This is a genomic window from Autumnicola patrickiae (assembly GCF_031846525.1).
Lineage (GTDB): Bacteria > Bacteroidota > Bacteroidia > Flavobacteriales > Flavobacteriaceae > Autumnicola > Autumnicola patrickiae.
Genome location: NZ_JAVRHM010000011.1, coordinates 1 through 57,671, shown reverse-complemented (window position 1 = coordinate 57,671; position 57,671 = coordinate 1). Strand labels below are relative to the sequence as shown.

Below are 57,671 nucleotides of genomic sequence, written 5' to 3'. Positions count from 1 at the left end.
TATTTCTAAAATTGTGGTGTAGTTGTAAGAGCTTTTATAATCATACTCCACCTCATGCTTGCGATTTTCCTCAGTTTTAAAAAAAGATAAATCTTTATTGAGGTTGAGATTTAAATAGATCTCCTGTCCAAAATTCTTGGCGTAGCCGTCAATTCCGAAATTATAATCTACAATAAAATTTTTGTCGTAATCGTATTTATTAACTTCTGAAAATTCTTTAATCAGGAACTTATTATTCCCCTTCTGAAGCATTGCATTGTAAAATTCCCTGTTCTTTGAATCTGTAGAAAGGTTTTCCAGATTTTGGAAGTAATCCAGCTTGTAATATCCTGAAATTTCTGCGCGGGATCTCCCTTGCAAAGCTTCGCCCACTAAAACAATATGAGTGGTGTCTACAAGAGCATTTCTATTTGCAGGAATAACAGGTACCTTCTGAATTCTAAATTTTTCTTTACCCTCAGAAATTAAAGCTTCTTTTCCCTGGATAAATGAAGATGGCAGATCCATAGGCATAAACCTTCCTGTAGCATCCAGGAAATAGGTTTCGTCCTTATCTGTAAAAGACAAAATCATATGATTGTCTACCATAGGTGTGGGAACTTCGCTGTAGGAATACGGAATATCGCGTGTTCCAATCCATGTGAGATTTCCCTCAAGACCGGCAATGGAGAGCATCTTCAATAAGATACTGGAGTTGTCCTTACAGTCTCCGTATTTCTTCTGAAAAACATCGTTTGCTTCCCTCGGAATAAAACCGCCCAGGGCATATTCAAAATCTATATATTTTATATTATTCTGGGTCCAGTAATAGATCGCCTTCACCTTTTCCAAGTCGGTTTCTTTATCTGCTGTTAATTCTTCAACCAGCTTTACAAGATCCTTGTCATCTTCTTCCTTATTAATATTCTCTACGAGAGAATAATACCAATCGTAAAGATCTGAAACATCATTTTGTAAATTGACCGTCTGCCCGTTATTGTTATAAGAGGTGATAATTGGAATAATATGGGGCAGGATGTTTTTGTAATTCGGTGCCTGGCTCTCATACTTATACTCCTTCGTATTTTTCACCTCCCAGGTATATATCTTATTTCCGCGTTTTTCTTCTTCAGAATATGTGATCTCCAGGCTATCGGTATTGAATTTCCGGAATTCGAAATTAATATTTTTATCTGCAGTGATCGTAAATTTATTATTTACAATCGGGGTAAAGTCAGCGAAGAAGAACGGACTCAAAAACCTCGGGTTTTTTACTTTTTCTGAATATATTAACTTTGTTTTGGATCCTTTCTTTAAATCAGGATAAATGAAATTAAGCGACTGCGCATCATCATAAAAAGACCTATCCAGGTCGTCCTTTTTCTTATAGTTTTCGACCTTGTACTCCCTGTACTTTCCCCTTTCAAAATTAAGGGAATAAGCTTCGACGTCTTCCATTTCAAAAAACGCAGAAAAGCTTAAAGACTGTGCGGAATTATAAGTAGCAGACTCATCCAAGTATAAATCTTCCTCAACAAAATGCTGCAAAATATCTATTTCGCCGTTAATTAGCCCAACCTGAATACTTGTTTCCTGGTTAATTCGTACGAGTTTGGCGCTTGGAAACTGGTCTTTATAAATATCAAATTCCGGCGAAAACTGGGCATATCCCGTATGCACCGTTAGTGCTATAATGATAAAAAGAAGCTTTCTAAATAAAAGTCTTCGCAGCATGAACTTCTCCATTAAAATATATTTCTTCTTTAATTAATTCACCTTCAGAATTATAGTTTTTAGAGAGCCCGGATTTTTTGCCGTTTAGATAATTGCTTTCTTCCTTTAAGTTTCCATTTTCAAAATATTCCTGGTAGGCTCCCTCTCTCATGTCATACTGGTAATTCTCCTTTACCTTAACATTCCCGTTTACAAAATACATTGTGGATTCCCCGTGGTAAGCACCATGATGGTACGACATCTCCTGTTCTAATTCCCCCGAAGAATAATACTGCTTGTAATCATTCACCAGGTTTCCGTTCTTATATTCCATGGTGCGGGAAGGCTTTCCATTACTATAAAAAGCTTCTATTTTCCCCGTTTCATTCTCCAGCGGTATCATTGGCAATTCCTTTCCATCTTTTAAATATGAGTATCCCATCAACCGCCCATGTTGGTAAAACCTGACCAGTTGCAGTTCACCGGAAGGATCATAAAATTCTTTCCTGCCATGTTCTGCATCGTTTTCATATTCCGTCACCACATCCAGAGAACCGTTTCTGTAATAACTTTTCCAGGTGCCGGTAGCTTTACCAAAATCAAAGTAATCTTCATCTTCTACAACACCATCATCGTAATAATTAACTAAATTACCATGAAGTCCTCCCAGTTCGTAATTGGCCACCCTTTCTTTTTGCCCATTTTCGTGGTACCAGATCCATTCACCATGTTCCGTTCCATTTAAATAATTACCTGTGGACATCTGTCCGCCATTAAAATTATAAGATTTATATGCTCCGTGTTTGACACCGTTAAGATAAGTCATTTCTATTTCTACTTCAGCATTAGGATGTTTATCCAGAACAGTATACGCTCCTGCAAGGTCATAATTTATGTCTTCATAAATTTCACCATCCTGAGAATAATAAATCTCATTGAGAAGCTTCCCATATTCATAGTTGAGGCTCCTGTACAATTTCCCATCTACGCTATAATAATCCTGCCTGCCATGCATTTCTCCGTTATGGAAATAATTTACAGATTCCGGAGTACCATCCTGGTAATAGAATCGCCATTCACCCTGCGAGGCTCCGTCTTTATACCAGCCCTGGTTCTTCATTTTTCCATTTAAGTGATACTCTACCGTATAGTCTTTTACTACACCGTCTTGGTAAAACTGCTCTTTAGCTATTTTACCGTCACTATAATATTCCAAATATTTCCCCTGCAACTCGTTATTTTCATAATCCCCTTCAGACTGTAAAACCCCGTTCTTTGTGTAGAATTTCCAAATACCGGTTTTTCCTCCGGAAACATTGTAAATTCCTTCGGTAGTTTTATTGCCATAAGGAGAATAGCCGATATAGTTAAACTCCCCAGCCTTCTTCTTATCTTCTTTAATTACAGCACCACTTTTATCATAGAACTTATAGGCTATTATTTCCCCCTTTTTATACTCGTAGTCATAGTAGGGCTTTCCATCTCTATCGTAATATTTATATTCCCCTTCCAGCACGCCTTTGCTAAAATTCCCAATACTCTCTATGTTTCCATTATCGTAATACGTAGTAAAACGAGCATTTAATTCGCCATCTACATATTCGCCTTCTTCCATTTTCTTTCCATTGGGAAAATAGCTTGTATATTTTCCGATTGGCTGCCCCTCTTTATATTCAATTTCCGAATACAACTGCCCATTGGAATGATATCTTTTTTCAGGCCCATTTTGCACTCCGGTGGAATAGGAAGTTTCTGCGAATAATTTTCCGTTAGCATAATATTCCTTTACAGTTCCTACTACTTCATTTTCTTTATACTGAATTTTAAACTCCGGAAGTTCCTCGCCTACTTCAAAATAGGATACAAACGGCCCTTCAAGCTTTCCTTTGCTGAAGTATTTTTTCTGAAGCAGGGCACCATTATTATTATAATACAAATATTCCCCTTCAAGTTCGTCTTCTTTAAAGCCGGTAAATATATTTATTTGCTCGTTTGAATAATAGGTGATGTTTTCTCCGTTTAATTGATCATCCTCAAAATATGCAGTTTCCTCTAGCTTTTCTTCAGCATTGTAAACCAACCACTGTCCGGTTTTCTTTCCTTCTTTATCAAAAGAACCTATGGTCGATAATTGCCCATTTTCATTATAAATTTTCCACTCCCCAATGTTCAGATTTTTATCCATTTTACCTACAGATTGCACGGCAGAATTTTCATAGAAGTATTTCATTCCGTTCTCACCGTCACCCGGCTTTTCGGGTGCATCTGCGAGAAGAGAAGTCCATTTAGCCACAAAAGCATTTAGAAACTCCTTAATATTATCGGTATTTTTACTAATCAGGTTTTTATATTCTTCATTTCTTACAGAATATGTTACTGCATAAGTAAACTCATCAAAAAGATCATTATTTGCAATCCACTGGTATGCCGGGAGATAAACTTCAGACCAAAAATCTCCGTCTTCGCCCTTCAGGTTTTTTAGTTGCTCCAGCATGATATGGTTCTGTTTAACCAGGGCTATATTTACCTTATTATCTACTTTATATTTATCATTTAAAGCAATTCGATTATTCAGAATTAAATCTGTTTCCTTAAAAAGGTCTTCATGGCTTATCTCCAGTTCAGGATCAGGAACGTTCGGATTTTTTGCTGCTGCAATATTGTTAAGAGCTTCCAATGTGCTATATGCATTCTCACCGTCTGGCGCTAAAAGCAGGTACATGTTAAAACACATTAAGGCCTGCGTCATCCTTTTTTGACGATAAAAAATGTCACCCAATTTTACATGCGGATTCGTGTAGGTAGGATCGTAAAAAATTGCCGCTTTATATGCCTGAACAGCTTCTTCTGTCCTGTTCAGCTTTTCGAGAATAACACCTTTATTATTCCACAGCATGGCGTTTTTAGGAAAAAGCTCAATAGCTTCCTCGTAGGTGCGAAGCGCACCGGAATAATCTTCATTATTTAAAAGGGCCACCCCTGCATTTGTATAAAAAGATACTGTATTATCTGGACATTTCCTTTTTAAACCCTCTTCTGCAGTGGTTAGTGCATCTTCATAACGCTCTAGCTTAAGATAATAGTAAGATTTAGAAACCAGAACACTGCAATAACTGGAATCATTTTTATTTACTCTGTCGAGAAGCTCCAGAGTCTTATTAAAATCCCCTTCCTGGGCGCTTTTGAGAGCAAGCGGTGAAATCTCAGAAATATCATTAAATGGAATTTTCTCCTGGGCAGACACAAAATTTACCACGACAAATGCGGCAAAAAATAAGATTTTTTTCATCGGACTAATATATAAAATAATCTTAAATCCAATATTAATTCAAATGAAGTCAAGCAAATTTTTTGCTTTTAAAAGTAGAGCTAACAGGGAATTAGCAAATATGGTGAAAAGATGCTATTCTCCTAATATTATGTTAACCTAAAGGCATAAAAAAAGTTTTTTTTTAATCTAAGGGGAAGAACAACAACAGGATATAAAAAATGCTGTAGGAACAGAGGGAAAATTTAAAATTCTGAAAAGCTTCAGCAAAATTCCCTTTGTTCAAACAGCACAATAAAAAACTAAAAACAGATTATATTTTTAATCCGCTTTTTATATATCCTGCAATTTCAAGTGTTCTTTTGGTCTGATGTTTTATAGCTTTATGAATATTCTCGTTCAGGTTTTCTGTTCCTCCGTTTGAACTTATACCATATGGGTTCCCTCCTGCTCCAAACATAACTTCATCTGTATATCCCGGCGGTACCGAAATTGCACCCCAGTGGCACATTGTTTTATATAAAGCCAGAAGCGTGGTTTCCTGCCCGCCATGTGGATTTTGAGCGCTGGTCATCCCACTTACCACTTTATTTGCCAGCTTTCCCTGAGACCAAAGTCCGCCGGTCATATCAAAATAAGATTGCACCTGCGATGGCAGACTTCCATAACGGGTAGGAGCACTAAAAATAATAGCATCTGCCCATTCCAGATCGTCTACAGAAGCAGTTTGAACATCCTGCGTTGCTTCTACATGTTTTTTCCAGTCTTCGTTTTGGTTTATTGCTTCCTGTGGAGCTGTCTCCTTTATTTTGAGAAACTTTACCTCAGCTGCTCCGGCTTGTTTCGCGGCTTCGGCTGCCCATTTTGCCATCTGGTGATTAGTTCCTGTAGAGCTGTAATAAATAACAGCGAGTTTCACATCTTTCATAACTTCAATTTTTTGGTTTACATTCCATTCAAAATAAGATTATTAACCCAAAAATGTTATAAACAAACTATAAAGTTTTTTGAAAATAAGCCTTAGAAAGGCATTTGTAGTTTCGTTGGAAAAGATCAGAACCAAATTTTCCTGAGTTGAAGAAACTAATATTCATGGAAGGACATATGTTGATAAGCGGTCTGAAGATTTTGCCATTTTTCCTGAAGTGGCTCTCCGTTTTCCAGCACTTTCATTCCCAGCTTCGGAATAATGCCCGCTACAGATTGATAACAGAATTCTGAAAGCTGTAAGCCAATGCTGCTTACTTCTTTCTCTAAAGGATCTTTTCTGTCAAGATGATTCTGCCAGCTTTCTTTCAGTTTTTGATAAAAAGCTTCGGTTAATGCCGATTTCTTTTCTGAAAACTCCCTGCATTTCTTTTCTATAAATTCATAGCGCCCCGGCTGAAACTGTTGCCAAAGCTCCTTCTTTGCTTTCAATAATTCTGAAACAGAATTCCATACAGAATCACTTATTCCGCAGACTACCGGCACAAAACAAGCCCTGGCAAACAATACAAAAGGATAAGAAGCCAAAGGATACTCGGACTTTCGCGGTTTTTCCATAAGATCAAAGAAATCTGAAGAAGGAATTTCTACATCTTGTAAAATGACAGAATGGCTGCAGGTAAGCGGCAGGCCAACAGTATTCCAGTCGGGATCGATATTTGCCATTTTTGGTGGTACAACAAAAGCCGAAATCTCACCGTCCTTCTTTGTAACTCCGGTGTACATCGATGCCTGCTCGCTGCCGCTACAGTAGCTCCACTTCCCGCTAACTTGGTATTTATCCCCATTGATTTTCAGAGCTTCTCCCACTGGTTTTCCGCTACCGGCAACCAGCGCTTCTTTGGGACAAAAATATTTCCTGGCTGTTTCAGGTTGCATATAATCTGCAAAATAAGCGCCCCCTACTCCAATTGCCAGCAGCCAGCCCCAGTTTCCATCCAGAGCAGCAGCATTTTCTATCCATTTGCTGCCTTCAGGTAAAGGAAGTGCTAGTCCGTTATAGGATTTAGAAAGGAACATTTTAAAAAGTCCGGCATGGTAATGTGCCGCCAAAGCTTCAGGGATTAATTTGCCCTGAGGTTTTTCATTTTCATTTCTGAAATAAGCAGAAAACGCCTGCTGATTCTCCTTTATCCATTTTTTATCTGAAGCTTTTATTGCTTCAATTGCCTGCTCCCACATGAGATTTTGATTTCATTTTGTACAATGCTAAGGAATAAAAAAATAAAAAGAGTTTAATGCAGAATTATAAAAACCTGAAGAAGCAGCATTTTTGAGGCTTATGAAAATTAACAGTGGTTTATGGAAAGCTTCAGAAATTACTTTTGGGAACCAATGTGGATATTCGGAAATTGATAAAACAGATGTTTAACAAAAAATCGATAAAAAATGATTCAACTTTCAGCAGAAGAAAACGTGATATACACCATTGCAGAAGAGAAATTGACCGATGAAGATTACAATAAAATAATTCCGTTTCTCCAGGATAAGATAAGAGCTTTTGGGAAAATCCGTTGGTATTTTGAGATGCAGGATTTTGATGGCTGGTCTTTAAGTGCGATGTGGCGCGACGCGAAATTTGACTTTGAACACAATGAAGACATGGAAAAAATCGCCATGGTAGGATCTGATAAATGGGAAAAAGGCCTTACCCAATTGATGAAGCCATTCGCAAAAGCCGACATTAAATTCTTTGAAATTCAGGAAAAAGAAGCGGCCAAAACGTGGATTAAGCAATAGACAAACCTCTGTCTAATGGTTTAAATAAAAACTCTGATGTTGTTTTTCAGAAGAAAACGAAAAAGAAAAATTAGAAAAAGAATAACATTTGTAGGTACAAATATTGTCGAGACATCGACTATATTTGTACTCTAAACACTTGAGCTTATGGCAAATTTACTCACAGGACTGCACCATGTTACTTCCTTTGCATCAAATCCACAGAAAAATGTAGATTTCTATGCAGGAATCCTTGGTCTGCGGATGGTCAAAAAGACCATCAATTTTGATGCTCCAAATATTTATCACCTTTATTACGGAGATCAACTCGGGCAACCGGGAACGATACTGACCTTTTTCCCGTACAACGGAATTGGCAAAGGCCGCAAAGGAAACGGACAGGTCACGGTTACCTCCTTCTCTATTCCCGAAAATTCGCTGGAATACTGGATGCGACGTCTTGACAAATTCAACATTTCGTACCACAAGCCGGTTCAGCATTTCAACAAGGAGACTTCAATTTATTTTGAAGATAATGATGGGATGGGAATCGAGCTTGTTGCCAATAACAACGATGACCGCCCGGGCTTTTCCTATGGTCAAATTCCGCAGGAATTCGCTGTAAAAGGTTTCTATGGCGTAACAATTGGCCAAAATAATCCAAAAGCAACTTTAGAACTTTTAACTGAAGAGATGGAGCACAAACAGATCCTGGAACAGGAAAACAGGATACGGCTCACGACAACAGAAAAAGCCGGAAGTTATGTAGATATTGTCACAGATCCCGGCGCACCAAGAGGTTTAGGCGGTGCAGGAACGGTGCATCACGTAGCTTTTGCCACACCAAATGATTCCACACAGCTTGATTTTAGAGAGAGATTGCTGGAAAATGGCATTTTAGAGCCTACACCTGTACTGGACAGGCAATATTTTCATTCTATTTATTTTCGTGAGCCGGGCGGAGTCCTTTTTGAAGTTGCCACCAATGATATCGGATTTACCATAGACGAAGCTGAAGAGGATCTGGGTACAGCATTAAAATTGCCTTCCTGGGAAGAAAGAAACCGAAGTGCAATTGAAAGAGGGTTGGATACAGTTGAAGTTAACATTGAAAAATTCAGAGACTAATGCATGAATATAATATTACAGAAAAAGGCGTTCCGTTGAAAGAAGCTGAACATGCTATAATTCTGCTTCACGGTCGTGGAGCAAGTGCAGAAGATCTTCTACCGCTTGCTAAAGAATTCAGAATCAAAAATTGCTATTTAGCAGCCCCACAGGCCACGCACAACACCTGGTATCCAACAAGTTTCATGGCTGAAGAGAAAGCCAATGAACCGTGGTTGTCCTCTGCCGTAGACGTTGTAAAACGGCTAATAGACGAAACTGCTGAACATCTTCCGCTTAACAAAATTTATATAATGGGATTTTCTCAGGGTGCCTGTCTCACTTTGGAAGTTGCTACAAGATATGCCGCTGAATATGGAGGAATTGTTGCATTTACCGGCGGACTTATAGGCAAAGAATTAAAAATCGAACGCTATAATGGTAATTTTGAAGGAACAAAAGTCTTTATAGGTTCCGGAGATAAAGATCCTCATGTTCCGCTAACCAGGATCAAAGAATCAAAGGAAATTCTGGAGAAAATGGGAGCTTCTGTACAAATGGAAATTTATCCAAATCGCGCCCATACCATAACAATGGACGAGATTAATAAAGTGAATCAGCTGCTGTTCTAAGTCTAAGCCGAAATTTACCAATTATCGACCTGCTGTTTCGGAAATGATGCTTTTGAAGCTAGAAATAGAAGAATCAGGAGAAAAAAATTCAGCCTGTTCTAAAATACACAAGTATAGAAAAAAGTCGAAGTCAAAATTTGCCAATTATCGACCTGCTGTTGCGGAAGTGCTCTTTCTAGAAGAAGAAATGAGGCATTTGGGATGAAATTTTAGGTTAAATACCAGACCTCACAGGTTTTAAAAACCTGTGAGGTCTCCAGTCTATCGGCAGAAGGCAGAAGAAAATCTGGTCCTTAAATTTCCCAATTATCGACCTGCTGTTTTACACAGTTCAACTTCAGAAATAGAAACGATTCAATTCTGCGAAGAACAACGTCCGCGCCTGGATTTTATTAGAAAATCTGAGCGATAGTCCGTATCTTTATGCTCTTTAAAAAACCACACAGAATGAAATTAAAACCCCTTAAATTAATCGGAATTTTTGCCTTTGCATCGATTACAACATTGACGCAGGCACAACAAAACGACCAAAATCAAATGGATAATATACTGCTACAAGAATGGGACGGACCTTATGAAGGTGTGCCCGATTTTGATAAAATGGAGGTGGAGCTTATAAAACCTGCCATAGAAAAAGGCATGGAAATGCACCTCACCGAAATCGATAAAATCGCCAGCAACCCCGCACCGCCGACTTTTGAAAACACGATTGACCCGATGGAAATGACCGGCGAAGCGCTGGATCGGGCGTTTACCTATTACGGAATATACAGCAGCAATGTTTCCAGTCCGGAATTTAGGGAAGTGCAAAAAGAACTTTCTCCAAAAATTTCGGAATACAGTTCAAAAATTTCTCAGAATGAAGCTCTTTTTCAGCGGATAAAAAGTATATACGAGCAGGCTCAGAAGGATTCACTGGAACCTCAGCAGCAAAGGACAATAGAACTTATCTACAAAGATTTTGAGATGAGCGGCGCTAACCTCAGCAAAGAAGACAAAGAGCGTTATGCCGAAATTAATAAGGAACTTTCCAGGTTATACACGAAGTTTTCTAACAACGTTTTGGCCGAGGAAGAGAATTATGTCGTCTTCCTTGACGAAAACCAAATTAGCGGATTACCGGAATCCTACGTAAAATCTGCAGCAACAGCAGCAGCCGAGCAAGGACATGAAGGAGAATATGCAGTTACCAACACCCGCTCTTCTATGGATCCGTTTTTAACGTATTCTGAAGAAAGGGAACTTAGGGAAAAAGTCTGGAGAAATTATTATTCACGTGGAGATAACCAGGATGAATTTGATAATAACGAAGTTATTTCCCAAATCCTGAAACTGCGAGACGAGCGCGTAGAACTTATGGGCTACGACAATTATGCGCAATGGAGATTGCAGGACAGGATGGCCAAAACTCCGGAAAAAGCCATGGAACTTATGGAGGCCGTTTGGCCGGCAGCACTTGCAAGAGTTGAAGAGGAAGTAGCAGATATGCAAGCGATTGCAGATAAGGAAGGAAAAGATATTACTATAAAGCCATGGGATTATCGCTATTACGCCGAAAAAGTTCGTAAACAGAAATATGACCTGGACAGCGAGGAAGTAAAGCAATATTTGGAGTTGGGAAACCTGACTCAGGCGTTGTTTTTTACTGCCGGGGAATTGTTCAATTATAACTTTTCCCCTGTAGAAGAAGGAACTGTGCCTGTTTTTCATGAAGATGTGAAAGTTTGGGAAGTAACCGATAAAACTACCGGTGAGATTGTAGGTTTATGGTACCTCGATCCTTATGCAAGGCAGGGAAAACGCTCCGGAGCATGGGCGACTACGTATAGAAGTGCTACTGAACTAAAAGGAGATAAACCTGTGTTATCTTCGAACAATTCAAATTTTATTAAACCTGCACCGGGAGAACCTGTTTTGGTTTCCTGGGACGACGCGGAAACCTTCTTTCATGAATTTGGACATGCATTGCACTTCCTTTCTGCAGATGTGAAATATCCGACTTTACAAGGCGGAGTAAGAGATTATACAGAATTTCAATCTCAGTTACTGGAGCGTTGGTTATCTACAGATAAAGTGATCAATCAATTTCTGAAACATCACGAAACCGGGGAAGTTATTCCGCAGGAATTAGTTCAGAAAATTAAAAAGGCATCAACGTTTAACCAGGGATTTGCTACTACAGAATTTCTTGCATCTGCACTTATGGATATGAAATATCACACCACAGATCCTGAAGATATCGATCCCAGGGAATTTGAGAAAGAACAGTTAAAAGAGCTTGGAATGCCGGAGCAAATTGTGATGAGGCACCGTTCTCCGCATTTCGGCCACGTATTTTCGGGTGAAGGTTACGCAACCGGATATTACGGATATTTATGGGCAGACGTATTGACTTCTGATGCTTCGGAAGCTTTTGCTGAAGCACCGGGAGGTTTTTACGATAAAGAAGTTGCGCATAAACTCGTACGCTTCCTTTTTGCCCCGAGAAATGCAATGGATCCCGCTGAAGCATACAGGAAATTCCGTGGAAGAGATGCCAACATAGATGCTTTGATGAGGGACAGAGGTTTCCCTGTACCTTCAGATTCTAAATAAACTTCAGATAATTCAGTTGAATTTAACTGTAAAAAAATTCCCGTTCTGAATTTTCAGAGCGGGATTTTTATTTGCTTCTACTTCAACTTTAAAAAAAGAGAGAAATGAAAACCTTCAGTATAACTTCCGAAGTAATTCCTATTAAAGATTCCACCTTCTTTGTTTTAAGATGATTTCAGCTTTCTCTAAAAAGCAATTCCTACTCCTATATTAAAAAGAATACCTTTGGTAAAGATTTCTGGTATGGACTCGTATTGAACTTCAGAAGAACCGTCTTGAAATCTTACTTCAGTGCCATATTTTTCTGGAAGATCATTAAAAGCACAACCAATTTCTGGTCGGAAATAAAATTTATTTCCAAACTTACCTCCCAGCTTTATATTAATCGAATGACTACTTTCATCAAAATACCCTTTTCCTTCTAAATATTCTCCTGTTGCTGTGGGAGATTCTGCTGTGACATTTTCCGCAGTTCCTTTACCTTTAAGATATCCATAACTAAGATTGGTATAAAGGCCTTTTCCCGGGGCTAATAAGTAATAATTGAACCCTGCCTGAACATAAGAAATTGTCCCTTCCCTGTCATCAAACATAGATTCGGTTACTGGAAAAATCGATAAATCTACGTTGGGAGCTAAGCGTCCATCCAACCATGGGGTTACATATTCGGCATTTAAACCAACAATATTAGGTAAGCCCAATTTTATTCCTATACGCATTGGTCGTTCCTGTGAAAATCCGGAAAAACAAGCTGTAAAAGCTATTAAGAATAGTAAATAATTTTTCATTTTTGTCTAAGATTTGGATTTAATGATACGAAAAACTAGTTTTTTCAGATACGTAATATTAAGTATTGTGGCAGGTCCTTAACAAAAAATGGGGCATAAAAAAAAGTGAAATAAATCAAGTCAATGCTAAAAAATGCCAATTATCAACCTATATTCTGAAGATGCACAGCCATTTCAAATTATATAAACCCTACGGATATTTAAGTCAGTTTATTACCAACGAAAAGCCGCGGAAAAAGAGCAAAAGGCTTCTTGGAGAGCTGTTTGATTTTCCTGAAGGCACAATGTCTATAGGTAGGCTGGATCAGGATTCTGAAGGCTTGCTTTTGCTGACCACAGATGGTAAAGTGAGTGCAGAAGTTACCGGAAAAAAGGTTGAAAAGGAATATTTTGTTCAGGTAGACGGGCAAATTACCGAAGAAGCTGTTGCAGCGCTTCGGAAGGGAGTGGAAATTAGTATAAACGGCAAAAAATACCAGACGCTGCCTTCAAAAGCACAATTATTGACCGAAAAACCAGAATTTCCCGAAAGAGCTAAAAGAATCAGGGACGAGCGGCATGGTCCTACCAGCTGGATTTCAATTACACTTACAGAAGGTAAATTCCGTCAGGTAAAAAAAATGACTGCAGCCGTCGGTTTCCCCACTCTCAGGCTTGTTCGGGTAAGAATCGGCAACGAAAGACTTGAAAATATGCAACCGGGAGAGGTAGTGAAAAAAGACAATTTTCGGCTTTAATTTTAAGTCCTGAGAAACAAGAAAGCCGCAAAAAAAGCGGCTTTCTAATTTTAAGTATTTCCGAATCTATTCAGCAGCTTCTACAGCATCAATTTCAACATTTACAGAATCGGTTTTAACTTCTGAAGAATCAGCTATTTGCTTTTCTTCACCAAATACATCTCCAATGCTGCTCAACGCTTCGAGGTTTAGATCTCCTTCTTCCATACTCTTTAGTAACTTAAGCAAACTGGCAGGATTCATGTCTTCACCAAGAACGCGTGCAACCCCCATTCCTTTGGAATTGTCGTATCCAAAAACAATAAATTCGTCAATAGCTTCTTCATCACCAGTAAAATAAATTTCTGCTCCACGCTCTCCGGAGCCATATCTTATCAATAACTGATAAGATTCATCCTTCAGAATATTTTCAAGTTCTGCTTTTTCTGCTGTAAATTTCTCGTTCCCATCCTTAACTGGATATGCAAGTACATTCACTTTTTTTACCGTTTCCAGGGTTGCTCGTTGATCTTCGTTTAAAGCCTCACTATTAGCGAACATACTCACGGGTAAGTCTATGGCTAAAAACTCTTTATCACTCTGGTTTTCGACATAATATTCCTGAAGTGTAGGTTCATTATTACAGGAAAAAAGAACCAGGCTTACTATCAAGCAACTTATAATTTTTACAATTTTCATGACTAATAATATTAGGATTTATTGTTAACATTTTTTAATTCTTCGGCACCCGGAACTTTCAGGTCTGATGCTAACTTGGACAATTGGGACAGATCAATTTCTCCGGTTATTTTTACAATCATAGACATTGCATCTGCTCCGGCCTGGCTTTCCATAAACATAAATAACTCGCTTACAGAAGTGTCATTTTTTCCCGGTCTGGAATAGAACTTTATTGTTTTTCCATCTTCTGTAACCCTCATTAATTGTTCTAGTGAGCCTCTTTTAAGGTATGCCGTTACATCATCGTTCATCTGTGACCTTACGTTTCCATCTTTAGTGGTAAACATTTTTATCTCGTTTAGATTTTCTATTAATCTAAGGTATTGCTGCGCTTCAGGATCACTGTCACTAAGATCCAGATCTGCAAGCATTTTAAACATTTTGCTGGTCATTACCACGCCATCGACTCCTTTCATTCCGTCGTATTTTTCAAAAGACTGGGCGTTACTGAAAACGGAAGTTAAAGTCATTACTATTAAAAAGATAATTGTTCTCATTTGGGTTTATTTTAGATTGATAAATTTATTGGCACTATTAATTTCTTTTAGATGTACAAGTTCTTCCTTCCCTTCGTTCATATATTCTGAAACCAGTAAAAGTGTTTGCCTGGCCTGCTGGTAGGTTTGTTCCTGTTCTTCTGTCATTACTATATCTTTGTGCTCATTTTCCATCTTATATGCACTGTTATTTTGATAAACAAAAAGTCCTAGTGCCAGCACAATGCTAGCCGCAATTGCTATCCAGGCATATTTGCTTCCAGGTTTTTTCCCAACAGGATTTTTCCCCTGATAAGTTTCTTTTCTGGCCGCCGTTGTGTAGCCAAAAATTATGCGGTAGGATTCCAGGCGCGAAGGAACTGAGTGGGTATTAAAGTATTCCTTCAACTGTTTTTCCTCTGCCAGGGAAGTACTCCCCTCTTCATATTTTTCTATTAGTCTTTCAACTTCTCTTAACTCCATAGTCATGTTTCTTCGTTAAACCTTCTCTTATTTTCTTTCTCGCCCTGGATAAGGCCACCCTAATTGCAGTGCATTCCATTCCAACAATTTTTGATATCTCTTCAAACTCATATTGCTCCACATCTCTTAACTGAAATATCACCTGTTGTTGTTCAGGAAGTTCCTTTATAATCCTATCCACCCAGGAAAGTTCGTCTTTAACTTCCATTTCCCTCTGAACAGAGATCGTGTCACTTTCATAATTTTGATGAACAATCCTTAGATTGTTATTATATTTCAATTTTAATTGATCCAGACAGTAATTTTTAGTTACCGTCATTGCATAAGCTTCAACATTGGCATATTCCTTGATCTTTTGTTTGCGATCCCAGAGTTTCATCATTACTTCCTGCGTAGCATCCTCTGCTGCTTCTTTTGATACCAGCAGCCTTAATGCCAGCCTGTACATTTTATCCCTTGCGGGATTAATTTTACTAAGGAAATCCTGTTGTGTCATTGGTTCTTTGGTCGGTTGTAAGCGCCCTTACATAAATACGACGAATAGGAAATACTTTTGTTACAATTTAATTTTGAAATAAAAGGATTGTCCTTACTTTTAAACAAAAATTGATATAGCTCTAATCTAATTGTAAACTTATGAAATTTAATAAATGGCTATTGTTCTTTATTTTTACCGGAACAATGCTTACTTCCTGCTCCGAGGACGAAAATGATGAGATAGATGATTCTGTTACCGAAAACCCGGAAAACCTTGATATTGAAAAGTTCATCTACAGAGGTATGAACGAATATTATCTTTATAAAAGCGATGTACCTGAATTAGCTAATGATCATTTTGCAAATAGGACAGAACGGGATGAATTTCTTACAGATTTTGAAACACCCGAAGATCTTTTTTACGATGGCCTCCTTGCCCCACAGGACCGTTTTAGCTATATCACCGACGATTACATAGCCCTGGAAAATAACTTTAGCGGAATAGCAACAACTACCGGGGTGGATTTTAGGCTTTACAGATTCTCAAATTCTGATGATTTGTTTGGAGTTGTACGATATATTATTCCTGAAAGTAATGCTGATGGACAAAATATCAAAAGAGGTGATCTTTTTACCCGTGTTAATGGAGAAACGCTTACCATAGATAATTATAGCGCGTTGTTATCCAGTGATGAAGTGATTTATCACCTTGCCTCGATTGAAGATAATGTGATTTCTGAAACTTCTGAAACAGTCACTCTTGTAAATGAGGAGTTAACGGAAAACCCTGTTTTAATCACAAAGACTTTAGACGTGGAAGGAATGTCTGTTGGATACATTATGTACAACAGTTTTGTAGCCGATTTTGATGCTGATTTAAATGCTGCTTTTAGCCAATTGGCTGCTGAAGGAATCACGAAATTAATTCTCGATCTTCGCTATAACGGTGGTGGTCGTGTTAGCTCAGCAACAAGGATGGCAAGTATGATTACAGGACAGTTTAAAGATGAAATATTTGCTAAGGAAAAGTGGAATGGAGAGTTGCAGAATTTACTGGAAACTTCTTATCCAGATCGTCTTTATAATAGATTTACAGATACTATTGATGGAGGAGAAAGTATTACCAGCCTTAACCTTAACGATTTATATGTTATTACCTCCTCTTCCTCAGCTTCAGCCAGCGAGTTAATTATTAATGGATTGGATCCTTATATTGAGGTTCAAAAAGTGGGAGATACTACCACCGGGAAATCACAGGCATCAGTTACTTTATATGACAGTCCAAACTTTAACCGCGTGAATGCAAACCCAGATCATACTTATGCTATCCAGCCACTGGTATTGGAATCTGTAAATTCTATGGACGTTTCTGTACCTGTTAATGGTATAATTCCAGACGTGGCTATTGAAGAAAATATTTGGAACCTGGGTGTTTTAGGAGAACCATCAGATCCTCTTCTTTCCGCTACTTTAGATCTCATTACCGGAAACAGAAGATTTTATCCTGAAAGAAAACACAACTTCAAAGAATTTAGCGAATCCGGTCATAACAGGTTGGATTATCAAAGAATGTATATCGACGAGGTGCCACCTTCTTTAGCAAAACAATTATTTATAGATTAATTAATCAGAATATTACATAAGAAGAGGCTGTCTACAAGTTCCCTTCGTCTAAAGTTTCAGTCATTAACTGGATCAACTTTAAAAGGACGAAAATTGGGGTTTTTAGACAGCCTCTTTTATATTTTCAATTTTCAGCTAAGGAGGACTGTTAGTCATTGAAATAAAATCCGTTTGGTCCTACCCCAACCTGGATTTGCTGAAGAAATTCTCCTCCGGTAGTATACACTTCTATAAAACCATCTGAAATAAGATCTCCTCCATCTGCTATAAAAATCAGGTCATTTTCTACTTCAAAAGCATACATGGCTCTCTCGCCAGAATCGCTATCGTAACTCAAGATTGGCTCTCCCGGCCCTTCTGTGGTTACCAGTGGCAACGTGTAAACTGAATTTCCGGCAGTAAAATAAATAGTTTCGTCTTCAATATCAATTTTGGAAGCACCGGCATGAATCGCTGAAAAAACAGTTTCTGAACGTACTGCTCCTGTAGCTTTATCTATTTTTTGCAAACCACCCGCAGACATCACATAAATAGTATTCCTGAAAATTTCGAAGGAATTATACCCTCTTTTTGCTGTAAATCTATTCACAATAGAATCCACAGAAGGATCAAATATGCTGATTTTACTTCCTGATCCCGAAACTACGTTCTTAATGTAAAGCAGTCCGTCATCTGCGGTAATATATTCAGCGTAATCATCTACATAAATCTTTTTTTCAATTTGCAGGCGCTGCGTATTTATTACCGCAATATAATCATCTTCATTCGTCTCAGGATCGGCAAGATTTGTAACATAGGCTTTTCCGTTTTCTACAACTCCGTACATAGGCGCAGAAAGTCCGGTGTCTATCCTTCCCACCTTTCTAAAAGTGTACCTATCCATCACCGTGATCATATTAGTATCTGTGGAGATAATGTAGGCATTGTTATCATCAAAAAACAGCGACTGCGCATTTTTGCCAATACTATCTTCAACATTTACAGTGGCAAAAACCTTTTGATCGACCTCCTGTAGATTGTTGCTAATGTATGTTACTGTACCGGTTGAAGTACTATCCTCTCCTCCTTTATTTAAGACAAAAAATCCATTTACGTATGCCCCTAAAGGTTCAGTTACCGCAATATGATCATCATCATTACTACAGGAATTTAATAATAGCACACTCGAAATGCCAAATAAGAGCAATTTGCCAAATTTCATAAACGGTTAAGTTTTTACAGTAGATTAAAGTACAAAATCAGCCGCCGACTCTGAGGCACAAATCAGCGCTATTTTAGTCTATAAATGAACAAAAATCTTACCACAGAATGGCATTGGATGTTCAAAGAATTCAGGAAAATGCTTTTCTGCGCTTTTTATACAGCGAATTAGGAGCTAAAAACCTTTAAATTTAAGCTGAAAAAACTTTTAGAAGTCCTTCCTCAAAATTTTAGCTAAAAAAAGAAGCCCCGCGAAGAATTCGCAGGGCTTTTACTCATTACAGGCCGAAAATTGCCATTTTTAATCGTTGAAGTAAATTCCGTTAGGATTTATACCAACTTCAAAAGAATTTAATAAGCTTCCATCTGAAGTATTGTAAAGATAAAGATCCCCGTTACCCGTAAAATCTGAATTAGCCGAAGCTGCATAGATAATACCATCTTCTACTTCAAAACCATATAAAGAGGCTACTTCAGCCATTTCAGCAAAAGCAGATTCTGGCAATGTTGTGGCTTCTTCAGAAAATGTGTAGACATTCTTCCCCAAAGTATAATAAATCATATCATCTTCAATATCAAGGTTACCGGGATGATCTGTGTTATTGGCAAATTCCATTTCTGCCACAATTTCGTTAGAATTCAGGTCAATTTTAACAATTTTTCCAGCTGTTTCTGCTTCAGCATATGAAGGAAGACCGCCAGTACTTATCCAAAGAAAATCATCTTCAATCTCTAGGGAATTTGGTCTGTCCCCTACTGTTATGGTCTCAGAAACTGTATTATCTGCAGCGTTAATTACAGAAACTTTATCATTAAAAGAATATCCTCCTAAATGGGCAACATATAAATTACCATCGTTTTCCACAATCCTCTCAGGCCCTTCAACAACAGCAATATTTTCTGTAATTTCATAGGTTTCCATATCTATAACAGCAACATAATCATCTTCAGCATTACTGCCGTCTCCCCAATTGGTCACATAGGCGTTACCATTAGCAAATGCCACATACCTTGGATTCTCCAAACCTTCAGAGATTGTTGCCACACTTTCAAAAGTATTTCTGTCCACAATTTCAATTGTATTGGAAACATTCAGTACTATAAAAGCATGATCTTCGTAAAAAGCAATACTCTGCCCGGTATCTCCCAACACAGCATCAGCATTTACTTCAGCAAAAATGTTATTGGTAATATTATCCATTTCTGCATTCAGGAAAGAAACCGTGCTGTTGCCTGCACCAAAATTACCTTCATTTAAAATAAAAATACCGCTGGTGTATGCTCCTGCAGGCTCTTCTTCTTCAGGTTCCTCTTCTTCTTCCTCCTCAACAGGATCTGGATCTATTATTTCTTCCTCCTGTTCTTCGCCAGTAGTCATAAATTCATCATCGCTCTCGCAAGATGTTAAAAATGTAAAGGCCGCTAAAGCCGCAATAAAAAACTTGTTGATTTTCATAGTTAAAATTTAATGGTTAGTGAACTATTAATAGAACGCCCGGGCATTGGCCTGGACGGTAAACTTTGATAAGCTTTATTGTAAAGGTTACGGACTTCCAGCCCAAGATTTATAAAATCATTTTTTCCAAAACTGTAGCCTATTCCTGCATTTGATACTGTATACCCCTCCAGCTCATAATTATTGTCTGAAGAGGTGTAAATACTGCCGTTGTAAAGAAATTGATAGAAAAAGGACAGGCTCTCAAAAGAATATCCAAATGAGCCGGTGGCTTTGTGATTGGGCGTGTAGATAAGCTCTTTGTCCTTAACCTCATCATTGGTTTTGGTGTAGCCGTAATTTGCGTTTACTACAAAATTGTGGTTGCCATAGCTTTTTTCATATTTCCCGCGGAATTCCAATCCGTAATTTCTAACACTTTCTGTATTTACAGGTCTCCACAATCCTGTAGCATCTGGAACCCACCGCAGTAAATTTTCAATTTTCATGAGGTAAGCCACAACTCCAAATTCAAAATCTTTAAAATGAAGTTGTTGTCCCAGTTCTCCCTGGAAAGAAGTTTCAGGATCTAGATCTGGATTCCCTCCACTGCTCCAAAAAAGATCATTATAAGTAGGTATCCTGAAATTCCTTGAAAAATTGAAAGTAACATCGTAGAAGGAAGTAAGTGAATATCCTGTGCTAACAGCGAATAACAACGGAGATTCGTAAGTATCTGTAATTTCTTTTCTGGCGCTTAATTCGTAAAAGAACTTTTCGAAATTGTGGTTAAAGAGAATGGCAAAGGCCGCAATATTTCTCACATTTTCACCAACGTCAGATCCTTTTCCATCGGTGTACCTGTAGTCTGCAATGCCATGCAGAGTCATATTGGGATTTAGATCATAAGTAAGATCATATTTCGCAATATATGTTTGCGCATGCCCAAAGGTGAAACTTTCGCGGTTACGGTTTTCGAAATATTTATAGTTTTCATCCAGAAAAGCCAGTTTTACTGAAGACGTAAATGCATGGTAAAAACCTTTCCATTCCAGCATATTCCTGCTGTTTATGTCGCCATATTTGCTCTTTGACGGTGCCGTTAAAGTTCCTGAAAAAGCACGCTCCCCCTGGTAATAATCACTGTAAAATCTAAGGATGTTTTTATCATTTAGCCAGTGCGCAATCCCCGCACTCATGCTCAGGTTGTAAAAATCCCCATTTTCGTTCCGTTTTTCTGTTCCCAGGTACTTGTGATCATTATCAGATTCTATTCCTGAAAAATTCGCATAAACACTCGTTCTTTCTGAAGAAGCTTCAGTAGAATAATTAAAAATACGAGTATCAAAACTGCCAATTTCGAGGCCTACCTTATTTCTGAACTCACCATCAAAGGCAAAACGATTGTTAAGATGAATACTTCCACCTATGGCACCGCTACCGTAGAGGACACTTCCGCCGCCGGCACGTACTGCGATGTTATCGTATCCGGAAGTATTCACAGTATTAAAGTCGGTCTGGCCGTTAAATTGGGAATTGATATTAATTCCGTTCCAAACCACTGCAGTTTGGGAGGCAGTCGTACCCCTAAAGGAGGGTGAGGAAACCATCCCGTTGCCATTTTCTTTAAAGTATATGGGAGCATTAAATTTCAGCAATGTACTAAGGGAGGGTTCATTTTTGGCAATTATCGAGTCACTTAATACCGAAACCACCTGCGCCCGGGAGTTTTTATAAAGCTTAACATCACTTAGCAAAACTTCATCCAGTTGAGTAATGGAATCTCTTTGAGCATACGCCGGTAATGCGCAACAAAAAAGAAGAAATAGAGTAAAGAATTTTAATTTTTTCATCTGCCTCTGACTCTTATCCCGAAAGTCTCGATTTTAAAGTTTGAATTTTGGCAGGTCTCCTGGCTTGCGTCTTGTTGTTTACCTTCCCATTCATAAGAACAGTGGTATTTTGAAGTGATAACAACAAGCATCCCAATTTGGGACTTAGCTCACAGTTGCGGGAACAGCTCAGGCTTATTTAAAGTTTGAGGTAAGAAGTGTAAAGTACGAATTAGTAATTCTTTACTTCTTATTTCTAACTTCAACCTGATTCCCTTTTAATCGATGCTGAAAAACAACAGCACCAAACCAAAAAATTTCAGTGCGAAAATAAACATTTAGATTTGTTGACCGCATAAATTTTTAATAATCTTACTTTTGAAAATCTAAAATGATCCTTTTGAAAAAAATACTTTTTCTTTTAATAATCCTCGTTTTCGCAGCCTGTAAAAATTCTGAAGAGCAATCTAACCAGGACGAAGCACCACAAGGTGAACAGATTGAAATATCACATGCCACAGGTTTTGAAATAGAAACATTTGGAAATTATACCATAATTGAAGTAAAAAGCCCCTGGCCAAATGCTGAAGAAACTTTTAAATATTTATTAGCTGAAGAGGATGCAACTATTCCTGAAGGGACTGAATACGATCAAAAAGTAGAAATTCCGGTAGAAAAAGTGGTGGTAACTTCTACTACTCACATCCCCGCTCTTGAAGCTCTGGAGGAGGAGGGAACTTTAAAAGGTTTTCCCGGACTGGATTTTGTTTCTTCAGTTAAAATGCGTGAACTTATTGATGAAGGAGAAGTAAAAGAGCTGGGGAAAAATGAAAATATTAATACCGAAGTTTTAATAGATCTTGAGCCAGACGTGGTTATTGGTTTTAGTATAGAAGCGAACAATAAAACTTTTGAAACCATTCAAAAAACCGGGATCCCGGTAGTTTACAATGGTGACTGGACAGAAGAAACTCCGTTAGGTAAAGCTGAATGGATTAAGTTTTTCGGAGCTTTTTACAATAAAAATGAAGAAGCAAGCATAATTTTTGAGCAGATTTCTGCCAGTTATGCTGAAGCTAAAGAACTGGCGCAAACAGCAGAAAAACAGCCAAAAGTTATTGCCGGATCCATGTTTAAAGATCAGTGGTACATGCCTTATGGCACTTCGTGGCATGCACAATTTATTGATGATGCAAATGCGAAGTATGCTTATGCTGAAAGTGAAGGAAATGGCAGTATGGCTTTATCTTTTGAAAGCGTATTGGCAGACCATCAGGATGCTGAATATTGGATTAGTGCAGGACAATTTACTTCCTACGATCAACTTTTTTCAACTTCAGAACATTACCGTCAGTTTAAAGCTGTACAGGATAAAAACGTGTACAGCGTAAGCCTGGTAAAAGGAGAAACAGGCGGAGTGGTATACTATGAACTTGGCCCCCAGCGACCCGATCTAGTTCTAAAGGATATGATTTCTATATTTCATCCTGATTTACTACCTGAATACGAACGTGTATTTTATAAAGCTTTGGAAGAATAAAAAATTTAAAACATTAGATCACAATTAAAGAATTCGATTGAATCATTCCAAAAAATATTTCCTACTACTTTCCCTCCTTTTTTTGGCGGTAGTTCTGCTTGTTTTATTAAATGTTGGTTTGGGCTCTGTAACTATTCCGCTGAAAGATATTTTCGCATCTATATTTAATGCTGATGTTTCCCGGGAAACCTACAGGTATATTGTGCTGGAATACCGTTTACCTAAAGCTATAACTGCAGTAATTACAGGCTCGGGACTTGCTATTAGCGGTTTACTTATGCAAACGCTGTTTCGAAATCCGTTGGCAGGTCCTTATGTTTTGGGACTTAGTAGTGGCGCCAGTCTTGGAGTAGCTATAGTAATTATGGGAGCCTCTATTTTCGGCGGAGCATTCGTAAGCCTGTTTCTGTCAAAATGGAGTTTGGTGATCGCCTCCAGCCTTGGAAGTCTGCTCGTGTTAATCGCAGTAATGTTAGCTTCAGTAAGGCTTAGGGATACAATGGCTATTTTGATTATTGGACTAATGTTCGCCAGTCTTACTGCAGCCGTGGTGAGCGTACTTTCCTATTTTAGTCCGGCAGCTCAATTGCAGCAATACGTTTTCTGGTCATTTGGAAGTCTGGGCAACCTCTCCTGGGAAGAGGTCTCAATTATGGCAATTTTCTGGTTTGTGGGAATATTAATTGCAATTTCCTGTATAAAAAACCTTAATACACTGCTCCTGGGGGAACAATATGCCCGTACTTTGGGAATGAGCATTCAAAAAAACAGGTTTAAAATCATTCTGGCCACCAGTCTGCTTGCGGGAAGTATTACCGCCTTTGTAGGCCCTATTGCTTTTGTAGGGCTCGCGGTACCTCACCTTATTCGACAAATTATGCCAGTGAACAATCATAGCATCCTGGTGCCGGCGGTAATACTGGGAGGTGCTGCCCTTATGCTAATATGTGATATCGCCGCACAAATGCCCGGCAATGAATTTACTTTACCAATTAATGCTATAACCTCTTTAATTGGAGCTCCTGTGGTTATCTGGTTACTGGTAAGAAAAAGAAGATTTCTATTTTGAAGGAAGAAAACTCCCATAGCATTTTAAAAACCGAAGCTTTAAGCATTGGTTATAAAAAGAAAGCTACCGAAAATCAGATTGCTTCAAATATTAATATTGAAGTAAATGAAGGGGAACTGGTTGCTGTTATTGGAGTGAACGGGGTAGGAAAATCGACTTTCCTGCGCACCCTGACTGGTATTCAGGAGCCACTTTCGGGAAAGGTGCTGGTAAAAAATACCGAAATTGGTAAAATTGAAGCCCTCGCTTTGGCGGCACTAATAAGCCTGGTTTTTACCGAGCAGCCGGTTTCTAAAAATCTTAGCGTTTTTGAGCTTGTAGCTTTGGGAAGACAACCATACACCAACTGGATTGGACGTTTAGGCAAAAATGATCTCCGACAAATTATAAAGGCGCTTCAAGTGGTGAATATTGACTCTATACAGGAAAAAAAATGTTATGAGCTTAGTGACGGGCAAATGCAAAAAGTACTTATTGCCCGGGCCATCGCACAAGATACTCCGCTCGTTATTCTGGATGAACCTACCACCCACCTAGATCTTTACCACAAAGCTTACGTTTTAAAATTATTAAAGGATCTTACCAGAAAAACGAGAAAAGCTATTGTTTTTGCTTCTCATGAGATCAACCTGGCAATTCAACTCTGCGATAAAATTATATTGATGCAGCAGGATAACATTCAAATGGGAACTCCGGGGGAATTATTAAAATCAGGTGCTTTTTCAGAAATTTTCCCTTCAGATGTTATTTTGTTTGATAAGGAAACTTCTTCTTTTAAAGTCAAAACCTAAGCTGAATTAGACAGTCTATATTTAACTGGATAAAGACATTTAATTATCTTTGAAAAGAAATAGCTTTCCCTGGATGAATGAATATCTTCTTTTTTCTCTAATTTTTATTGTCACCCTCGTGCTGGGGATTTTCTTCGGAAACCTTATTGCGCGCTTAAAAAGCAGAACCGAAAAAACATTGCTTCAGGAAAAAATAAATCAACTTTCGCTGAAGGTGGAAGAGTTTCAAAAACAAATTCAGGATAATATATATAATTCCAAAGATGAGCTTTCTGAAGTCAAGGCTTTAAACCTAAAGCAAATCGAAAAGCTTGAAAATGAGCGGGAAGAAATACGCAGGGAAAAAGATTTCCTGAACACAGAACTTACCCGCCGAAATTCAGAGTTTGAGAACCTTCAGCAAAAAAATTCTGAACAAAAAGCAGAAGTTGAAAAGCTTCAGGAGAAATTTCAGAAGGAATTTGAGAATCTTGCCAATAAAATCCTGGATCAGAAATCTGAAAAATTTACCAGCCTCAACAAGGAAAATATTCAGAATATATTAAACCCGCTTCAGGAAAAAATTAAAACTTTTGAAGAGAAAGTTAACCAAAACAACACCGATTTTATTTCCAGACACGCCGAACTTGGCAAACAGCTTAAGGATCTAAACGAGCAAAACCTGAAGATAAGCGAAGAAGCCAACAATCTCACGAAGGCTTTAAAAGGCGAAAGTAAAACTCAGGGAAACTGGGGCGAATTGATCCTTGAACGTGTACTTGAGAAATCCGGACTTCAAAAGGATCGGGAATATTTTATTCAGAAAGCTTATGAAGATGAAGATGGCAATAAAGTGCTGCCCGATGTTGTGATCCATTTGCCTAACGACAAAAGAATGGTCATTGACTCAAAAGTGTCTTTATCAGCCTATGAAAAATATGTAAACGAGGAAAACGAAATTTTCAGAGCTCGGCACTTAAAAGATCATCTAAAGTCTCTGCAGAATCATATCTTACAGTTAAGTTCAAAAAAATACGAAGATTTACACGGGAGCGATTCGCCGGATTTTGTTCTGATGTTTGTGCCTGTAGAACCTGCATTATATCTTGCGCAGGAGTGTGATAACAGTTTCTTTTACACCGCATTTCAAAAAAATATTCTTCTGGTAAGTCCTACCACGCTACTTTCTACCTTAAGAACAATAGACACCATCTGGAGCAATGAAAAGCAGCAGCAAAACGCAGTAGAAATTGCCAATCATGCAGCTTCTTTGTACCATAAATTTAAAATCCTTATTGACGAACTTGAAGTGGTTGGAAACCGGATAAAATCTACCTCCTCTGCTTACGATACAGCTATGAAAAAACTTACAGGCCAGCAAAACCTAATAAAAGATATTGATAAGCTAGAAAGTCTTGGTATTTCCCCAAAACAAAAGATATCTTCAAAATGGCTGAACAAAGCGAGTATTGAGCCGGAGGAAAAACCGAATGATAAAACTGCCTTGAACTAATGAAAAACTGCAAATTTCTATTCTGCTCGTTTCTCTTTCTTTTTTTAAGCGGCTCTCTTGCCGCACAGGAGCTATACTTTCCAGAAAGGGGAAAATGGGAAAAGAAAGCGGCTTCAGTATATAACCTGGATTTTTCTGAGGCCATTGCTTTTGCCAAAGCCAATGAATATTCAGAATCAAAAGATTTACGGCTGGCAATATTAAAAGGCTTTCAGCATGAGCCTTATCACGAAATTTTAGGACCTGTAAAGCGTCGTGGCGGGCCGGCTGGAATTATTTTAAAAGATGGGTATATCGTTGCAGAATGGGGTGATACAGAAAGAGTGGACATGACTTTTAGTGTCACCAAAAGTTTTCTTTCCACCACTGCCCTGCTTGCCCTACAGGAGAATCTAATAACCGACTTTAATGATCAGGTTGATTATTACATTTGGGATAAGACTTTCGAAGGTGATCACAACAGCAAAATCACCTGGAAACACCTGCTTGAACAAAACTCTGACTGGAGCGGCGAATTATGGGGATCTTATGACTGGGCAGACAGGCCACCTTCAGATCTAACTTTAGATGAATGGAGAGGACGGGATTTGAACGAGCCGGGAACCTATTTTAAGTATAATGATGTTCGGGTAAACGTACTCGCATACTCACTCCTGAATGTTTTTAGAAGTCCGCTTCCAAAGGTTTTAAAGAAAAAAATCATGGATCCTATAGGCGCTTCAACGAAATGGCGCTGGTACGGCTATGAAAATTCATGGACCACGATCGACGGACTTAAAATGCAGTCGGTTAGCGGTGGCGGGCATTCCGGTGGCGGAATATTTATAAACACCAAAGATATGGCTCGTTTTGGCCTGCTATTCCTATATAACGGAAACTGGAACGGAAAGCAGCTTATTTCAGAAAAACTTATTGAAGAAGCTATCCAACCCTCAGATCCAAATCCTAATTATGGTTATATGTGGTGGCTCAACAAAGAAGGACCTCGACACTGGAAAGGAATTGATAAAAATATTTTCTACGCTGCAGGCTTTGGTGGAAATTTTATAATTGTAGACCAAAAAAATAATATAGTAATTGTCACCAGGTGGCTGGAACCTTCAAAAGTTGAAGCTTTTATAAATATTGTTTATAAATCAATGTAAATGAAAAAAACACTTTTTATCATTTTAGGAGCTATCCTGGTTTTGTTTATTGCATATTTTGCCTTCGTCTATTTCGTGCCTTACAGCGAAGGAACGCGGAGTGGCGAACTTATTAAATTCAGTAAAAAAGGAGTGATTTCAAAAACCTGGGAAGGAGAAATAAGCCAGGGAATAAGCGGCGCCCAGATTTTCCAGTTTTCGGTATTGGATAATGATCCCGAAGTTATCGAGCAATTGCAGGAAAACGAAGGGAATTACGTAAAGGTTACCTATATAGAACGCTACACCACATTCTTCTTTTGGGGAGATACAAAATATTATATAACTGAAGTGAGAGAAGCAGATTCTCCACATTTTAGAGATCGATAAATATGAAATTTAAAGAAATTAAAGAGTCGGAAGTAATTATGACAGAACTTATGCTTCCCTCCCATTCCAACTTTAACGGTAAAATCCATGGTGGGTACGTGCTTTCCCTACTGGACCAGATTGCCTTCGCCTGCGCCTCCAAACATTCCAGGGCTTACTGCGTGACTGCCAGTGTAGACACTGTGGATTTTCTAAGACCAATCGAAATCGGGGAACTTGTTACGATGAAAGCTTCGGTAAATTATGTGGGAAGAAGTTCTATGGTAATTGGAATTCGTGTGGAAGCCGAAAATATCCAGACCGGCGAAGTTAAACACTGTAATTCCTCAACTTTTACGATGGTCGCAAAAGACAGCAATGGAAAATCTTTATCCGTTCCCGGATTAATCCTTAAATCCGATAATGATATACGGCGGTTTGCCAAAAGTCTTAAACGGATTGCCATGAAGAAAAACCGGAAACAGGAATTTCATGACACCGATTTTATTTCTGAAGAATACCTGCATATACAGGAGCTGGACAATGTAAAAATCGAAAGGTAATTTGAAGTTCAATGGGTTTATAGCTGCCATTTTCGCGGCCATTATTGTCGCTTATTTTTTTCCGCAAGGGAATGAAATTTTGCCGCTAAAGACGATTACAGATATTGGAATCGGACTTATATTTTTCTTTTACGGACTCAAACTTTCGCCGGCTGAATTTAAAATGGGGCTGTTAAACTACAAATCCCACATTGTAATCCAGGTCACCACTTTTATCATTTTTCCGCTTTTGGCGCTGCTGTTTATTCCGCTTTTTGAAGAAGGAATAACTTCAGAAATATGGATTGCACTTTTCTTCTTTGCCACCTTGCCCTCTACCGTTTCCTCATCTGTAGTCATGGTTGCCATTGCCAAGGGAAATCTTCCTACTGCGATCTTTAACGCAAGCCTGTCGGGATTAATTGGCATTTTTGCCACACCGTTATGGCTGGGAATTTTTCTTCAGAAGGCTACGAATTTTGAATTTATGGATGTGTTGGTAAAGCTTTGCCTGCAAATAATTCTGCCTTTAATTTTAGGACTGGTTTTTCAAAAATTCATTGGTGATTTCGCCCGGAAACATGGTAAAGCGCTAAGTTTTATTGATAAAACAACCATTATCCTGATTATCTATTCCAGTTTCAGCAACTCCTTTAGCTCTAATATTTTCAACACTGTTAGTCCGCTGGATCTCGCAAAGTTGTTCGTAATTGTGGTGCTGCTTTTCTTTGCCGTCTATTTTGGGCTTAACCTGGTTTGTAATGCGCTGGGGTTTGATCTGAAAGATAAAATTGCAGCCCAGTTTTGCGGAACAAAAAAATCTCTCGTCCATGGTTCTGTAATGGTGAAAGTTATCTTCGGAAGTGCTGCCAGTACAGGACTTTTGCTTTTACCAATCATGCTTTACCATTCCCTGCAGTTACTCGCAGTTGCCTATTTCGCTGAAAGTTACCGGAAGAAAGTACTTGCCGCTGAAGGGGAAATAGTTCGTAGACGGTAGTCTGTTGATAGAATTTTGGATAGGGTTCTTAATAAAACAAAGAGTTCTATATATTTCTGGTTATTCCTTAAGCCCGGATATGTTATTTCTATTGCAGGAATATGTCATATCCTGCAAGGTCTTCATTGAAGTTAGAAGTACGAGGTACGGAGGTAAAAAAGGCTTTTCTCTCTTCTCTTTTCTCTTTAAGGCAGTGCTGAAAATGGCAATTATCGACTTTTGAGGTCACGAAATTAGAATTACGAGGTACGAAAATCTTAACTCTTTTCTCTTTTCTCTTGAAGACAGTGCTGAAAATGGCAATTATCGACCTATTTGAGCGACGAAGTTAGAAGTCCGAGGTCTTTACTCTTCACTATTCATTACAAAAACTAATTATTCAGGTATAAAGCTATGTCTGCACTGTTGATGGTGAACAGAATCCAACCTATGATGAGTAATAGTCCGCCGAGGGGAGTTATGGGGCCTAAAAACTTAAGTTTTTGGTCTGCAGCATCGCTAAGGATTAGTCCGTAGATGCTGAAGGAGAAAAGCAGAATTCCGATGATGAAGCACCAGGCCATTATTTGTTGTGAAAGGCTGAGAAAAGGAAAAATCACACCAGAAAGAACTAAAATTAAAGCGTGGTACATTTGATATTTTACTCCGGTTTCAAAGCTTTTTAGCTGATCGTTGTTCAGTTTTTTCTTTAAAGCGTGTGCTCCAAAAGCACCAAAAACGACAGCAAGCGTACCGTAAATTCCGCCGATAATTAAGACCAGTTCTTTCATGGTTTAAATGTAAACATTTTAGCGGTTTTCTTCATCAGCATTTTACTTGAAAAGCTGGTTTGCGTTAGGGATTGCAGCGGTTACCCTGCAACCACGCGGGAGCGTGGTGAAGCGTAATAGCGGAAAGCCCGACCCGACTTTAGGAGGGTAACGCCCATAAAAAAAGGCTGCCTAAAAATAGAGACAGCCTTTTAAATACTTTATATTAAATTTATTTGGTCAAATACATTTTACGTCTGGAGTACAGTTCGTAAAAAGCATCGTCCTTTAAACTGTCGATAAACAAGATACTTTCGCCGGTGCTTTTCATTTCCGGACCAAGTTGCTTGTTAACCTTATGAAATTTATTGAAGGAGAAAACCGGCTGCTTAATGGCGTAACCTTCGAGCTTAGGGTTAAAGTTGAAATCTTTCACCTTTTTGGCTCCCAACATTACTTTTGTTGCGTAGTTCACATACGGCTCCCCGTAAGACTTGGCGATAAACGGCACTGTTCTGGACGCTCTTGGGTTGGCTTCAATAATGAATACCTGATCGTCTTTAATGGCAAACTGAATGTTTATAAGCCCGACGGTATTAAGCGCAAGTGCAATTTTTTTGGTATGATCTTTAATTTGCTGCATTACAAGATCCCCAAGATTGAACGGAGGAAGCAGGGCGTTAGAATCCCCGGAATGAATTCCGCAAGGTTCTATATGCTCCATTATTCCGATAATGTAGACGTCCTCACCATCGCAAATCGCGTCTGCTTCGGCCTCAATAGCCCCATCCAGATAATGATCCAGAAGTAGTTTATTATTCGGAATTTTCTGAAGTAAATCTACCACGACCTCTTCCAGCTCCTGCTTGTTGATCACGATTTTCATCCCCTGGCCACCGAGTACATAAGAAGGTCGCACCAAAATTGGAAAATCCAGCTCGTCTGCAAGGGCGAGAGCTTCATCTGCATTTTCGGCAGTTCCAAAGTCCGGATAAGGAATGTCGTTTTGCTGTAATAACCTGGAAAAACTTCCCCTGTCCTCTGCAAGATCCAGCGCTTTAAAGCTGGTTCCCATGATCTTGATACCGTAGCGATCGAGCTTTTCGGCAAGTTTAAGGGCGGTTTGTCCACCAAGCTGAACGATTACACCTTCCGGTTTTTCGTGGCGGATGATGTCGTAAATATGTTCCCAGAATACCGGTTCAAAATAAAGCTTATCTGCGATATCAAAGTCTGTAGAAACCGTTTCAGGATTACAGTTGATCATGATCGTTTCGTACCCGCACTCTGCCGCGGCAAGTACCCCGTGTACACAGCTGTAATCAAATTCTATCCCCTGGCCAATCCTGTTTGGACCGGAGCCCAGAACCACAATTTTCTTTTTATCTGAAGAAATACTGTCGTTAGCAACATATCTTTTACCATCAGGAGTTTCGATATCGGCTTCAAAAGTTGAATAGTAGTAAGGAGTTGCAGCCTCAAATTCGGCCGCACAGGTATCAACCAGCTTATAAACGCGGTTAATCCCCAGCTCTTCACGTTTGCTGTGAACTTCACTTTCAAGACACTTCAGCATATAAGCGATCTGTCTGTCGGCAAAACCTTTTTGCTTGGCATCGAGGATAAGATCCCTTGGCAGCGTATCGAGGGTGTATTTCGAAATCTCTACTTCCAGCGCATACAATTCTTCATATTGCTTAAGGAACCACATATCGATCTTGGTGATCTCATGGATCCTGCTAAGCGGAATTCCCGCCTGAACAGCATCGTAAATCACAAACACACGATCCCAACTTGGGTGGGTGAGTTTGTCTATAATTTCGTCGTATTTGGTGTGGCTTTTTCCATCGGCACCGAGTCCGTTTCTCTTAATTTCCAGCGATTGGGTAGCTTTGTGCAGTGCTTCCTGGAAGGAACGGCCAATTGCCATAACTTCCCCTACAGATTTCATCTGAAGTCCAAGGGTGCGGTCACTGCCTTCAAATTTGTCAAAATTCCATCGCGGTATTTTAACAATCACATAATCTACTGAAGGTTCAAATAACGCTGAAGTAGATTTTGTAATCTGGTTTTCGAGTTCGTTTAGATTATATCCAATTGCCAGTTTTGTAGCAATTTTGGCTATTGGATATCCTGTAGCCTTAGACGCAAGCGCAGAAGATCTGGAAACCCGTGGATTAATTTCTATCGCAACAATATCCTCTTTTTCATCAGGGCTTACTGCAAATTGTACGTTACAACCCCCGGCAAAGTCACCAATGCTGCGCATCATATGGATAGCCATATCACGCATGCGCTGGTAAGCGACATCACTTAAAGTCATAGCCGGTGCCACAGTAACAGAATCTCCGGTATGGATCCCCATAGGATCCATATTTTCTATTGCACAGATAATAACAACATTGTCGTTCTTATCCCTTAGTAATTCCAGTTCATATTCTTTCCATCCCAATAAAGCTTTATCAATTAACACTTCGTGAATTGGAGAAGCCTCAAGACCATAAGTAAGCATTTCATCAAAATCTTCGGCTCTGTGAACAAAAGATGCCCCACTACCTCCAAGGGTAAAAGATGCCCTTATCACCAGAGGAAAACCGAATTCCTGAGCTACTTCTTTCCCTTGCAGAAAAGATGTCACCGTTTTAGCAGGAGCTACAGGTATTCCTATCCTTCCCATCAACTGCTTGAACTTCTCCCGATCTTCGGTAATATTTATGGCGTCTATATCCACACCTATAAGCTTGATACCAAAATCTTCCCAGATCCCCTTCTCATCTGCCTCAATACAAAGGTTCAGCGCAGTTTGTCCTCCCATTGTAGGCAAAACTGCATCTATATTGGGATGTTTTTTAAGTATCTCAATAATAGATTTTGTAGTTAAAGGTTTTAGATAAACATGATCGGCCACAGAAGGATCGGTCATAATGGTTGCCGGATTGGAATTTATAAGGACTGTTTCTATCCCTTCATCACGTAAGGAACGTAGAGATTGTGTTCCGGCATAATCGAATTCACAGGCCTGGCCTATTACGATAGGCCCTGAGCCTATAATCAAAATACATTTGAGATTTTTGTTCTTTGGCATTTAACTAAGGTTTTGAATATAAAAATAAGAAGCTATTGGGTATAAAAAAAGGCGTTACTTAAAAAGTAACACCTTTATTATTTAATATCAAAAAATCATTAATGTTTGTGTCGGTTCTCAGAAGATACAGATAATTTCTTTCTGCCTTTAGCCCTTCTTCTGGCAAGGACTTTTCTACCGTTTACACTTGCCATACGCTCTCTAAAGCCATGCTTGTTTTTTCTTCTTCTCTTAGATGGTTGAAACGTTCTTTTCATTTTGAATATCTTTAATCTTCTGTGAAATCTTTTTTAAAGCAGTCCTTAAAACTGCGTGCAAATATACAAAGCTTTTTAAGTCTTACAAATACAAATTTAAAATAATTTTGAATTGTTTTTATTACCTTTGCCGCCTGTAAAACCACGGGAACATGTTCAACAAAAATATAAAACTAGTCTTAGCAGGAATCATTATTGTTCTTGCCTTCTGGCAATTCTTTGAAGGTAATATAGGAAACGGGATTATGTTTATCCTACTTGCCGGCATCTTCGTTTTCCTTTACTTTAAAAATGAAATTATACTGCTTGCTTTTTTAAGACTGAGAAAACAGGACTTTGTAGGTGCAAAAAAATGGTTGGACAAAATAAAAGATCCTGAAAGTGCCCTTACCAAAAAGCAACAGGGATATTATTGGTACCTACACGGATTAATGATTTCCCAGACAAATATTACCCAGGCAGAGAAGTATTTTAAGAAAGCTATTCGCCTGGGACTTTCTATGTCACAGGACCTTGCAATGGCAAAACTAAACCTGGCGGGAATTGCAATGACAAAAAGAAGAAAAAGAGAAGCTACTAACCTACTTGCTGAAGCAAAAAAACTGGATACCCACGGAATGCTGAAAGATCAGATAAAAATGATGAATCAGCAAATGAAGAAGATTTAACAGGCTCCTTCCCATCTTATATTTTCTTTGATAATTCGTTAGGTCTTTTAGCTAATATATAGACCCTTTGACGAGAATTTTTCCTTCCTCCCTTTCCTTTAAGTAACTTTGTACTTGCTTATTTATAACAAAGTGCATGAGGAAACTTTTACTCGTATTTCTCTTATTAACAGGCTATATAAGCCGCCCTCAAGCAGAAAAAGACGATAAGGTTTATTTTTCTGAAGCACTCGCCATGCATTTACCGAAGTATGAGAAAGAAGCTAGAAATGCCTATCGAGTGAATGATTATGAGCGGGGCAGCGCACTTTTTGATTCTCTTGTAAAAAATTCTCTTCGGAATTCCTATATTGACAATTTCCGTTTTTACAACCTGAGAAAAAAGCCGGTACAGCTATATGAATTTAAAAAACCCGTTTATCTCATTACTTACTCCTCCTGGTGCGTACAGGGCAAAGGTGAAATTCCCGCAATAAATAAACTTGCAAATAAATACAAAGATCAAATAGATTTCGTTGTTCTCTTCTGGGACAAATTCAGTACGGTTAAAGATATTGCTAAAAAGTTCAATAAGTACATTAAGGTGGTATATGTGGATGAAAGAAAAAACTCAGATCCTTTCATTATAAAGAACCTCAAGCACTCCCTGGGTTTGCCAAACTATTTCCTAATTTCCGGAGATAAAAGAATTGAAGATATTCGAAGAAGTGTGTTTCTTCCTTACAATGCCTCTGAAGAAAAATCTTATGAATTAAATTATGAATTAATAGAAGAAGGTATCTCCAATCATCTAATTACCCATGTGCATAAAGAGGATATTGCCGATATATCCCAATAAACATCTTCTTAATTTATAGCGGGATAAATTCCAACTTCAGGAATATCAATTTCGTATTTTTTTCTTGAAGCATTGTTCAGGTGAGCTTCACGTAACCAAGGATTATGGATTTTAAGAATCTTATAATTAATACCAAATCCCTTCGCAAAATCAGCAAAATTACGGACAACGGTATCAACTTCTACTTTTCTGGTTGGAATGTGCTTGTATAAATCATCATCTTCAAACTGAAAGCCGTATTTCGCCGGATCACTCATAATTTCTTTAAGAGCCAAAATCCGGAAAACATAGCGACCGGTTTCTTCACCTAAAAGCAAATCGTAGTAATCTGAAACCTTCTGTCTCTCCAGTTGTCTTGATATTCCCCGGTTACCTGCATTATAAGCCGCCGCAGCCAAAGTCCATGTTCCGAGGTTTTCTTTTGCTTTTTTAAGATATTCTGCAGCAACTCTTGTAGATTTCTCTATGTGATATCTTTCGTCTACATTATCGTTAATTTCGAGTCCGTAATCCTTTCCTGTACCAGACATAATCTGCCAAAATCCAGTGGCACGTGCAGGAGAAACGGCTTGGGTGAGTCCGCTTTCTATTACAGCTATATATTTAAGATCATCTGGAACACCTTCTTCTCTAAGAATTGGTTCTATAACAGGGAAGAATTTTTGAGCTCTTTTCATCAGCAGAAATGCATTGGACTGCCAGTAGGTATTCACAAGCAATTCCCTGTCCAGCCGCTCATAAACATCGGGATCCTCCAGCGGTACAGTTTCCCCGGCAAAATCCAAATTGGTGGGAACAGGAAGCGCTTTTATAGTGTAATTTTCAGCAACGCTTTTTTCTTTTTGGTTATCGGTATCGGTTTGATTGGTAGCTTCAGAATTTTGAGGAGCTTCCTGTACGGCATTAATACTTACTGCACATACGCATAAGATTCCTACAACTATTAGTGCATTTTTTATATACTTCATAATCTTTCTTCTATTTTTTCTTTACTATTCATTTTTCCTGTAAGGATAATTTCCGGCAGGTACCTGTTAAACCACCTGAAGCGATTAATTATCATAATATGTGTTCCCCCTTTTACCACTATGCATTTACTGATATGTTCAATAGGGAAAATTATATCCTTATCTCCGTGAATATGCACAACCTTTTCATCAGCCTTGTTACATTCCCATAAAACCATATGTTCTATTGCCCAGTCCAGATAGATCTTATTATTGACAGATAAGTACTGCCTATAAAGCCTTGCCCTCTTTTTTGCAAAATCTCCAATTGCAATCTTTTCAAAATGATCCACATAATTCATCAAGCTGGTGGGAACGAGCTTATAAAATCCCGTTTTGGCAGCAAAACGCATTCTGTTAGGCAGCTCGTCCCGGCACTTCACGCTGGAAATTATTATAAGCCGCTGCACATCCAGGTACTTACTCATTTCCTGCACAACAACCCCGCCAAAAGATACGCCAATCAGCACAGGTTTATCATGTTGAATAAACTTATTCATCCTCAAAGCATAAGCCCTCAAACTTTCCCTGCGATCTGGAATAAGCCATTCCAGATAATGAACTTCGAACCTTTCCTCCGGAAGTTTGATATGCTCAAAAATAGCAGAATTTGCTGCCATTCCAGGCATCATATAAACATGCAAAACCTCTTCCCTATTACTCATTCCTTACACCCTAAAACTATGTTTTAAATCTAAAATTTAAATCGGCGCATAAATTTACTGCTATTTTATTGGCTTTCATAAACAGATATTAAAAATAAATAAGATGAACTTCAGATAATAGAAATTAAAATAAAAACGAAGATCTTTCAAATTGTAGTTAAAAAATATAGCTCCTTTTTCTAAATACAATTCTACCACTTCATTCAGAAAAGCCTTATATTAATGCTAATTTCATCTTAAAAGCCCTATTTTTGTATAACTCTTTTAATATTCTGCAAAATCATCTACACTTTGATGATCTCTGAATTGGTACATAATTTGAAGTAGTAAAAAAACTTTTGAAAGGAAGCAAATTATTCTTTGTTTACTAAAGAGACTTCTTTAGCTGCTCTTCCTATAGAGTGTCTACAATCTAAAATAACTACACTATGAATAATGAAGATTTAAAAATTACGGACAACGAATTTCTGAGACAGTATGAAACTACAATTAACGAGGAACTTGCAACTATTGAATATTCTAAACAGGAACGCAAAATATTTCTCACCAAACTCCATATGTCTGAGGATCTTAGGGAACGGGGTTACATAGAAAAATTTATAGAAGCTGTCCTGGAAGATATTCAGGAAAGCAATAACAGAGTGATGCCTACGAGTCCCGAAATTGCTCGTTACATGCGAAAAAACAAGAGTAAATATAAAGATTTACTTCCGGTAGGAATAAATATTTAAACTGCTACAGCTGCGGCTTCATTAATGAATTCCATTCTTACGAGGCCGTCGTTATCTATTTCCTGAAGTTTTATTTCATGTAAAGTATTTACCAGAGCGGGATTCCACGGAGTTTTTACCTTTACATAATTTTCTGTAAAGCCGTGGATATATCCTTTCTTGTTTTCTCCTTCAAAAAGAACGGTTGCTGTATTCCCTATCTGACCTTCATAAAAAGCACGACGTTTTTTAGCTGAAAGTCCCCTAAGCATTTTGCTGCGTTTTTTCCTCACCTTAAGCGGAACAGCACCAACCATTTCTGCAGCCGGAGTATTATCCCTTTCAGAATAAGTGAAGACGTGTAAATAGGAAATGTCCAAATCATTTAAAAAATTATACGTCTCCAGAAAATGTTCGTCTGTTTCCCCGGGAAAGCCCACAATCACATCTACGCCAATACAGGCATCTGGCATTACGTTTTTAATCTGCTCTACCCTGTTTACATAGACTTCGCGCATGTATCTGCGGCGCATTGCTTTTAAGATTGAATTGCTTCCGCTTTGCAAAGGAATATGAAAATGCGGAACAAAAGTTTCACTTGCCGCCACAAAATCTATAGTCTCATTTTTTAGAAGATTTGGCTCTATAGAAGATATTCTTAAACGCTCGATACCTTCAACTTGATCCAGTGATTTAACCAGATCCAGGAATGTATGTTCATGCTTTTTATTGCCGAATTCCCCTTTTCCATAATCCCCGATGTTTACACCGGTTAACACAATTTCCTTAATCCCTTTTGCTGAAATTTCTGCAGCATTGTGCAGAACGTTTTCCAGTTTATCGCTACGGGAAATTCCGCGCGCAAGGGGAATTGTGCAATAGGTACATTTATAATCACAACCATCCTGAACCTTAAGAAAAGCCCTTGTACGATCGCCAAAGGAATAGGAACCTACATAAAAATCTGCTTCCTCAATTTCACAGGAGTGAATCTCTCCCATGTCATTTTTGGTAAGGTCATTAAGATAGTCTGTAATTTTAAATTTTTCGGTAGCACCCAAAACCAGATCCACGCCGTCTACAGCAGCAAGTTCTTCAGGTTTTAGTTGCGCATAACAACCCACGGCAATTACAAAAGCGTTATCATTAACCTTCTGGGCCTGTTTTACAATGGTTTTAAATCTTTTATCTGCATTATCTGTTACAGAACAAGTGTTAATAACATAAATATCAGCTTTTTCGTCAAAGTCCACCTTTTTAAAGCCTTCATCTTTAAAAGATCGCGCTATTGTGGAAGTTTCTGAAAAATTGAGCTTACAGCCCAGGGTATAAAATGCTACTTTTTTATTGTTCATAAAATATCCGATTAACCAGGATTTAAATCCCTTTTTTAATATCCGCTAATAAGTCCCATTTTTGGTTTGTAAACTGAACCTTAATACGAGAATCCATTAACGTCTCGACTCTGCTCCACGTGAAAAACTCCGTATTTCTTCTCACGTTTGGCGGACAATAATACCTGTTTTTTGAAGCTGCAAATATACCGAATTTTACCTACTACTCAAAAATCAGAAACTGCAAAGCCATGACTTTCTATTAGATGAATGCCGAAAATTGCAAATTTTCGACCTTTACATAAATTATAAACTAAATCAAAATTATGTATATTGAATAAAATTTTACACGATGGGATTTGGCGGAAGTAGTAGCGGGGCTAATGTTATAATTAAAAACAACCGCAGAAGCAGAAAATCTAAAACTGAAAAGTTTCAGAAATCAACTGGTTCAGGAATAAAAGGAATAGGCTCTGAAAAACGTATTTCTGAAGCAGACCTGGAGAAAATCAAAAACAATTTACGAACAAGCAATAATCAACGACAATTAAAAATTTTCGTGATAATGGCCATTTTCCTTATTCTTCTTGGACTTGTTTTCTTCTACTTTATGTTTTGACTTTAAAACTTTCAGCTCACCAGAAACTCCATTTTCCAATTAACACATCTTCAAATTAGCACATTTTCAAATTAATCCCTTCTCCATTTTTTGCTTTCCTCAAAAACATGCTCAAGAATTGCTTTGTCCTCTTCAGTGAACTCAACATTTCTTCGTTGCATAACAATTTCAGCTACTTCAAAAGCTTTTTGAGTTTTATAGGTGGTTGTACCTGCGCTTCCTCCCCAGCTAAAACTTGGTACGAAATTCCGCGGAAATCCTGCGCCAAATATATTAGCGCTAACTCCCACTACTGTTCCGGTATTAAACATGGTGTTGATTCCGCATTTACTGTGGTCACCCATCATTAAACCGCAAAATTGCAAGCCTGTACGGGCAAAGCCCTCTTCCTCGTAATTCCAGAGGCGGACTTCAGCATAATTATTTTTGAGATTGGAGGTATTCGTGTCGGCACCTAAATTACACCATTCCCCCAAAACAGAATTTCCTAAAAATCCGTCGTGTCCTTTATTGGAATTCTGCATTAGTACAGCGTTGTTAATCTCTCCTCCCGCTTTACAATTTGGCCCTATCGTAGTTCCTCCATAAATTTTAGCTCCCATTTTAATAGTAGCATTTTCGGCAATTGCTATAGGTCCGCGCAGCAAACTTCCTTCCATCACCTGTGCATCTTTTCCAATAAAAATAGGCCCCGAAGAAGCATTAAGGGAACAAAATTCTACTGAAGCGCCTTCTTCAATAAAAACGTTCCCGGGATTCATTACATGGTTGGAAGAAGGAATTGGAGCAGAAGTTCTATCCTGTGTAAGCAATTCAAAATCTTCATTTATAGCTTGAGCATTTTTCGAAAAAATGTCCCATGTATTAGCTATAAACAATGCTTCACCTGAAAGTTCCTGACGTTCATAATCTTCAAAATCGACTTCCTGATCTTCAGTTACATGAAAAGCCACAACTTCTTCCTCATAGAATATAGCCTGATTCGCCTGAAGGTTCTTTACCTGCTCCAGTAGTTGTGAAGTAGGCAAAAAAGCTGCATTTATCATGATGTTCTCTTCCATTTCTACCAGCGGCCACTTTTCAGCTAAATAATCTTCAGTAACTGTTGTAGTAGTAGTTTCCAGAACCATTTCCCACTTTTCACGGATTGTGAGGATGCCTATCCGTAAATCTGCAACAGGCTTAGTGAAAGTAAATGGCAAGAGTTGATTTCTATAGGAACCGTCGAATAAAATATAATTCATTTTAAAAGTTTAAAAGACCAAATTTAAGAGTAATGCGCAAAATGCCAATTATCGGCAATAGATAAAATTTTAAGCTAATGACTACAATTTAGGCTAATGACAACAAACAAAAAAGGCTGCCTAAAAAGACAGCCTTATATAGCTTATAAAATTCAGGAAATTATTTCTTGAATTTAGAATATTTGTTCTTGAATTTATCAATTCTACCTGCACTATCAACCAGTTTAGATTTACCAGTATAATAAGGATGAGAAGTTCTTGAAATCTCCAACTTCACCAAAGGATATTCAGTTCCGTCAACTTCAATTGTTTCTTTTGTATTTGCTGTAGATTTTGTAAGAAAAACGTCTTCGTTAGACATATCTTTAAATGCTACTAATCTATAATTTTCCGGATGGATTCCCTGCTTCATCGCTTTATTCTTTTAATTTTCGAGGTGCAAATTTAAGTAAATTGATTATAAAAACAAGCATTCCAGTAAAACTTTTAAAAAAAAATCTGTCTGTAACGTTTTACTATATTTGCTTACTAATGCAGCGCAATCACTAATCATTCAAAATTATGAAAAAATCTGTACAAGCTGTTATTTTGCCTTATGGTTTATACCTTGGTTTGGCATCGATTCTAATTACTGTTCTAATTTACGTATTGAACCTGGAACTTTTCACTAAATGGTACATTACGGTAATTAATTTTATTGTAGTACTGGTATTAGGTATTATGGCCGTAAAAAAAGCTAAAAGTCTGGATCCTGATCCTTTTTTCTCTTTTAAAAGTGCTTTTTCTGCCTTCTTCCTTCCGGTTATCCTTGGCTCTTTTATTTCTATAATTTTTACCGCTATTCTTTTTAATGTTATTGATCCGGAAGCGTCAGCTTATGTCCAGGAAATGAGCCTTGAAGCGAGCAGGGAAATGATGGAACGTTTTGGTGCACCGCCTTCACAAATAGATGAAGCTATAGCCAGCCAGGCAAATGTTAATCCCTTTTCTTTTCAAAATGTTTTTATGGGCTTCGCTTTTACCATAGTTTTATACGCAATACTATCTTTGTTGGTAGCCTTAGTTTTTAGAGAAAAAGATCCCAGAGCATAATTTATGCAATTATCTATCGTCATACCTCTTCTAAATGAAGAACAATCAATAATCGAATTATACAATTGGATCGCAAAAGTGCTGCGATCCAATTCTTTTTCTTACGAAATTATTTTTATTGATGACGGTAGTACAGATAATTCCTGGGAAGCAATAGAAGCAATTTCTAAAGAGGACGACAGAGTAAAAGGAATAAAATTTAACCGAAATTACGGAAAATCACAGGCGCTGCATGCCGGTTTTCTTAAAGCGCAGGGTGAAGTCGTGATTACCATGGATGCAGATCTTCAGGATAATCCAGAAGAGATACCTGAGCTTTACAGAATGGTAAAAGAAGAAAAATTTGATCTGGTTTCGGGCTGGAAAAAGAAGCGTTATGATAATGTACTTTCAAAAAATTTACCTTCAAAATTATTTAATGCCGCAGCCAGAAAAACATCTGGCGTAAAGCTTCATGATTTTAATTGCGGATTAAAAGCTTATAGAAAAGCGGTAATTAAAAATATTGATGTTTACGGTGAAATGCATCGCTACATTCCGGTTCTTGCTAAAAATTCCGGTTTTGTGAGGATTACAGAAAAAGAAGTGCAACACCAGGCAAGAAAGTATGGGAAAACAAAATTTGGAGTAGAACGCTTTATCAACGGTTTTCTGGATCTAATAAGCATATGGTTCCTGTCCAAGTTTGGCAGGCGTCCTATGCACCTGTTTGGCGCACTGGGAGTTCTTATGTTCCTTGTTGGTTTTATCTCTGCGGGATGGATTGGAATTTCTAAGCTTTACAAATTATATCACGGCCTGCCCAACGTTTTGGTTACTTCAAATCCATGGTTTTATATTGCACTTACGGTAATGGTAATAGGAAGCCAGCTCTTTCTTGCAGGATTCCTGGGAGAGCTCATTCTGCGGTCAAAAAGGGAGAAAGAACGCTATTTAATTAACAAAACCACAGGAAATTTTTAGATTATTTCCGGAATAGAATTCCTATTTTTGTTAAAGAAAAATTTAAGATATGTCACAAATAAAACCTGAAATACGCTCCAGAGCTGAAGCCTGGCTTACTGATGTTTTTGATAAGGAAACAAAAAACGAAATCCAAAACCTTATGGAAAACAATCCTAAGGAACTGGAAGAAAGTTTTTATAAAAACCTTGAATTTGGTACAGGCGGGATGCGTGGTATTATGGGTGTTGGGACAAATAGAATCAATAAATACACCCTCGGAAAAAATACACAGGGACTTGCCGATTTCCTAAAAAAAGAATTCCCAGGGGAACAAACAAAGGCTGCCATTGCATATGACTGCCGGAATAACAGTAAAGAACTGGCAAAAATAGTTGCAGATGTTTTCTCTGCCAATGGAGTTGAAGTTTATTTATTTTCAGATCTTAGACCTACCCCCGAACTTTCTTTCGCAGTAAAGCATCTCGATTGTCACTGCGGAATAGTTTTAACGGCGAGCCACAATCCGCCGGAATACAATGGATATAAAGTTTACTGGCAGGACGGCGGACAGTTAGTGCCACCACAGGACAAGCAGGTAGTAGATGTTATTAACAGCCTGGAATACAGCGAAGTTAATTTTGACTCCAAAGAGGAGTTAATCCATAAAATAGATACTGACGTTGACAATGCTTTTTCTGAAGCATCTGTTAAAAATGGCAGTTTTGATACTTCAGCTTCAGCAAAAGAAAACCTCGGAATTATTTTTACTTCTTTACACGGAACATCGATTACACTTGTTCCCGGCGTGCTTGAAAAAGCAGGTTATTCAGATGTAACCATTGTCCAGGAACAAAAAGAACCGGACGGAAATTTCCCTACAGTAAAATCTCCAAACCCTGAAGAACCCGAAGCTCTTAAAATTGCACTGGATCTTGCGAAAGAGAAAAATGCCGATATTGTTATTGGTACAGATCCCGACGGTGACAGGCTTGGAATTGCAGTTCCCGACCTTAATGGCGAAATGATTCTGCTAAACGGAAACCACACCATGCTGGTCATGACCTGGTTCCTGCTGGAGCAATGGAAAAAGCAGGATAAACTGAAAGGCAATGAGTTTGTTGCCTCCACTATAGTTTCCACTCCCATGCTTAAAAATGTTGTGGAATCTTATAATGTTCAATATCACGAAGTTCTTACCGGCTTTAAATGGATTGCAAAATTGATAAACGACCATCCTGAGCTCGATTTTGTTGGAGGTGGTGAAGAAAGTTTTGGTTATATGGTAGGAGATTTCGTAAGAGATAAAGATGCTGTTACCGCTACCCTTTTGGCCTGCGAAATTGCTGCTAAAATGAAAGAGGAAGGCAGTTCTTTTTATAAAAAACTACTTGAGCTTTATACTGAACATGGTCTTTATCGCGAAGAATTGATATCCCTGGTGAAGAAAGGCATTGAAGGTGAGCAGGAAATTAAGCAGATGTTGATAGATCTTCGTGAGAATCCGTGGCAGGAAATAGATGGGGAAAAGGTGGTTTTAATAGAAGATTACCAATCTTCTACTGCAAAAAACCTTCAGGACCATACAGAGGAAAAAATTGATATTCCAAAATCTAACGTTCTTATCTATTATACCGAAGGTGGGACTAAAATTGCAGCAAGACCAAGCGGTACAGAACCAAAAATTAAATTTTACATCAGCGTGAATGCTGATCTGGACAGCATAGAAAACCACCAAAATGTAAATCAGGAATTAGCAGAGAAGGTTTCCAGAATAAAGAAAGAACTTCAAATAGGCTAGCCCTACCCGCTTATGAGTTATTTTAAAAAGATACTTCAGTTCGCAAGGCCTTACAAGCGTTTTGCGATACTGAATATCATTTCTAATATTTTTTACGCACTTTTCAGCACCCTTTCTTTCCTGGCTTTTATTCCTATGCTTCAGGTGCTTTTTCAGGAAGAAGAACCTGTTTTATCAGAACCGGAATGGGATCGTAGTTTTAGCGGATTAAAGGATTTTGTTGGAGATTATGCCAATTATTTTTTAAACCAGAGGGTTGAAGAACACGGACAAATTTCAGCCTTAATCTCTATTTGTGTAGCTGTAATTGTGCTATTCCTGCTCAAGAACTTTTTTAACTATCTCGCCATGTATTTCATTGCAAATCTCAGGAATGGGATGCTGCGGGATATCAGGAATAAAATTTATTCCAAAATTGTAGAACTTCCAATTTCCTTTTTTTCCGAAAAGCGAAAAGGGGATTTTATATCACGTATTACCAGTGATGTACAGGAAATCCAATCTTCTTTTTTAAGCATGCTGGAAATGTTTGTTAAAGAACCTCTTACACTCCTTTTCACCCTTACTGCAATGATTGCAATAAGTCCTAAATTAACACTCTTTGTATTCGTGTTTCTACCTCTGTCTGGGCTTTTAATCTCTTCTATAGGTAAAAAACTTAAGGCAAAATCTACGAGCGCGCAACAGGAAAATGCAAATTTTCTATCCATGGTAGAGGAGACACTTTCCAGTCTTAAAATCATTAAAGGCTTTAATGCTGAAAATAGGTTTAGGAAGAAATTTACCGATAGTACAAACAGGTTAAATAAGATTTTAAACTCCTTGTTGCACAGGCAGGATCTGGCTTCCCCCTTAAGTGAGTTTCTGGGAGTAGTTGTTATTACCGTGATACTTTGGTTTGGAGGAAATATGGTGCTCATAGAAGGTTCAATGGAAGCATCAGTATTTATTGGATTTCTTGTACTCACCTACAATATTTTAACTCCTGCAAAAGCAATTTCCAAAGCTACCTATAGCATCCAGAAAGGAAATGCCAGTGCTGAACGTATTATGGAAATTATTGAAACTGAATCAAATCTAAAAGATAAACCTGGCGCTGTAGAAAAGACATCTTTTGATTCTGATATCCTTATAAAAAATATTTCTTTTCAATACGAAAGAGAAAAAGTACTGAAAGATTTTTCTTTGGAAGTTAAAATTGGTGAAACGGTAGCTTTAGTGGGACAATCCGGTAGTGGAAAATCTACCATTGCCAATCTTATTACCCGATTTTATGATGTAAATGAAGGTGCTATTTTTATTGATGGTAAAGATATCCGGGAAATTACCAAATCCTCTTTAAGAGCATTAATGGGACTCGTAACCCAGGATTCCATCCTGTTTAATGACACTATAAAAAATAATATCTCCCTTGGAAAAGAAAATGCTACAGATGAGGAAATTATCGATGCGCTTAAAGTGGCAAACGCATGGGAATTTGTAAAAGATTTACCACTTCAACTTGAGACAAATATTGGCGACAGCGGTAACAAATTAAGTGGAGGGCAAAAACAACGTTTATCCATTGCCCGTGCTGTACTTAAAAATCCGCCGATAATGATTCTTGATGAGGCTACTTCGGCACTTGATACAGAGAGTGAAAAACTCGTACAAAAGGCGCTCGAGAACATGATGAAGAATCGTACCTCCATTGTTATAGCCCACCGTTTATCTACTATCCAGAATGCAGACAGGATTGTGGTGATGCAAAAAGGACAAATTGTAGAGCAGGGCCGTCACGAAGAACTTTTGGCAAAACGTGGTAATTACCACAAGCTCGTAGAAATGCAGTCTTTTGACTAAATACTTTATACTGGCAGTCGATATTTGCCAATATAAAGGCATCGTCTTATCCTGACTTATTGAATTTTTAAATCTGGCCGCAATTTTTATAAAATTTGAACCAGGAGTAGGATATTGATTTTTGTGAACCTTATCCATCTTCGCACTGGAAGTAGCAATTCCATATAAGCGAAATAGATAGAAAATTGCCTTTTACAGGCCTGTCTTAAAATCTAAGAATTCCCCCACAGATTTAAAGTTTAGCATTCGTATAGGGGAGTATTAAATTTGATCCAGTACATCATAAAAAATCCCATATATGTGAAATTCCATTTTTTTCCAAATGTATTTAAATGAAAAATGGACGAAGTAGGTTCGTCCATTTTTAAAGGTTATTTCCATCTTGGGGCAAATGAAAATAACTTTGTTTAAGTCTGATTTATTTGGGGCAAAAAAAGACTTTCTTTTAATTCACTGAAGTAAAGATAAAACATAATTTCACAAAACCAAGAAAAATATGTCTTTAAACAGAAAAAAATGTCTTTTAACGATATATCCACTTATTTCTGGTTTATTTTTCCTACAAAAAATTTCAAATCAACCATGGTTTCCGGGTATAACTTTTTCAATACCTTTACGTCAAATAATAATCTTCAGTATCTAAATTTCAGCAAATTTGAAGCAGATTGGAACCATCTGAAAGGGAATTCATAGAACGCCTGAAGGATAAAGCTACCGCACAGGAAGCTTTTAGTGAACTCGTATCTCATTATAAAGAACGATTATACTGGCATATCCGGAATATTGTCAAGAATCACGACGATACCGATGATATTCTGCAGAACACCTTTATTAAAATATTCAAAAATATTGGTAACTTTAAGGGAGAAAGTCAGCTGTTTTCCTGGATGTATAGAATAGCTACTAACGAAGCTATTACCTTTTTAAACAAACAAGCACGAAAAAACCATATTTCATCACAAGAACTGCAGGATCAGATAATAGGCAATCTTGAAAGTGATGTCTATTTTGAAGGAACCGAAATTCAGCTTAAACTACAAAATGCAATTAATAGCCTGCCCGCTAAACAGCAACAGGTTTTTAATATGAAATATTTTCAGGATTTGAAGTACAGGGAAATTTCCGAAATTCTCGAAACCAGCGAAGGCGCTTTAAAAGCCAGCTATCACATTGCCGTTAGAAAAATTGAAGAATATTTAAAAACACATTAAACCTTTTGACAAAAATGTAGTCAAACAACCAAATGAAAAAGAATAAGCTACCATATAACCTGGATTCGGGATTTAAAGTTCCCGATAACTATTTTGCAGATCTCACCGATCGTGTAATGAATGGTGTAAATTCTGTTAAAATTGTAGATGATTCATATTTAAAAAAAGTAAGTAATAGCGGATTTAAAGTTCCGGAAGATTATTTTGAGAATTTTGAAGTAGAATTACCTTTAAAAGAAGAGAAGGAAACCAAAGTAATCCCTCTATTTAGCAAGAGAAATTTATATTATGCCTCAGCAGTGGCCGCAATTGTTATTGCGATTTTCAGCACCATTTTTCTTGATTCTTCACCCGAATCAACCTGGGATAATGTAGAGCTTTCTGCAATAGAAAAATATATAGATGCTGGTTATACAGATATGTCACCATCAGAAATTACCAATTTTTTGTATGAAGGAAATTATGTAGTAGAAACGAACTTTGATAATGTAAATCCTGATGCCGTTTACGAGTATCTTAATGAAAATGTTGAAGATCCAGCTTATATTCTTGAATAAACCTATTATGAAAAAGTTTTTATTTGTTTTATTTATGTTTTCCTGGTTCTGGCAAAGTAATGCCCAGGAAGATAAGGAGCGTATAAAAGCTTTGAAAACAGCTTTTATAACTCAGGAAATGAAGATGAGCAATAAAACAGCTCAAAAATTCTGGCCGGTTTATAATGAATATGAATCCAGGAGATGGAAACTACATGAAGAAGAAAAAAATAAATTAATAGACTCCGACTGTATTAATGGACAGGAAGCCGAAAAAATGCTTTCTGAATATTTGGACATAGAACGGCAGGAATATGTAATAAAAAAACAGTATTTCGAGGACTTAAAGAAAATTTTCTCTGCTAAGGATATTATAAAACTACATCGACTCGAAGATGAATTTCACAAAAAGTTGATTAGGGAATATAGAGCGAGGAAACATCGTGAAAGAGAAAATAATAAATAATAAAAAATATTAGTTTTTGGTTGGTTAGTTAGTAGTTAGTAGGTATTCCGGATGATTAATTTCGTCCGGAATATTTTTTTATACCTCAAACATTTCCGACTTTAATTGAATTTCAGCAGCGCAATCTTTCCCTTTCCCGCTGCATAAGCGGTAGAATCGTTTACAAATCTTAAGGTATAGAAACCTTCATCTGAAAGTTTTTTCCAGCTCTCGCCTCCATCCTTACTGTAAGAAATCCCGTTAAATCCTACAGCAACAATTTCCTCACCACCGGAATTTGGCAAATACCGCACTCCGCTTTTATATCCCGGCTCCTCCCCTTCTCCAACCAATTCCCATGTTTTTCCACCATCTGTAGTTACCGCTTTATTTCCCGTATTTCCTTCAGGAGCAGTATAATCACCTCCTATTATTATCCCGACATTTTCATCATAAAAGTCCATGCTATAACCTCCTGTTGTAGCTTTTCCCTGCACAAGCGGAGTATCAAAAACTTCCCAGCTTTTACCTTTGTCGGGAGAATAAAACACTCTTGACTTCATCCCGCCGCTAAGGATCCAGGTGTTGTCTCCCTGTATTGCAATATTGGAATTACTTGCTGCAAATGCCGCCTCTCCCTCTTCAGTTTTGGGCAAAATATCACAATCCAGCTTTTTCCAGGTTTGTCCCCCGTCACGAGTTATGATTATAGAAAGTCAATTATCGGAAGGATCTCCCATGGCAATTCCTTCCCGGTCATTCCAAAAGGCCAGCGCATCGTAAAAAACCTTTTCGCCTTCTTCCTTATATACCAATTCCATTTCCCCGTTTTCCCCAGTTTTATAAAGAAGTGCCGGATTTCCCACACTCAGCATAAAAAAATCGTTCGCTGTACTCGCCACAGCTCTAAATTCGGGAGTTGTACCGTTATACTCCTGCACATTCGTTTTCCAGCTTCCTTCTGAAGAATTATACAGTCCGTAAACTCCATTATTTCCTGCAAACGCCAGATTATTACCAATAACTTTAATCGCCCTGACATTCAGGGAATCGTCTTCCAAAATTGGCTGCACCTCAACATCAGAAATAAAGCTTCTTCTTTCATTTTCTTCGGAAGTAGTTTCGGATTCATTTTCAGATTTGCAGGAAAAGATGAATAATATAAAGAGGCAAAGTAGTTTTTTCATATTCAGGATATTTTATTCAGTAGCTGAAAATTGCCATTTTCGGCATTGCTTCAAAGATAAATTTTTCCGAAGCAAAAAACCGTACCTTTGCAGCCTTAAAAATTAGTTTTATGCGCTTACACAGAAATTTGGTTTTTGCCACTATCGATGCTTTATCAGATATTTTTAATGAAGGAAAATATGCAGACAAAGTAATTGCAAATGCCTTGAAGAGAGACAAAAGATGGGGTTCCAGGGATAGAAGTTTTATTGCTGAAACCACTTATGATATCGTAAGGTGGAAACGTCTTTATGCTGAAATTGCCGAAGTAAAAGAACCTTTTTCCCGTGAAAATCTATTCCGATTGTTCGCAGTTTGGGCCACCCTTCGCGGAGTTGAATTGCCGGACTGGAAACAAATTGAAGATACACCAACCCGAAGAATTAAAGGAAAATTTGACAGCCTTAGCCAGATTAGAAAATACAGAGAATCCATACCGGATTGGCTGGATGAACTGGGTGTAAAAGAACTTGGCGAAGAATTATGGACAAAAGAAATCCATGCCCTGAATAATACCGCTCCGGTTGTGGTGCGCGCAAATTCGCTGAAAACTTCCAAAGAGAATTTAAAGGAAGAATTTTTGAAAGAAAATATTGAAACCCACACTTTAAAAGCATATCCTGAAGCCCTGGAACTCAATGAAAGAGCCAATGTTTTCAGAACAAAAGCATTTCAGGATGGTTTCTTTGAAGTGCAGGATGCTTCTTCCCAGCAAGTGGCCCATTTCCTTGAAGTGGAGCCGGGAATGCGGGTTGTGGACACTTGCGCCGGTGCCGGGGGAAAATCCCTTCACCTTGCTGCTTTAATGGAAAATAAAGGGCAAATTATTGCGCTGGATATCTACGGAAATAAACTGAAGGAATTAAAACGCCGCGCCAAACGTGCCGGAGCTCACAATATCGAAACCCGCGAAATTGACACTACCAAGGTAATTAAGAAGCTTTACAATAGTGCAGATCGTGTTTTAATCGACGCTCCTTGTAGCGGACTCGGAGTCCTTAGCAGAAATCCTGATGCAAAATGGAAACTGCAACCGGAGTTTATCGACAGGATCAAAGCCACACAATCTGAAATCCTCGACAGTTATTCCAAAATCGTAAAATCCGGAGGAAAAATGGTCTACGCGACCTGCTCTGTACTTCCTTCTGAAAATCAGGAGCAAGTAGAGAAATTCCTCGCCAGGGAAGAAGGAAAAAACTTCAGGTTGATAAAAGACCAGAAACTACTTTCTTCAGAAACCGGCTACGACGGATTTTATATGGCTTTGCTGGAAAAGACGAGTTAAATTTGGCTCCTTTTCTCCAGTTCGAGTTGTTAAAATAGCCACTAACTCACGAATATTTGAAGTAATCATTCGTGAATTCGTGGTGACACTGAAGGTCGATAATTGGCATTTTAGAGCCTCCTCCTCTTCTTTTACTATAAAGCGCAGCAGGAACGCATTTATTATCCTGCAAGGTCTTTTTTTGACCTTGTAGGTGTAATTTTCTCCTGAAGTTTTCCGCAATAGTCTGAAATTTATCAGTCCTACAAGGAATCAAAAACCTTGCAGGTCTGCGCGATAAGAATTCCCTGAAGCCCAAGAATATTTTCTGCGAAAATCAGCGCAATCTACGGGAGCATCAGAAAGAATTCGTGGATTCGTAGTGAGACTGAAGGCCGATAATTGCCATTTTCAAGCACCATCTTTTTTATACTCTGGAATGCACCCCGTATGCTTTTGCTATCCTGCAAGGTCTTTTTTGACCTTGTAGGTATGTTTTCTCCTGAAATTTTCCCATAATGGCTCGAAATTAATTATACCTACGAGGTTTTAAAAACCTCGCAGGAATCCTGCCCCTCCCGTTCTTTATTACAGACCGAAAATTGCCATTTTAAAGCACCGTCTTTAAAAAGGAGAAGATAGAAAAGACTTCGTCCCTTTTCTTCTTACTTCATACTTCAAAACAGGTCGATAATTGTCATTTTCAAGCACCATCTTTTTTATACCCTGGAATGCACCCCGTATGCTTTTGCTATCCTGCAAGGTCTTTTTTGACCTTGTAGGTATGTTGAAATTTTCCCATAATGGCTCGAAATTAATTATACCTACGAGGTTTTTAAAACCTCGCAGGAATCCTGCCTCTCCCGTTTATTACTATAGGCCGAAAATTGCCATTTTTGAAGTGTCTCTTGTCTTCTAATTCTGAAGAAAAGAACCACTAATTCACGAATAATTTCAGAGAAACATTGGTGAATTAAAGTCGAAAATTGCAATATTGGAGCTATCCTGCAAGGTCTTTTTTTGACCTTGTAGGTATGATTTTTGCCCGAAATTTTCCTATATATTCTGAATTTATTAGACCTACGAGGTTTTAAAAACCTCGCAGGAATTCTTCCCCTACATTATTACTACAGGTCCATAATTGCCATTTTGAAACTATCACCATATTTCTTTAATAACCAGCGTAATCTGCGGGAGCATTAAAAATTTATTCGTGCGTTCGTGGTAAAAACGTAGATGTTGAAAATTACCAAATTTGAGGCCTCTTTTGTCTGACAGCGAAGCGGTCTTGCCTCTTGCTTCTTTATTCTCTTTAGAGGTCGATAATTGCCATTTTCAACTTGTCGCTCTACATCAAAAATTTCCTAATTCCCAACAATTAAAATTCAGTTGAAAAGCCTAAATTTGTCCTTTCTTAAACATCATTAAACAACCAGGAATGATCCTTTTCTTCGGAACCCAAACTACTAAGGTTTTTGCAGTAGAAACGCACAACAACCTTTCTGCACAAGATATTTCAAAATTAAACTGGCTATTTGGCGACGCAAAAAAATATAACAAATCTGCTCTGGCAGATTTTTTTGTTGGTCCGCGTGCCGCAATGATCACTCCGTGGAGTACAAATGCCGTGGAAATTACCCAAAATATGGGAATTGAAGGTATTGTAAGGATTGAAGAATTCCTGAAGGTAGATGAAAATTTCTCCGATTTTGATCCTATGCTTTCGCAAAAATACAACGGACTGGACCAGGATATTTTTGATATCCATATAAATCCCGAACCAATAATTGAGGTGGATGATATCGAAGCATATAACCAGAAAGAAGGACTTGCATTAAATATTGAAGAAGTAGCTTACCTTCAGGGTTTAGCTGATAAGTTGGGACGAAAACTGACAGATTCTGAAGTCTTTGGTTTCTCGCAGGTTAATTCTGAACATTGCCGGCATAAAATCTTCAACGGAACTTTTGTGATTGATGGAAAAGAAAAACCTTCTTCCCTCTTCAAACTTATCAGAAAAACTTCCGAAGAAAATCCGAATGAAATAGTTTCCGCATATAAGGATAATGTTGCTTTTGTAAAAGGACCGAGAATTGAACAATGGGCACCTAAGTCGGCTGACGTTCCTGACTATTACCAGGTCAAAGATTTTGATTCGGTTATTTCCATTAAAGCTGAAACACACAATTTCCCGACTACCGTAGAACCATTTAATGGTGCGGCAACAGGAAGCGGCGGCGAAATAAGAGACCGGCTTGCCGGTGGAAAAGGTTCTTTGCCTCTTGCCGGAACCGCGGTTTATATGACTTCCTATTCAAGATTGGAAGAAAACCGCAGTTGGGAAAAAGGGATGAAAGAGCGGGAATGGCTGTACCAGACTCCGATGGATATTCTGATAAAAGCTTCCAACGGAGCTTCAGATTTCGGGAATAAATTTGGGCAACCTTTAATTTCCGGTTCTGTACTCACCTTTGAACATAGTGAGCATGAGCGGCAATTGGGTTACGATAAGGTGATTATGATGGCCGGTGGTGTTGGTTATGGCAAAGCAGACCAGGCACAAAAAGATATACCGAAGAAAGGAGATAAAATAGTAATACTTGGTGGTGAAAATTACCGGATTGGAATGGGCGGTGCTGCGGTATCTTCCGCAGATACCGGAGAATTTGCCAGCGGAATCGAACTTAACGCCGTGCAACGTGCAAACCCCGAAATGCAAAAACGTGCGGCCAACGCAATCCGCGGAATGGTGGAAAGCGAAGAAAATCCAATCGTTTCCATCCATGATCACGGTGCGGGCGGACATTTAAACTGCCTTAGTGAACTGGTAGAAGAAACCGGCGGAAAAATTGATTTAGAAAAACTTCCTGTAGGGGATCCAACTCTTTCAGCAAAAGAAATTATTGGCAACGAATCCCAGGAACGTATGGGCTTGGTGATTGGCGAAAGTAAACTGGAAATGCTGAAGAAAATAGCCGATCGCGAACGTTCGCCAATGTATGAAGTTGGGGATGTGAGCGGAGACCACCGCTTTACTTTTGAAGGAAAAACTTCCGGAGAAAAGCCTATGGATCTGGCGCTGGCAGATATGTTTGGCAGCTCGCCAAAAACTATAATGACCGATAAAACGGTAGAACGAAATTATGAAGGATTAGAATATTCTTCAGAAAAAATAAAAGGTTATCTACAGGAAGTGCTTCAATTGGAGGCTGTTGCCTGTAAAGACTGGCTAACGAATAAAGTGGATCGTTGTGTTACAGGACGTGTGGCGAAGCAGCAAACTGCTGGTCCTTTGCAACTTCCGCTTAATAATTGCGGAGTGATGGCGTTGGATTATAACGGGAAGGAAGGTGTGGCAACTTCTATTGGCCACTCCCCTGTTTCGGCTTTAGTAGATCCTGTTGCGGGTTCCAAAAATTCTATTGGCGAAGCGCTTTCAAACATCATTTGGGCGCCGCTGGAAAAAGGATTAAAATCTGTTTCCCTTTCGGCAAACTGGATGTGGCCTTGTAATAATGAAGGTGAGGATGCTCGTTTATACGAGGCGGTACAGGGAGTTTCAGATTTTGCGATTGCTTTGGGAATAAATGTGCCTACGGGAAAAGATTCGCTTTCGATGAAGCAAAAGTACAAAGACAGCGAAGTGCTTTCTCCGGGAACCGTGATTATTTCGGCTGCCGGGCATTGTGACGATGTGACTAAAGTTGTGGAACCTGTGCTCGAAAAAGATGCAGGCGACATTTACTATATTAACTTATCCCAGGATTCTTTTAAACTTGGAGGCTCCTCTTTTGCCCAAATCCTGAACAAAGTGGGCAATGAAGTACCAACCATAAAAGATGACCAGAAATTCGCCGATATTTTCTATAATATCCAGGCGCTTATCAAGAAGGAAATGATCGTTGCCGGTCATGATGTAGCTTCGGGCGGGTTGATTACGACATTATTAGAAATGTGTTTTGCCGATGTGAATTTAGGGGCAGAGCTTGATCTTTCAGCTTTAAATGAGAAGGATACGGTAAAACTTCTGTTTAATGAAAACTGCGGAATTGTTTTCCAGTCAAAAGAGGATTTAGCTGAAAAAGTTTTAGCTGAAAATAATATCGAGTTCTTTAAGATTGGTCGTGCAACTGAAGGAAACGAGCTTAAAATCAAGAACGGAACAGAAAACCTGAATTTCAATATTTCAGAATTAAGGGATGTCTGGTACAGAACTTCATTTTTACTGGATCAGAAACAAAGCGGAAAGGATAAAGCTACAGAACGGTTTAATAACTACAAAAATCAGCCGCTGGAATTCAAATTTCCGGCAGATTTTACCGGAAAGCTTCCCTCCTTCGGAGGGGCCGGGGGAGGAAGAATAAAAGCGGCAATTATCCGGGAAAAAGGATCAAATTCTGAACGGGAGATGGCCAGAGCAATGTACCTCGCCGGATTCGATGTGAAAGACGTTCATATGACTGATCTTATTAGCGGCCGGGAAACTTTGGAAGACATTAAATTTATTGCTGCGGTAGGCGGCTTCTCAAATTCTGATGTACTGGGAAGTGCCAAAGGCTGGGCAGGAGCTTTTCTTTATAATGAAAAGGCAAAAACTGCTTTGGATAATTTCTTTAAAAGAGATGACACCCTTTCTATTGGGGTTTGTAATGGCTGCCAGCTCTTTATTGAACTGGGGCTTATAAATCCAGATCATAAAGAAAAACCAAAAATGCTTCATAATGACTCCGGAAAATTTGAATGTACCTTTACTTCAGTAGAAATAAGGGAAAACAAATCGGTGATGCTAGAATCGCTTTCCGGAAGCAAACTGGGGATCTGGGCTGCTCACGGCGAAGGAAAATTTAGTTTTCCTTATTCAAAAGAACGTTACAACATCGTTGGGGAATATGCTTTTGATACGTATCCTTCCAATCCTAATGGTTCGCACCACAATACCGCCATGCTTACAGACGATACCGGAAGGCACCTGGTTATGATGCCACACCTGGAACGTTCTACTTTTCAGTGGAACTGGGCATATTATCCTAAAGGCCGAAAAGATGAAGTTACGCCATGGATAGAAGCTTTTGTAAATGCGAGAGAGTGGCTGGAGCAAAAAGCATAGTCTTAAGAATTTATAGAAATGAGCCCCAAACAGGGGCTTTTTTTATGAGCGTATTTACTTTCCTCTAACAGAAATCCCGAAGAATAATTCTTATCTTTTTTAAATCAATAACTAAAAAAGGATCTATTATGAATGTGCATGAAGATGTAAGAAAGAGGGATAAAAAATTCTTTGGAAGAGGCAAACCAGTGATGGAGCTTGAGGTGACAAAGGTAAAAGGGAGCTTTATTTACGATGCCGAAGGAAAAGAATATGTCGATTTCCTTGGAGGTGCCGGAGTAGGTAACCTTGGATGGGACAAGGAAGAAATAGAAAATGTTTTAAGAAAGAATGACCGGCCGAGCTATGTGTATCCTAATTTTTACTATAAACCCTGGACAGAACTTGCCGAAATTTTGGCAAATATCACCCCGGGTGAACTGAGTAAAAGTTTTCGTGTAACCGGAGGTTCTGAAGCTGTTGATGCTTCCCTTCTTATTGCGATGATGTACACCGGAAGGAAAAAATTTCTTTCCCTGGAAGGCAGTTATCACGGAAATACAATTGGTGCCCTTAGCGTTGCTTCCTCCTCTAACAGGAAAAAATTTCCAAATCTCCTCTCGGAATGTGAGAAGATTGAGACGCCATTAAATGAAGAAGCTCTCAATAAAGTTGAAGATCAGCTAAAGAACAATGAAGTAGCGGCTTTTATAATGGAACCCATAGTTTCTAATCTGGGAGTGATAATTCCGAAGGAAAAGTTCATGAGTAAATTAGCCGAAATCTGTAAAACACATGGAACGCTACTTATTATGGATGAAGCGGTTACCGGTTTTGGACGCACCGGAAAACTTTTTGCTACTGAATATTATGATATTAAACCCGATATTATGATAATGGCAAAAGCACTTTCTGCAGGCCATGAAGGAATTGGAGCAGTAATAACCACTCCTGAAGTGGCTGAAAAAGTAGAAGGAAAAGTAGGATTGTACTCCTCTTACGGCTGGCATCCAACGAGTACAGATGTGGCGATTAAAACCATGCATTATATATTAAAGAATAAAGACAAAATTTTTAAAAATATTAGTGACAAAAGCGAAATTTTTGAAGAGGAGCTTTCAAAAATAGATTTTGGTAAAGAAATAGAATTACGCATAAAAGGTCTTACTATAGGTATAGATGTAAAAGATGAAGAATTCGCATCAAAAATACAGGAAAGCTGTCTTAAACATGGGCTGTTAATTAACATACAGGGTTCGAGCCTGGTACTATTTCCGCCTATGAACATTGATTCCCTAACTGTGACAAAGGGAATTGATCTCCTGAATAAAAGTGTTCAGAATTTACATAC

General features: G+C 38.3%; 48 protein-coding genes, 1 pseudogene and 1 riboswitch (1 of these 50 running past the window's edge). Of the genes and pseudogenes, 28 read left to right on the top strand and 21 right to left on the bottom strand.

Features of this window, described 5'->3' with window-relative positions:
- The 4 genes from RM549_RS10735 to RM549_RS10720 all read right to left on the bottom strand — a co-directional run.
- Positions 1–1,725, bottom strand: partial view of a DUF3858 domain-containing protein gene (locus RM549_RS10735; RefSeq protein WP_311684597.1) — the 5' portion only. 237 nt of this gene lie to the left of the window's left edge; the window shows 1,725 of its 1,962 coding nt (coding positions 1–1,725); its start codon is at positions 1,723–1,725; its stop codon lies beyond the left edge, outside the window.
- Complete coding sequence (locus RM549_RS10730) at positions 1,691–4,981, bottom strand: tetratricopeptide repeat protein (protein WP_311684595.1); 3,291 nt, start codon at positions 4,979–4,981, stop codon at positions 1,691–1,693. The genes RM549_RS10735 and RM549_RS10730 overlap by 35 nt, the downstream gene beginning before the upstream one ends.
- A gap of 292 nt (positions 4,982–5,273) precedes the next feature.
- Complete coding sequence (wrbA, locus tag RM549_RS10725; protein WP_311684593.1) at positions 5,274–5,888, bottom strand: NAD(P)H:quinone oxidoreductase; 615 nt, start codon at positions 5,886–5,888, stop codon at positions 5,274–5,276.
- 155 nt (positions 5,889–6,043) lie between these two features.
- Positions 6,044–7,129 (bottom strand): acyl-CoA dehydrogenase family protein, encoded by a 1,086-nt coding sequence (locus tag RM549_RS10720; protein WP_311684591.1) that lies wholly within the window; start codon positions 7,127–7,129, stop codon positions 6,044–6,046.
- Positions 7,130–7,336: 207 nt separating this feature from the next.
- Between RM549_RS10720 and RM549_RS10715 the strand changes: the two genes are divergently transcribed.
- From RM549_RS10715 to RM549_RS10700, 4 genes are all read left to right on the top strand, one after another.
- On the top strand, positions 7,337–7,687 hold the full coding sequence (locus RM549_RS10715) for a SpoIIAA family protein (protein WP_311684589.1): 351 nt from the start codon (positions 7,337–7,339) through the stop codon (positions 7,685–7,687).
- 147 nt (positions 7,688–7,834) lie between these two features.
- The gene (locus RM549_RS10710; RefSeq protein ID WP_311684587.1) at positions 7,835–8,794 is read left to right on the top strand and encodes a VOC family protein; all 960 of its coding nucleotides are present in this window, start codon (positions 7,835–7,837) and stop codon (positions 8,792–8,794) included.
- Entirely contained in the window at positions 8,794–9,405 is a 612-nt protein-coding gene (locus RM549_RS10705; RefSeq protein WP_311684586.1) for an alpha/beta hydrolase, read from the top strand. The genes RM549_RS10710 and RM549_RS10705 overlap by 1 nt, the downstream gene beginning before the upstream one ends.
- Before the next feature lie 447 nt (positions 9,406–9,852).
- A complete protein-coding gene (locus RM549_RS10700; RefSeq protein WP_311684585.1) occupies positions 9,853–12,000 on the top strand; it encodes a M3 family metallopeptidase in 2,148 nt (715 codons plus the stop codon).
- A gap of 185 nt (positions 12,001–12,185) precedes the next feature.
- Here the strand turns inward: RM549_RS10700 and RM549_RS10695 are convergent, their stop codons facing one another.
- Positions 12,186–12,788 (bottom strand): hypothetical protein, encoded by a 603-nt coding sequence (locus RM549_RS10695; protein ID WP_311684583.1) that lies wholly within the window; start codon positions 12,786–12,788, stop codon positions 12,186–12,188.
- Positions 12,789–12,949: 161 nt separating this feature from the next.
- On the opposite strand from RM549_RS10695, the gene RM549_RS10690 reads away from it, so the two are divergent.
- Positions 12,950–13,525: a pseudouridine synthase gene (locus RM549_RS10690; RefSeq protein ID WP_311684581.1), complete on the top strand. Its 576-nt coding sequence runs from the start codon at positions 12,950–12,952 to the stop codon at positions 13,523–13,525.
- 66 nt (positions 13,526–13,591) lie between these two features.
- On the opposite strand, the gene RM549_RS10685 is transcribed toward RM549_RS10690, so the two are convergent.
- The 4 genes from RM549_RS10685 to RM549_RS10670 are packed head-to-tail and all read right to left on the bottom strand — an operon-like array spanning position 13,592 to position 15,700.
- Positions 13,592–14,203 (bottom strand): GFO_1091 family lipoprotein, encoded by a 612-nt coding sequence (locus tag RM549_RS10685; protein ID WP_311684579.1) that lies wholly within the window; start codon positions 14,201–14,203, stop codon positions 13,592–13,594.
- A gap of 11 nt (positions 14,204–14,214) precedes the next feature.
- Entirely contained in the window at positions 14,215–14,742 is a 528-nt protein-coding gene (locus RM549_RS10680; RefSeq protein WP_311684577.1) for a DUF4252 domain-containing protein, read from the bottom strand.
- 6 nt (positions 14,743–14,748) lie between these two features.
- On the bottom strand, positions 14,749–15,204 hold the full coding sequence (locus tag RM549_RS10675; protein WP_311684575.1) for a PG0215 family putative anti-sigma factor: 456 nt from the start codon (positions 15,202–15,204) through the stop codon (positions 14,749–14,751).
- Complete coding sequence (locus RM549_RS10670) at positions 15,185–15,700, bottom strand: RNA polymerase sigma factor (protein WP_311684573.1); 516 nt, start codon at positions 15,698–15,700, stop codon at positions 15,185–15,187. The genes RM549_RS10675 and RM549_RS10670 overlap by 20 nt, the downstream gene beginning before the upstream one ends.
- Positions 15,701–15,840: 140 nt before the next feature.
- Between RM549_RS10670 and RM549_RS10665 the strand changes: the two genes are divergently transcribed.
- Positions 15,841–17,304 (top strand): GFO_1087 family putative carboxy terminal peptidase, encoded by a 1,464-nt coding sequence (locus RM549_RS10665; protein ID WP_311684571.1) that lies wholly within the window; start codon positions 15,841–15,843, stop codon positions 17,302–17,304.
- A gap of 148 nt (positions 17,305–17,452) precedes the next feature.
- Here the strand turns inward: RM549_RS10665 and RM549_RS10660 are convergent, their stop codons facing one another.
- The 3 genes from RM549_RS10660 to RM549_RS10650 form a co-directional block, all read right to left on the bottom strand.
- Positions 17,453–18,505: a YncE family protein gene (locus RM549_RS10660; protein WP_311684569.1), complete on the bottom strand. Its 1,053-nt coding sequence runs from the start codon at positions 18,503–18,505 to the stop codon at positions 17,453–17,455.
- 300 nt (positions 18,506–18,805) lie between these two features.
- Positions 18,806–19,960: a YncE family protein gene (locus RM549_RS10655; protein ID WP_311684567.1), complete on the bottom strand. Its 1,155-nt coding sequence runs from the start codon at positions 19,958–19,960 to the stop codon at positions 18,806–18,808.
- A 2-nt stretch (positions 19,961–19,962) separates the two neighbouring features.
- Complete coding sequence (locus RM549_RS10650; RefSeq protein WP_311684564.1) at positions 19,963–21,792, bottom strand: TonB-dependent receptor plug domain-containing protein; 1,830 nt, start codon at positions 21,790–21,792, stop codon at positions 19,963–19,965.
- Positions 21,793–21,824: 32 nt separating this feature from the next.
- A riboswitch (cobalamin riboswitch) is annotated at positions 21,825–22,095 on the bottom strand.
- 67 nt (positions 22,096–22,162) lie between these two features.
- Between RM549_RS10650 and RM549_RS10645 the strand changes: the two genes are divergently transcribed.
- The 8 genes from RM549_RS10645 (at position 22,163) to RM549_RS10610 (ending at position 29,698) form a co-directional block, all read left to right on the top strand.
- Positions 22,163–23,311, top strand: coding sequence for an ABC transporter substrate-binding protein (locus RM549_RS10645; RefSeq protein WP_311684562.1), 1,149 nt, complete (start codon positions 22,163–22,165; stop codon positions 23,309–23,311).
- A 37-nt stretch (positions 23,312–23,348) separates the two neighbouring features.
- Entirely contained in the window at positions 23,349–24,380 is a 1,032-nt protein-coding gene (locus tag RM549_RS10640; protein WP_311684560.1) for an iron chelate uptake ABC transporter family permease subunit, read from the top strand.
- On the top strand, positions 24,377–25,171 hold the full coding sequence (locus RM549_RS10635; RefSeq protein WP_311684558.1) for an ABC transporter ATP-binding protein: 795 nt from the start codon (positions 24,377–24,379) through the stop codon (positions 25,169–25,171). The genes RM549_RS10640 and RM549_RS10635 overlap by 4 nt, the downstream gene beginning before the upstream one ends.
- Before the next feature lie 73 nt (positions 25,172–25,244).
- Complete coding sequence (locus tag RM549_RS10630) at positions 25,245–26,663, top strand: DNA recombination protein RmuC (protein ID WP_311684556.1); 1,419 nt, start codon at positions 25,245–25,247, stop codon at positions 26,661–26,663.
- Positions 26,663–27,808, top strand: coding sequence for a serine hydrolase domain-containing protein (locus RM549_RS10625; protein ID WP_311684554.1), 1,146 nt, complete (start codon positions 26,663–26,665; stop codon positions 27,806–27,808). The genes RM549_RS10630 and RM549_RS10625 overlap by 1 nt, the downstream gene beginning before the upstream one ends.
- Positions 27,809–28,177 (top strand): 6-phosphogluconate dehydrogenase, encoded by a 369-nt coding sequence (locus RM549_RS10620; RefSeq protein WP_311684552.1) that lies wholly within the window; start codon positions 27,809–27,811, stop codon positions 28,175–28,177.
- Complete coding sequence (locus tag RM549_RS10615) at positions 28,174–28,719, top strand: acyl-CoA thioesterase (RefSeq protein ID WP_432264713.1); 546 nt, start codon at positions 28,174–28,176, stop codon at positions 28,717–28,719. The genes RM549_RS10620 and RM549_RS10615 overlap by 4 nt, the downstream gene beginning before the upstream one ends.
- A 1-nt stretch (position 28,720) precedes the next feature.
- Entirely contained in the window at positions 28,721–29,698 is a 978-nt protein-coding gene (locus RM549_RS10610) for a bile acid:sodium symporter family protein (protein ID WP_311684548.1), read from the top strand.
- Positions 29,699–30,069: 371 nt separating this feature from the next.
- Here RM549_RS10610 and RM549_RS10605 read toward each other — a convergent pair whose 3' ends face one another.
- The 3 genes from RM549_RS10605 to rpmH all read right to left on the bottom strand — a co-directional run bounded on the left by RM549_RS10605 (position 30,070) and on the right by rpmH (position 33,789).
- The gene (locus tag RM549_RS10605) at positions 30,070–30,468 is read right to left on the bottom strand and encodes a DUF423 domain-containing protein (protein ID WP_311684544.1); all 399 of its coding nucleotides are present in this window, start codon (positions 30,466–30,468) and stop codon (positions 30,070–30,072) included.
- A gap of 211 nt (positions 30,469–30,679) precedes the next feature.
- Entirely contained in the window at positions 30,680–33,532 is a 2,853-nt protein-coding gene (gene carB, locus RM549_RS10600; protein WP_311684542.1) for a carbamoyl-phosphate synthase large subunit, read from the bottom strand.
- Between the two features lie 98 nt (positions 33,533–33,630).
- A complete protein-coding gene (gene rpmH / locus RM549_RS10595; RefSeq protein ID WP_311485512.1) occupies positions 33,631–33,789 on the bottom strand; it encodes a 50S ribosomal protein L34 in 159 nt (52 codons plus the stop codon).
- Positions 33,790–33,941: 152 nt separating this feature from the next.
- Between rpmH and RM549_RS10590 the strand changes: the two genes are divergently transcribed.
- Together RM549_RS10590 and RM549_RS10585 are read left to right on the top strand one after the other, a co-directional pair.
- Entirely contained in the window at positions 33,942–34,457 is a 516-nt protein-coding gene (locus RM549_RS10590; RefSeq protein WP_311684540.1) for a DUF2892 domain-containing protein, read from the top strand.
- A gap of 136 nt (positions 34,458–34,593) precedes the next feature.
- Positions 34,594–35,295 (top strand): TlpA family protein disulfide reductase, encoded by a 702-nt coding sequence (locus RM549_RS10585; protein WP_311684538.1) that lies wholly within the window; start codon positions 34,594–34,596, stop codon positions 35,293–35,295.
- An 8-nt stretch (positions 35,296–35,303) separates the two neighbouring features.
- Here the strand turns inward: RM549_RS10585 and RM549_RS10580 are convergent, their stop codons facing one another.
- Together RM549_RS10580 and RM549_RS10575 are read right to left on the bottom strand one after the other, a co-directional pair.
- Positions 35,304–36,263, bottom strand: coding sequence for a lytic transglycosylase domain-containing protein (locus RM549_RS10580; RefSeq protein WP_311684536.1), 960 nt, complete (start codon positions 36,261–36,263; stop codon positions 35,304–35,306).
- Positions 36,260–36,967, bottom strand: a complete 708-nt coding sequence (locus RM549_RS10575; protein WP_311684534.1) for an alpha/beta hydrolase family protein — start codon at positions 36,965–36,967, stop codon at positions 36,260–36,262. Before RM549_RS10575 ends, RM549_RS10580 begins: the two co-directional genes overlap by 4 nt.
- Positions 36,968–37,395: 428 nt before the next feature.
- Here RM549_RS10575 and RM549_RS10570 point away from each other — a divergent pair, with 428 nt between their 5' ends.
- A complete protein-coding gene (locus tag RM549_RS10570; protein WP_311684532.1) occupies positions 37,396–37,698 on the top strand; it encodes a GNAT family N-acetyltransferase in 303 nt (100 codons plus the stop codon).
- Here the strand turns inward: RM549_RS10570 and mtaB are convergent.
- Positions 37,695–39,032, bottom strand: coding sequence for a tRNA (N(6)-L-threonylcarbamoyladenosine(37)-C(2))-methylthiotransferase MtaB (gene mtaB, locus RM549_RS10565; protein WP_311684530.1), 1,338 nt, complete (start codon positions 39,030–39,032; stop codon positions 37,695–37,697). The genes RM549_RS10570 and mtaB overlap by 4 nt on opposite strands.
- Positions 39,033–39,363: 331 nt before the next feature.
- Between mtaB and RM549_RS10560 the strand changes: the two genes are divergently transcribed.
- Complete coding sequence (locus tag RM549_RS10560) at positions 39,364–39,630, top strand: hypothetical protein (RefSeq protein ID WP_311684528.1); 267 nt, start codon at positions 39,364–39,366, stop codon at positions 39,628–39,630.
- A gap of 71 nt (positions 39,631–39,701) precedes the next feature.
- Here the strand turns inward: RM549_RS10560 and RM549_RS10555 are convergent, their stop codons facing one another.
- Both RM549_RS10555 and RM549_RS10550 read right to left on the bottom strand, forming a co-directional pair.
- Positions 39,702–40,874 carry a GlmU family protein gene (locus RM549_RS10555; RefSeq protein WP_311684526.1) on the bottom strand — a complete coding sequence of 391 codons (1,173 nt, stop codon included), beginning with the start codon at positions 40,872–40,874 and terminating at the stop codon, positions 39,702–39,704.
- 160 nt (positions 40,875–41,034) lie between these two features.
- Entirely contained in the window at positions 41,035–41,286 is a 252-nt protein-coding gene (locus tag RM549_RS10550; RefSeq protein WP_311495393.1) for a type B 50S ribosomal protein L31, read from the bottom strand.
- Positions 41,287–41,435: 149 nt separating this feature from the next.
- Between RM549_RS10550 and RM549_RS10545 the strand changes: the two genes are divergently transcribed.
- The 7 genes from RM549_RS10545 (at position 41,436) to RM549_RS10515 (ending at position 48,764) form a co-directional block, all read left to right on the top strand.
- Positions 41,436–41,966 (top strand): DUF4199 domain-containing protein, encoded by a 531-nt coding sequence (locus tag RM549_RS10545; protein ID WP_311684525.1) that lies wholly within the window; start codon positions 41,436–41,438, stop codon positions 41,964–41,966.
- A gap of 3 nt (positions 41,967–41,969) precedes the next feature.
- On the top strand, positions 41,970–42,929 hold the full coding sequence (locus RM549_RS10540) for a glycosyltransferase family 2 protein (RefSeq protein ID WP_311684524.1): 960 nt from the start codon (positions 41,970–41,972) through the stop codon (positions 42,927–42,929).
- Positions 42,930–42,978: 49 nt separating this feature from the next.
- Complete coding sequence (locus RM549_RS10535; protein WP_311684523.1) at positions 42,979–44,709, top strand: phospho-sugar mutase; 1,731 nt, start codon at positions 42,979–42,981, stop codon at positions 44,707–44,709.
- A 12-nt stretch (positions 44,710–44,721) separates the two neighbouring features.
- On the top strand, positions 44,722–46,551 hold the full coding sequence (locus tag RM549_RS10530; RefSeq protein WP_311684522.1) for an ABC transporter ATP-binding protein: 1,830 nt from the start codon (positions 44,722–44,724) through the stop codon (positions 46,549–46,551).
- A 665-nt stretch (positions 46,552–47,216) separates the two neighbouring features.
- Positions 47,217–47,762, top strand: a complete 546-nt coding sequence (locus tag RM549_RS10525; RefSeq protein WP_311684521.1) for an RNA polymerase sigma factor — start codon at positions 47,217–47,219, stop codon at positions 47,760–47,762.
- 32 nt (positions 47,763–47,794) lie between these two features.
- Positions 47,795–48,319 (top strand): hypothetical protein, encoded by a 525-nt coding sequence (locus tag RM549_RS10520; RefSeq protein ID WP_311684520.1) that lies wholly within the window; start codon positions 47,795–47,797, stop codon positions 48,317–48,319.
- Between the two features lie 7 nt (positions 48,320–48,326).
- Positions 48,327–48,764, top strand: a complete 438-nt coding sequence (locus RM549_RS10515; protein ID WP_311684518.1) for a hypothetical protein — start codon at positions 48,327–48,329, stop codon at positions 48,762–48,764.
- A 101-nt stretch (positions 48,765–48,865) separates the two neighbouring features.
- Here the strand turns inward: RM549_RS10515 and RM549_RS19530 are convergent.
- Positions 48,866–49,930 (bottom strand): annotated as a pseudogene (locus RM549_RS19530) (WD40/YVTN/BNR-like repeat-containing protein).
- Between the two features lie 110 nt (positions 49,931–50,040).
- On the opposite strand from RM549_RS19530, the gene RM549_RS10500 reads away from it, so the two are divergent.
- From RM549_RS10500 to RM549_RS10490, 3 genes are all read left to right on the top strand, one after another.
- The gene (locus RM549_RS10500; RefSeq protein WP_311684513.1) at positions 50,041–51,255 is read left to right on the top strand and encodes an RsmB/NOP family class I SAM-dependent RNA methyltransferase; all 1,215 of its coding nucleotides are present in this window, start codon (positions 50,041–50,043) and stop codon (positions 51,253–51,255) included.
- 1,417 nt (positions 51,256–52,672) lie between these two features.
- On the top strand, positions 52,673–56,341 hold the full coding sequence (gene purL, locus RM549_RS10495; protein ID WP_311684511.1) for a phosphoribosylformylglycinamidine synthase: 3,669 nt from the start codon (positions 52,673–52,675) through the stop codon (positions 56,339–56,341).
- A gap of 128 nt (positions 56,342–56,469) precedes the next feature.
- Positions 56,470–57,671 (top strand): class-III pyridoxal-phosphate-dependent aminotransferase (locus tag RM549_RS10490; RefSeq protein WP_311684509.1); only part of this gene is annotated, 1,202 nt, incomplete at its 3' end.

Bases quoted from the DNA above. Each gene is read 5' to 3' on its own strand.
- carB (WP_311684542.1), bottom strand. From the start codon at position 33,532: ATGCCAAAGAACAAAAATCTCAAATGTATTTTGATTATAGGCTCAGGG.
- RM549_RS10705 (WP_311684586.1), top strand. From the start codon at position 8,794: ATGCATGAATATAATATTACAGAAAAAGGCGTTCCGTTGAAAGAAGCT.
- RM549_RS10575 (WP_311684534.1), bottom strand. From the start codon at position 36,967: ATGAGTAATAGGGAAGAGGTTTTGCATGTTTATATGATGCCTGGAATG.
- RM549_RS10570 (WP_311684532.1), top strand. From the start codon at position 37,396: ATGAATAATGAAGATTTAAAAATTACGGACAACGAATTTCTGAGACAG.
- rpmH (WP_311485512.1), bottom strand. From the start codon at position 33,789: ATGAAAAGAACGTTTCAACCATCTAAGAGAAGAAGAAAAAACAAGCAT.
- RM549_RS10730 (WP_311684595.1), bottom strand. From the start codon at position 4,981: ATGAAAAAAATCTTATTTTTTGCCGCATTTGTCGTGGTAAATTTTGTG.
- RM549_RS10560 (WP_311684528.1), top strand. From the start codon at position 39,364: ATGGGATTTGGCGGAAGTAGTAGCGGGGCTAATGTTATAATTAAAAAC.
- RM549_RS10650 (WP_311684564.1), bottom strand. From the start codon at position 21,792: ATGAAAAAATTAAAATTCTTTACTCTATTTCTTCTTTTTTGTTGCGCA.
- RM549_RS10660 (WP_311684569.1), bottom strand. From the start codon at position 18,505: ATGAAATTTGGCAAATTGCTCTTATTTGGCATTTCGAGTGTGCTATTA.
- RM549_RS10645 (WP_311684562.1), top strand. From the start codon at position 22,163: ATGATCCTTTTGAAAAAAATACTTTTTCTTTTAATAATCCTCGTTTTC.
- RM549_RS10670 (WP_311684573.1), bottom strand. From the start codon at position 15,700: ATGACACAACAGGATTTCCTTAGTAAAATTAATCCCGCAAGGGATAAA.
- RM549_RS10665 (WP_311684571.1), top strand. From the start codon at position 15,841: ATGAAATTTAATAAATGGCTATTGTTCTTTATTTTTACCGGAACAATG.
- RM549_RS10685 (WP_311684579.1), bottom strand. From the start codon at position 14,203: ATGAAAATTGTAAAAATTATAAGTTGCTTGATAGTAAGCCTGGTTCTT.
- RM549_RS10680 (WP_311684577.1), bottom strand. From the start codon at position 14,742: ATGAGAACAATTATCTTTTTAATAGTAATGACTTTAACTTCCGTTTTC.
- purL (WP_311684511.1), top strand. From the start codon at position 52,673: ATGATCCTTTTCTTCGGAACCCAAACTACTAAGGTTTTTGCAGTAGAA.
- wrbA (WP_311684593.1), bottom strand. From the start codon at position 5,888: ATGAAAGATGTGAAACTCGCTGTTATTTATTACAGCTCTACAGGAACT.
- RM549_RS10700 (WP_311684585.1), top strand. From the start codon at position 9,853: ATGAAATTAAAACCCCTTAAATTAATCGGAATTTTTGCCTTTGCATCG.
- RM549_RS10715 (WP_311684589.1), top strand. From the start codon at position 7,337: ATGATTCAACTTTCAGCAGAAGAAAACGTGATATACACCATTGCAGAA.
- RM549_RS10545 (WP_311684525.1), top strand. From the start codon at position 41,436: ATGAAAAAATCTGTACAAGCTGTTATTTTGCCTTATGGTTTATACCTT.
- mtaB (WP_311684530.1), bottom strand. From the start codon at position 39,032: ATGAACAATAAAAAAGTAGCATTTTATACCCTGGGCTGTAAGCTCAAT.
- RM549_RS10690 (WP_311684581.1), top strand. From the start codon at position 12,950: ATGCACAGCCATTTCAAATTATATAAACCCTACGGATATTTAAGTCAG.
- RM549_RS10710 (WP_311684587.1), top strand. From the start codon at position 7,835: ATGGCAAATTTACTCACAGGACTGCACCATGTTACTTCCTTTGCATCA.
- RM549_RS10515 (WP_311684518.1), top strand. From the start codon at position 48,327: ATGAAAAAGTTTTTATTTGTTTTATTTATGTTTTCCTGGTTCTGGCAA.
- RM549_RS10530 (WP_311684522.1), top strand. From the start codon at position 44,722: ATGAGTTATTTTAAAAAGATACTTCAGTTCGCAAGGCCTTACAAGCGT.
- RM549_RS10520 (WP_311684520.1), top strand. From the start codon at position 47,795: ATGAAAAAGAATAAGCTACCATATAACCTGGATTCGGGATTTAAAGTT.
- RM549_RS10695 (WP_311684583.1), bottom strand. From the start codon at position 12,788: ATGAAAAATTATTTACTATTCTTAATAGCTTTTACAGCTTGTTTTTCC.
- RM549_RS10550 (WP_311495393.1), bottom strand. From the start codon at position 41,286: ATGAAGCAGGGAATCCATCCGGAAAATTATAGATTAGTAGCATTTAAA.
- RM549_RS10535 (WP_311684523.1), top strand. From the start codon at position 42,979: ATGTCACAAATAAAACCTGAAATACGCTCCAGAGCTGAAGCCTGGCTT.
- RM549_RS10590 (WP_311684540.1), top strand. From the start codon at position 33,942: ATGTTCAACAAAAATATAAAACTAGTCTTAGCAGGAATCATTATTGTT.
- RM549_RS10655 (WP_311684567.1), bottom strand. From the start codon at position 19,960: ATGAAAATCAACAAGTTTTTTATTGCGGCTTTAGCGGCCTTTACATTT.
- RM549_RS10500 (WP_311684513.1), top strand. From the start codon at position 50,041: ATGCGCTTACACAGAAATTTGGTTTTTGCCACTATCGATGCTTTATCA.
- RM549_RS10605 (WP_311684544.1), bottom strand. From the start codon at position 30,468: ATGAAAGAACTGGTCTTAATTATCGGCGGAATTTACGGTACGCTTGCT.
- RM549_RS10625 (WP_311684554.1), top strand. From the start codon at position 26,663: ATGAAAAACTGCAAATTTCTATTCTGCTCGTTTCTCTTTCTTTTTTTA.
- RM549_RS10585 (WP_311684538.1), top strand. From the start codon at position 34,594: ATGAGGAAACTTTTACTCGTATTTCTCTTATTAACAGGCTATATAAGC.
- RM549_RS10620 (WP_311684552.1), top strand. From the start codon at position 27,809: ATGAAAAAAACACTTTTTATCATTTTAGGAGCTATCCTGGTTTTGTTT.
- RM549_RS10630 (WP_311684556.1), top strand. From the start codon at position 25,245: ATGAATGAATATCTTCTTTTTTCTCTAATTTTTATTGTCACCCTCGTG.
- RM549_RS10675 (WP_311684575.1), bottom strand. From the start codon at position 15,204: ATGGAGTTAAGAGAAGTTGAAAGACTAATAGAAAAATATGAAGAGGGG.
- RM549_RS10580 (WP_311684536.1), bottom strand. From the start codon at position 36,263: ATGAAGTATATAAAAAATGCACTAATAGTTGTAGGAATCTTATGCGTA.
- RM549_RS10720 (WP_311684591.1), bottom strand. From the start codon at position 7,129: ATGTGGGAGCAGGCAATTGAAGCAATAAAAGCTTCAGATAAAAAATGG.
- RM549_RS10540 (WP_311684524.1), top strand. From the start codon at position 41,970: ATGCAATTATCTATCGTCATACCTCTTCTAAATGAAGAACAATCAATA.
- RM549_RS10555 (WP_311684526.1), bottom strand. From the start codon at position 40,874: ATGAATTATATTTTATTCGACGGTTCCTATAGAAATCAACTCTTGCCA.